Here is a 54,048-nt window from a genome sequence, read left to right as displayed (position 1 = left end):
GTACTTGGTGGCGAAGGGCTTGCCGGTGGCGGCGTGGGTGAGCACCATGCCGCGCTCGAACCGGCCGGAGTGGATCCGCAGGAACGCCATCCGGTCCCGGTGCGCCTTGTCCATGCCCGCCTGGACCTTGAACACCAGCCCCGAGAGCGGGGCGTCGAGCGCGCGCGGCCGGCCCTCGGCGTCCTCGCGCTCCGACGGCGACGGGGCCAGGTCGACCAGTGCGTCGAGCAGCCGGGCGACCCCGATGTTCGACAGCGCCGCACCGAACAGCACCGGGGTCGCGCTGCCGGCCAGGAAGTCCTTCTCGTCGAACTGCGCGCCGATCTCCTCCAGCAGGGCCAGCTCGTCCTGCGCGGTGGCCCAGAACTGCGGCTCCTCGGCCGCGATCACCTCGGCCGGCACGGCCTGCGCGGTCGCCCGGGTCGCCCCGCCCGCGGCCCGGGTGTAGCGGGTGAACTCGCCGGTGGCGACCTCGATCAGCCCACGCAGCTCGCCCGCGACCCCGAGCGGCCAGGTCACCGGCATCGGCCGCAGCCCGATCGTCTGCTCCACCTCGTCGAGCAGCTCCAACGGCTCGCGGCCGGGTCGGTCCCACTTGTTCACGAACGTCAACACCGGGATCTTGCGCGAGCGGCAGACGTCGAACAGCTTCAACGTCTGCGGCTCGAGACCCTTCGCCGCGTCGAGCAGCATCACCGCGGCGTCGACCGCGGCGAGCACCCGGTAGGTGTCCTCGGAGAAGTCGCCGTGTCCCGGGGTGTCGAGCAGGTTGACCACCGCGTCCCGGTAGGCGAACTGCAGCACCGCACTCGACACCGAGATGCCGCGCTGGCGCTCCATCTCCATCCAGTCCGACGTGACCCCCCGCCGCCCGGACTTGCCGTGCACCGCCCCCGCCGAGTCGATCACCTCGGCGTGCAGGGCGAGCGCCTCGGTGAGCGTGGACTTACCGGCGTCCGGGTGGCTGATCACGGCGAACGACCGCCGCCGCCCGGCCTCCGCGAGCACGTCGCCCGCCACCTGCTCGGCCGATCCGACCTGCACCACCTGCGCACTCCCTCCGGCGCGGCCCTCTGGCGCGCGCCACGATCCAGCGTAACCACCCCGGCGGGTCCACCCCGGCCGGACGCTCCCCAACGGCCGTCCGGCCGTGCGGGCCGATCGAGGTGTTCGACGCCCCGGTTCCGGTCAGGTGCGGGCAGCCACCGCGGTCTCGAGGGCCCGCACCATCGGACCGAGCCGGGCGCGGTCGGGCTGCACGGTCGCCACGCCGTGGGCCTCCAGCGGCGCCGCGGTGACCGGCCCGACGCACACCACGAGGGTGCGGAGCAGGGCGTCGACCACGGCGTCCTGCAGCTCGCGCTCGTCGGCGCGGCGGAGCAGGCCGCCCACGGCGGGGGCGCTGGTGAAGGTCACGGCGTCGAGCCCGGCCGCCAGCAACCGGTCGGTGAGACCGTCCAGCGGGCCGAGGTCGGCGGGCAGCTCCCAGCGGTACACCGGCACCGTGACGACCTCGGCGCCCGCCGCGGTCAGGTCGTCCACCAGCGCGGTCAGCGGGTCGCCGTGCAGCTGCAGGGCGATACGCAGGCCGGCCACCCCGCGGTCGAGCAGGTGCTGCAACACCTCGGCCGAGGACTCGGTGGCCGGGGACCAGGTGTCGGTGAGACCCGCGCCGCGGATCGCCCCGCGTGCCTTCGGCCCCCGCGCCAGGATCTCCCCGCGGCCCAGCGTCGCGACCAGCTCCTCCCGCAGCCCCCACCGCTCCGCCCCGGCCAGCCAGCCCCGGAACCCGACGCCGGTGGTCGCCACGGTGACGTCCGGCGGCGCCGCGAGCAGCCCGCGGGTGCGGTCGACCACCCGGTCGTCGTCCTCGACCGGCACGATCCGCACCGCCGCCCCGTGGAGCACGCGGGCGCCGCGCCGCGCGAGGAGCCCGGCGAGCTCCTCGGCCTTGCGCGCGGCCGTCACCCCGACGGTGAGCCCGCGCAGCGGCCCGGCCTCCGCGGTGGCCGTGTCCGTTCCCGACGCTGCTGTCATGCCCGCATGGTGACCGGTCCGGGGCGTGCCCGCCCAGCCGGGCACGGCATCGTCACGCGACGGTCACACCCGCGTCGCGCGTGGGAGGCGGACGTGCCGGGTAGCACGACGGCATGAGCCGTGACGAGGACCCGCGCCCCGAGCGGGTGCGCACCCTGCACGACACGAAGACCGGTGAGCGGTCCCCCGCCGCGCCGCCCGGCTCCGAACCCGACGACCAGGCACAGGGCCTCGAGCCGATGGCCGAGGTGCCGGGCGGGCCGCAGGTCGACGTGCCGGCGGCGCAGGGCCACATGCCGCAGGACGGGAACGATCCCGACGGCGAGGCGGACCGCGGCCGCGACTGACGGGTCCCGGTGGCGTCGGCCCCGGGAACACGGATCCGACGTCGCCCGTACCCGACCCCGTCGTGAGAACGACGCCCGATCGGGTACGGCCCTGGCATGACCACGCAGCAGATCCCGCTCGACAGCCCGCCCGGTCACACCGACGGGCCCGGCCTGCCGCTCGCCTCCCGCCGCGACACCCTGCGCGCCGTCGGGGCGATCCTGCCGATCGTCGCGCAGGGCGTGATCGCCCGCCGCCGCCGCGCCGTCGCGCTGGCGGGCAGGGCGGACCTCGACGGCCGCGGCGTGCGGATCCTGCAGGACCTGTCGACGCGGTACGGCCACGGTCCGGTGCGGCTGCGGCTGCCCGTGCGCCGGGCGGCGCTGCTGCTCGACCCCGACGACGTCCGGCGCGTCCTCGACGAGACCCCCGACCCCTTCGCCCCGGACACCTGGGAGAAGCGCAAGGCGCTCGGCCAGTTCCAGCCGCACGGCGTGCTCGTCTCGCACGGCGCGGTGCGGGCCGAGCGGCGCCGGTTCAACGAGGCGGTCCTCGACAGCGGCCACCCGCTGCACCGGGACGCCGCCGTGATGGCGCGGGCGGTCGCGCAAGAGGCGGAGGACCTGGGCCGCGAACTGGACCGGGCCGGTGAACTGGCCTGGGACGCCTTCATCCGCGCCTGGTGGCGGGTGGTGCGCCGGGTCGTCCTCGGTGACGGCGCCCGCGACGACCACGAACTCTCCGACGAGCTGACCCGGCTGCGCGACGCGGGCAACTGGTCCTTCCTGCTGCCGCGGCACCGCGCCCGCCGGGAGCGCTTCCGCGCCCGGGTGCGCGAGCACCTGGAGCGCGCCGAACCGGGCAGCCTCGCCGGGATGATCGCCGGTACCCCGGCCGACCCGCAGGTCGACGTGGTCGACCAGGTCCCGCAGTGGCTGTTCGCGTTCGACCCCGCCGGCGCGGTCGCGCTGCGCGCCCTGGCCGCGCTCGTCGCGCATCCCGCCGAGCTCGCCCGGGTCCGCGAGGAGATCGCCGACCGCGATCTCGGCCTGGCCCAGGACCTGCCCCGGCTGCGCGCCGCCGTCCTGGAGTCGGTGCGGCTGTGGCCGACGACGCCGCTGCTGCTGCGCGAGACCACCCGACCGGTCCGGTGGGCGGGCGGCGAGCTGGAGGGACGGACCGCGCTGGTCATCCCGACCTGGTTCCTGCACCGGGACGGCCGCACGCGTGCCGACGCGAACCGTTTCTCCCCCGAGCAGTGGCTCGACGGTGGCGCGCAGGAGGACCCGGCCCTGGTGCCGTTCAGCGCCGGTCCCGGCCACTGTCCGGGCCGCCAGCTGGTGCTGTTCACGACGTCGTTGTTCCTGGCGCACCTGCTGCGGGGCCGGGAGCTGGAGCTGCGGGTCCCGGAGATCGACGCGCGCGCCCCACTGCCGGCCGGAATGGATCCGTTCACCGTGCGGCTGCGGGTGGTGCGGCCGACCGGGTGACGCCCGGTGTGTACCCCCTCGCGCCGGGGGTAGCCGAGGGCCATGTCCAGCACACTTCATCCGAACCAGCCGGGCGGGACCGCGCCGCGGGACCCGGCCGAGCTGTCCACGGCGGACCTCCTGCGCCAGCTCTCCGACCAGGTGCGCACCCTCGTCACCGACGAGGTGCAGCTGGCCAAGGCGGAGGTGACCGCCAAGGGCAAGGCGGTCGGCATCGGGGCCGGGCTCGCCGGCGCGGGCACGATGCTCGCGCTCGCCGGCGGTCTGGCGTTCGTCGCCGCGGCGATCGCCGCCCTCGCCCTCGTGCTGCCGGTGTGGGCGTCGGCGCTGATCGTCGGGGCGGTGCTGGTGGCGATGGGCGGCCTGCTCGCGCTGGTGGCGAAGAAGGAGATCAGCCACGCCTCGCCGCCGGTGCCGGAACAGGCGATCGACAGCACCAAGGCCGACGTCGAGACGATCAGGCGGGAGGTCCACCGGTGAGCGAGCCGACCCCGGAGGAGCTGCGCGACCGGATCGCCGCGGAGCGGGCCGAGCTGGGCCGGACGGCCTCGGCGCTGGCCGACCGCGTGGACGTCGGCTCCCGGGCCAAGGCCGCGCGGGAGCAGGCGACCGACCAGGTCAAGGCGGGCCTGAGCCAGGCCGCCGGACAGGTCAGGGCGGGCATGGGCCAGGCGCAGGACACCGGGCGCGACCTGCTGGGCCGCACCGCCGACACCACGAAGCGGGCGGTGGGCACCGTGAACGGCACCGTGAACTCCACCCTCGACTCGACGCTCGGGAGCCGGGACCGGACCCCCTTCCTCGCCGCGGGCGCCGGTGCCGCCCTGCTGGCGGTGGTGCTGGTCGTGCTGCGCCGGCGTCGGGCGTGAGACCGCCAGGAGCGACGGACCCAGGGGCGCGATCCAGCGGATCGCGCCCTTTTCTCGTGCGGGGCGGGAGTGCTGGGCGGGGCGGGGAATCAGGCGACGGGGAGTCCCTCGCGGCGCGGTTCCGGGCCGGGTCCCGCGCCGGGTGCGGCGAGGTCGAGGGCGGCGGCCACGACCTCGGCCGGGGGCACGTCGAGACACTCCAGCGCGAAGGGGCAGCGGAACTGGCGGCACGGGCTGCAGGAGACCGGGCGGCCCAGGACGGCGGCGGGCACCGACCGCGGCCGGTACTGGTCGACGTCCTCGGTCCCGGCGAACAGCACGGTCAGCGGCGTGCCGACGGCGTCGGCGAGGTGCATCCCGCCGCTGTTGTTGGTCACCGCCACCGCCGCGCCGGCGACCAGCCCGGCCAGCCCCGGCACGTCGAGCGCCCCGGCCAGCGGGTACACGTCGGGCAGCCCGTCGGCGACCGACCGCACCAGCTCCTCCTCCGCCGCCGGGCCGGACACGACGACCGGGAGCCGGCCCGCCAGTCCGGCTGCCACCTCGCGGAACCCGAGGTAGCGGCGGGAGGGGCAGGAGGCACCAGGCAGGAGCACCGCATACGGGGACGCCGGCAGTCCGAGCCCGGCGAGCGCGGCCCGCGCCCGGCTGCGGCCCGCCGCGGGCACCGTGGCGTGCAGGACGCGGGCGGCCGCGGGCACCCCGAGACGGCCGAGCAGGTGCAGGGCCCGGTCGACCTGGTGCAGGCCGTCGTCGGGCGCCGGCACCCAGTGGGTGAGGGCGGTCCCGCCGAACTCCTTCGACATCCCGGCGCGGACCGGGATCCCGGCCCGCCGGCACACCTCGGCCGCCGGCCACGGCGACTGGGAGAACGAGGTCAGCAGGACCGCGGCGTCGTACGTGCGGTCTGCGAGCTCGGCGACCAGCTCGCCGTCGGGGTCGCGCTCCCGTCCGGTGGCCCCGTCGATCTGCTGCCAGGACACCCGCGCGACCACGGTGTCGGCGATCTCCGGCAGGAGGGTCGCCGCGGCCGCCCCGCCGGGCGAGGCGAGCAGGTCGATCCGGGCGTGCGGGGCCGCCGCCCGCAGCGCGGCGAGCGCCGGTCCGGTGAGCAGGACGTCACCCAGGTTGTCGGGCCGCACGACCAGGATCCGGTGCAGGGCCGGCCAGTTCACGGGGGCGCCCGCCAGGGCCGCCGGATGCTCGAACACGATCGTTCTGTTCCCCTCCTGCTGCCCGCCAACCCCCGCGGTCGATCTCCCCACCTGCGACGTTTCCCGTCCCGCTGCTCGGGAACCGTCCACAGGTGATCGTGATGGCGCAGGGCGGAGCGGATCCCGCCCGGGACGGCGTGGCCGACTACACCGCCCACCTGGTCGAGGAGCTGCGGCGGACCGGCGAGCAGGTCGAGCCCGTGCGCGTGGTCGGGTCCCCGGCGGGCGTCGCCCGCGCGGCGCGGCGGATCCGGGCGCTCGGTCCCGAGCTGGTGCACGTGCAGTTCGCGCCCTCGGCGTTCGGCTTCTCACCGTGGCCCGGCCTGCTCCCCGACCTGGTCGGCGCCCCCGTCGTGACGACGGTGCACGAGTACGGCTGGTGGGCCGCGCCGTCCTGGGTGCCCGACCGGGTGTGGCGCCCGCTCGAGCGCCGCGGGATCGACCGCGAGACCTGGCGGCTCGTCCCGCGCAGCGCCGCGGTCCTCACCACGAACGCCGGCCACGAGGAGACCCTGCGTGAACGCATGCGGATCGCCCCGGTGCTCGCGCCGCTCGCGCCGAACGTGGCCGACCTGGGCCCGGCGCCCCGTGAGGAGACCCGCCGGCGGCTCGGCGTCCCGGCCGACGCCGAGGTCGTCGCCTTCTTCGGCTTCGTGCACCCGGTCAAGGGCGTCCGCTACCTGGCCGAGGCGGCCGCGCGGCTGCGTGCCGAGGGCCGGGACCGGCTGCACGTGCTGGTCGTCGGCGGGTTCACCTCGCTGGCACTGCCGGAGGACGAGGCGCAGGCCTTCCGGACCGAACTGCTCGGCCAGATCGCGGCCGCGGGCGTCGCCGCGCACCTCACGGTGACCGGGCACCTGCCGGAGAAGGAGGTCTCGGCCGCGCTGCACGCCGCGGACCTGGCCGCGTTCCCGCTCACCGCGGGCGTCACCACGAAGAGCGGCGCGCTGCTGTCGGCCTTCGCGCACGGCCTGCCGACGGTCGTCACCCGCGCCGACCCGCCCGACCCCGAGCTGGTCGACGGGGAGAGCGCGGTGGTCGTTCCCCGCGTCCGCGACGGCGCCGCACTCGCCGAGGCCCTGCGCCGGCTGCTCGACGACCCGGCGCTGCGGCTGCGGGTCGCGGCCGGCGGGGAGGCGGTCGGGGCCGCGCGCAGCTGGGAGCGCATCGCCGCCCTGCACCGCGAGGTCTACTCCGACGTCAGGGCCGGGGTGTGCGGGCGTGCGTGAGCTCACGGGGCCGGTCGACCCCCGGGAGGTCCTGGTCGTCGACCTGCTGGGGGGCCTGGGCGACCTGGTCATGGCGCTGCCCGTGGTGCACGGTCTCGCGGAGCGCTTCCCCGGCGCCCGGGTCCGCGTCCTCACCCACGACCCCGGCGCCACCCTGCTCGACACCGACCCCGCCGTCGCCGAGGTGCGGCGCGCGGAGCCGGGGCGGGAACGGGAGGCCGTCGAGGGCGCGCTCGCCCGCACCGATCTCGTCGTGAGCACCACGCGCCTGCACGGCATCCCCGATCTCGTCGCCGAACGCGGCATCCCGGGCGTCACGAACCTGTGGCGCTCCCCTCCGCCCGACGAACCGGTCTCCCGCCGGTACGTCCGCATTCTCGCCGGGGAGGGGCTGGTCGGTCCGGAGTACCGCCCGCCGCGCATCCACCTCACCGAGGCCGAGGTCCACGCGGCCGAGGCGGACCTGCCGGACGGTGCCGCGGTCGTGCTGGTGCCCGGCGCCGGGATGGCGGTGAAGCTCTGGCCGCACTGGCGGGCCCTGCCGGCACACCTCACCGACGTCCCGGTCGTCGCCGTCGGGCCGGGTGCCCCGGTGCCGCAGCTGCCGCCCACGGATCTGCGCGGACTGGCGGCCCGGTTCGCCGTCGTCGCCCGCCGGGGCGGGGTCGTGGTCGGCGGGGACACGGGTCCGGCGCGGGTCGCCGCCGCCGCCGGGGCACGGACCGTCGGGCTGTTCGGTCCCACGCTCGCCGCCCGCTACGGGCTGGACGGCCCGGCACGGAACCTGCAGGGCCTCCCGGAGTGCCCGCACCGCCGCCCGACCGCCATCACCGAGCAGGTGTGCTGGTGGGAGGCCCGGTGCCCGCTCACCCCACCCGGCGGAGGGCCGGCCTGCATGGCCGACCTCCACCCGGCGGCGGTCGCCGCCGCGGTCCGGGCGGCGCTCCCGGTCCTCAGCCCCTGAGCAGACCGTCGGCCGTGACCGGGCGGTCCGGAATGGTGGTGCCCGACTCCAGGTGCACGGCGCCGGACGGCAGGATCCCGGCCCCGCCGAACTTCGCCATGACCCGCTGCTCGGCCACGACGTCCTCGCCCACGGCCTCCTCGGGCACGTCGCGCCAGAAGTCGAACCCGCCGACCGCCTCGAGGGCCGCCCGGTCGTAGAGCACGCAGCCGGCGACCCAGGCGATCTTGTAGGCGAGCCACCGCTCCCCCGGCCGCAGGTGCCGGCGGGCGAGGTGCACCGGAGTGGCCGCGTTGTGCAGCCGCCAGCGCTCCCACTCGGGCGTGCCCGGGTGCAGGGCCTCCGGGACGGGCGAGGACTCCCAGCGTTCGAACTGCTCCTGCTCCGCGGGCCGCTCGTCGTCGAGGTGGGACAGGCCCTGCATGGCCGCGCCGACCACCCCGCACCCCAGCTCGGTGACGGCCTCGTGCAGCAGTGCGACGGTGCCGGGCGCGAGCCAGACGTCGTCGTCGAGGAACAGGACGTACCGCGCGGCCGAGCCGGCGAGCAGGGCCGCGCGGTGCTCGATGACACCGCGGCGCGGCAGGTGCCGCCGGGTGCGGACCCGGTGCCCCCGCAACTCCAGGACCCGCACCATCGCGCGGGCGGGTTCGGTGTCGAAGGAGGCGGCCGCGTCGGACTGGTCCGAGATCAGGACGTCGAAGGGATGGTCCTGGGCGGCCAGGCCGGCCAGCGTCGTGGCGAGCTCCACGGGGCGGTCCCGGGTGGGAACCAGCACCTCGACCGCCGGTGCGGCCCCGGACCCGTCCGCCGGGACCGCCTCGGGCTCGATGCGGCCCGCGCCCGTCGGCGCCCTCACGCCGCCGGGTCCACGACGACCTTGGTCCACCCCGGCTCGTGCCGGTCGAAGGTCTCGTACGCCTCGATGGCGCCGGTCATGCCCTCCTGCTGGGTGATGGCCCGGCCGGGATCGAGCGCACCGGACGCGATCAGGTCGATCATCCGCGGCATCAGCGCCCGGTGCGGGCAGTTGCCGGCCTTGACGGTCAGGTTGCGGTTCATGACCTCGCCGATCGGGTACGACGCCGCGGTCTGCGGGTAGACGCCGATCACGCCGATCGAGCCGGCCTTGGCCACGGCCTGCACCGACCACTGCGCGGCCTGCGAGGGCGCGTCGCCGGCGTTCCACGCGGTGGGGCCGCCGCCGGTGACCTGCTCGAGCTCCGCGGTCCGCTGCTCGGCACCGGAGTCCGACGGCGCGTAGGCGTCGACGCCCACCGCGTCGATCACCCGGTCGACGCCGATCCCGCCGGTCATTTCCCGGATCGCCGCCACCGGGTCCTCGGCGGTGAAGTCGACCGGCTCGACGTGCTGGTGGCGGGCCTTCTCCAGCCGGGCCGCCACACCGTCGACCGCGATGACGCGGGTGGCGCCGAGGTTGCGGGCACTGGCGATGGCCAGCTGCCCGACGGGCCCGCAGCCGAACACCGCGACGGTGTCGCCGGGCGAGACCTCGGCGAGCTGCGCCCCGTAGTACCCGGTCGGGAACACGTCCGAGGCGATGACGGCCTGCTCGTCGCTGACGGTGGCGGGCAACGGCACGAGGTTGGCGTCGGCCATCGGGATGCGGGCGTACTGGGCCTGCAGCCCGTCGAACGGACCGGTGGGCTCGGGCCCGCCGAAGAACGACGTCCCGGCGAGCGGGCCGTTCGGGTTGGCCGCGTCGCACTGCGAGGTGTAGCCGGCGCGGCAGTAGGAGCAGCGCCCGCAGCAGATGGTCGAGGGGATCACCACCCGGTCCCCGGGCCGGAACGCGCGCACTCCCGCACCGACCTCCTCGACGACGCCGACACCCTCGTGCCCGAGCACCGTGCCCGGGCGCATCCCGGGCATCGTCCCGCGGATCATGTGCAGGTCGGTCCCGCAGATCGCGCTGACGGTCAGCCGGACCACCGCGTCCCCGGGGTCGCGCGGCGTGGGGTCGGGCACCTCGGACAGGGCGATGTCGCCGGGCCCGTTCCACACGACGGCCTTCATGTCGGTCCACCTCTCTCGTCGGGATCGTTCGCCCCGGCGGCTACCCGATCGATCCGCACGCATGCGCCCGGTGCCGCGGACGGGCGCCCGGCGGTCGAGGCATGGACCCGGGCCGGCCGGGTAGGCGCGCCGCATGACGGAGCAGGCTGATCCGGCGGCGCAGACGGGCCGCGCCGCGGGGCCACGGACGACGGGAGGGGTGGTGACGCGCGGTGCCCGGCCCCTGTGATCCCTGGCTGACGGCCGTGGCCGCCCGCGGGCGGTTCGGCGGCGCGCCCGCCCTCCCGCTCCCGGACGTGCGGCGCTGCGTCGTGGCGAGCGCGCACCGGCACGAGGACCTCTGCGCCGCCGGCGGGCTGATGGCCGCGCTGGCCGAGAAGGGTGCCACGGTCGAGGTACTCGTCGTCACCGACGGCGACGGCGGGCCGGAGCGACCCGGGGCCCACGCCCGCGACGGTCCGCGCTCGCCCGACGGCAGACGGGCCCGGTCGTCCGTCGAACGCGCCCACGCCGACCTGCTCCGCGACGACCGGGACGGCACGCTGCTCGTCGCGCCGTGGGAGCGGGACGGCCACCCCGACCACGACCTGGTCGGGGCGGTCGCGGACCGGATCGCGAGGCAGCACGACGTCCCGCTGCTGCGCTACGCGCTGGAGGCCTGGCGCGACGACGGCACCCGGTCCGGGATCGGGCGCCTCCCCCGGCACGCGGTGCGGCGGCTCGACCTGCCGGGGACCGTGCTGGAGCGCAAGAACAGGGCCGTCGTCGGCCTCGCCGCAGGGCGGGCCGACGCCGACCCGGGATGCGCGGCGGCGGAGCTGTTCCTGGTGTGACTCGCGCAGCGCGGCCCGTGGTGCGCGTGTGAGGCGCCCGGGAGTGTCGACGGCGCGGCGGTGGGCATCCCTCCCCCATGGCCCCCTCCGACACACCGGCCGCACGCGGCCGCCCGGTCGCCCTGGTCACCGGCGCCAGCCGCGGCCTCGGCTACCTGATCGCCCGCGAGCTCGCCGACCGCGGCCACGACCTGCTGCTGTGCGCCCGCGACGAGGAGGGCCTCCGGCCCGCCCGCGACGACCTGGAGGCGCGCGGCGCCCGCGTCGTCACCGTCGGCACCGACGTGGGGAAGCCGGAGGCCGCGCACGAGCTGGTGGCGACCGCCGAGCGCGAGTTCGGGCGGCTGGACGTGCTCGTCGCCAACGCCGGCATCATCCAGGTCGGACCCCAGGCGGACCTGCGCGCGGAGGACTACGTCCAGGCGATGGACGTCATGTTCTGGGGTCTGGTCCGACCCGCGCTCGAGGCGCTGCCGCTGCTGGCCCGCACCGGCGGCCGGATCCTGGCCGTGACCTCGATCGGCGGCAAGCTCCCCGCCCCGCACCTGCTGCCGTACGGCGCCGCCAAGCACGCCGCCGTCGGCTTCGCGGAGGGGCTGCGGCTGGAGGCCGGCCGGCAGGGCGTGTCGGTCACGGTCGGCGTGCCGGGGCTGATGCGCACCGGCTCCTCGCGCAACGCGCTGGTCACGGGCAAGGCGCAGGCCGAACGGTCCTGGTTCACCGTCGGCGCGTCCCTGCCGCTGGTCTCGACGGACGCCGAACGGGCCGCCCGCCGGTTGGTCCGGGCCACCCTGCGCGGCACCCCGGAGATCATCCTGACGCCGCTGGCCCACATCGGCTCGCGCGTGCACGCCCTCGCCCCGTCGACGACGCTGCGGCTGCTCACGGCCGTCGAGCGGCTGCTGCCCGGGCCGACCGGGGACGGCGGAGCGCCCCGCCCGGCCTACACCGCACCGCTGCCCGGCTGGCTGCGCCGGCTCACCGGGCTGGACAAGGCGGCCGCGAAGCGGTGGCACGAGCACACCGACCCCGCGCCCGACCCGGGAATCGGTGTCGCTCCCGAGCGGACGGGTACTCCCGGACGATGAGCCGCTCGACCCGTGCCCTCGTGACCAACGACGACGGCATCGACTCCCCCGGGCTGGCCGTGCTGGCCGAGGCCGCGAGCGAGGCCGGGCTCGACGTCGTCGTCGCCGCACCCGAGCACCAGTTCTCCGGGGCGAGCGCCGCCCTCACCGCGGTGCAGGAGGACGGCCGCACGGTGGTGCAGGAGGTGGACGGCCCCGGGGGGTTGCCGGCGTACGCCGTGCGGGCCGCGCCCGCGCACATCGTGGTCGCCGGCCTGCAGGGTTGGTTCGACCCCGTGCCGGACGTGGTCCTGTCGGGGATCAACCGGGGCGGCAACGTCGGGCGCGCCGTGCTGCACTCCGGGACCGTCGGCGCCGCGCTCACCGCCGGCCTGCACGACCGCCGCGGGCTGGCCGTGTCGCTCGACGTCCCCCTCGGCGCGGAGGAGGACGAACACTGGGACGCCGTGCGGGAGTACCTGCCGCGCGTGCTGGACCTGCTGCTCGACAGCCCGCTCGGCAGCACGCTGTCGTTGAACGTGCCCGACCGGCCCGTCGAGCGACACCGCGAGCTCCGGCTCGCCCCGCTCGACCCCCGCGGTGTCGTGCAGACCCTGGTGGAGGACTCCGACGGCCAGGGCCTGCTGCTGCGCGAGGTCGAGACCGGCGAGCGGGCGCAGCCGGACAGCGACCGCGCCCTGCTGGCCGCCGGCCACCCGACCCTGACCGCCCTGCGCGGCCTGACCGAGGACCCCGATCTGCTCGTCCCCGAGCGCCTCGCCCACGCCGCGCGCCTGATCGACGAGAGGACCAGTGCATGAACACCACCGAGGCCCGCGAGAAGCTGACCGCCGAGCTCGAGCGGCTCGACCACGAGGCCGACGAGGAGGCCCACGACCAGGCCGAGCAGCGCGACTCCGACGAACTGGCCGGCGGGATGGACTTCGGGGACCGGGGCTCCCGCGCCACCGAGGCGATGGAGGACGACCTGGCGCGGGGCACGCTGCGGATGCAGCGCGCCGAGGTCCTCGCCGCCCTGGAACGGATCGAGGCGGGCGAGTACGGCCGCTGTGCGGTGTGCGGCCGGGAGATCGACGACGAGCGGCTGGAGGTGCGTCCCGAGACCGACCGGTGCCGCGACCACGCCGAGACGGCCACGTCCGCCGAGCCGGACGACGCGCGCCGCCTGGACACCTGACGCCGCGTGGACGCCTCGGCGGGCGGGTACGGGACCGGTATGCCGGATTCGTACCCGCCCGCCGTCGTCTTCGCCCGGGTGGGTCGGGTCCGCGGCCCGAGCGGGTTGGCGGCGCGGGGATCGGGTAGTCGATCTCCGTGGCGGCACCCGTCCTGCTCGCGCTGCGCGCGCTGAACCTCGGCGACCTCCTGACCGTCGTGCCCGCGCTGCGGGCGCTGCGCCGCCACCACCCCGACCATCGGATCGTCCTGGCCACGGCGGGTGTGCTCGCGCCGCTCGCCGCGCTCACCGGCGCCGTCGACGAGGTGCTGCCCACCCCCGCGCCCGACGCCCTGGCCTGCACCGAGCCCGTCGACGTCGCCGTGAACCTGCACGGCGCGGGACCGCGGAGCCACCAAGCCCTCGACGCCGTCGCCCCACGGCGCCGGATCGGTCTCGGCCGCCCCGAGTCGGGCTGGCCCGGCCCGCCGGCCGCGGAGCTCGACCACCTGCACGAGCGCGTGCGCTGGTGCGCGATGCTCTCCGCGCACGGCATCGCGGCCGATCCCGACGACCTCCGCCTCCCACCACCCGCCGCGCCCGACGACCTCCGCCTCTCCCCGCCCACCGGTGCGTCCCCCGGGTCTGCGCAGCCCGTCGTCGTGCATCCCGGTGCCGCGTTCGGGTCCAAGTGCTGGCCTGCCGACCGCTTCGCCGCCCTGGCCCGCCGGCTCGCCCCGTTGGGCCCCGTCGTCGTGACGGGCGGGCCGGCCGAGCGGTCCCTCGCCGGACGGGTCGCCGCGGAGGCCGGCCTGCCCGACGACCGGGTGCTCGCCGGGCGGACCTCGATCTCCGAGCTCGCCGCCCTGGTCGCCGGGGCCGGGCTGGTCGTCAGCGGGGACACCGGGGTCGCGCACCTCGCCGCGGCGTTCGGGCGGCCCTCGGTGGTCCTGTTCGGGCCGGTCGGGCCGGAGCGCTGGGGTCCGCCGGAGGGCCCGCACCGCGCCCTCACCCACCCGGAGGTCCGGCGGGGCGACCCGTTCGCCGACGACCCGGACCCGGCGCTGCTCGCCGTCGGGGTCGACGAGGTCGAGGCGGCCTGCCTGGCCGTCACCGCCCGGAACGGGTGTGTCACCGGCGTCGTGTCGGGTACGACAGCCTCATGACCTCCCCCGACGACACCGACAGGGCCGACGTGACCCGGCCCGACCTGATCGGCGACGACGAGATCGCGACCGACCCCGCCGCGGACCTCGAGGACCTCGACGACCGCGGCACCGGCCTGGACCGCGAGCAGATCGACCCCACGACCGAGGCCGACCCCTACGACGTGCTGGAGCAACACCGCGAGGTCCCGATCGACGACGACGAGGCCCCGCGCGCCTGACCGTCACGGGGACTCCGGCCTCGGCACCCGCCGTGATCGCCGTCCTTCCCCTACGAGGCCCGTTCCGACACCGCAGCGGTAGCCGCCTGGGTCCACCGCCCCTCGACGCACCGGACGGTCGCCGCACCGCCGGCCCCGACGAACCGCCCGGCCGCCTCGACGGCGCTCCGTACGGCCCGGTGTAGGCTCGACCCGGCGGCCAGCGCGGCGGCGAGCCGGCCGGCGAAGGCGTCGCCCGCGCCGCACGGGTCACCGCCGGTGACGTCGAGTGCGGGCACCGCGACCTGCTCGGAGGCGGTGACGAGCACCGCGCCCCGCTCACCCCGGGTCACCACCACGGCGTGGCTCTCCCGCCGGCGGCGCAGCTCGGCGGCGCACCCGACGGGATCGCCGCCGGGCAGCCCGACCGCCCCCGCGGCCTCCGCGGCGTTGGGCGTCACGATCACGCCCCGCACCGGGTCGGCGCCCTTGGGGTGCGGGTCCCAGACCACGGGGGTCCCGGCCGCCACGGCGCCGGCGAGCAGCCTCCGCACCTGTGGGTCGGACGTGACCCCGCGGCCGTAGTCCGACACCAGCACGGCGCCGGCCCCGGCGAGGGCGCGGCGGAGCCGGGTCCGGACCGCGGCGCCGAACCCGTCGGCGGGCAGGCCGGTGCCCTTGTCGGTGCGCAGCAGCGGCCCGTCGGACGAGCGCCATCGGCACTTGACCGGGGTCCCGCCGGTCGCGGGCCCGGCCACCAGGGTCAACGCCGGGGACAGCATCCCGCGCAGCCGGTCGCCGTCGGCGTCGTCGGCCAGGGCGGTGACGAGCGTCGCCGCGGCCCCGGAACCGGCGAGCAGCGCCGCCGCCAGCCCGGCCCCGCCCGGCCGCGCCAGCTCCCCGGTGACGTCGAGGACGGGGACGGGCGCGTCCGGACAGAGCCGCTCGACCTCGCCGTGCACGTCGACGTCGAGCAGGACGTCGCCCACCACCACGACCCCGCTCACCGGCCCGCCCCTTCGGCGGCGCGGGCCACGATCGCGCTGGTGGAGTGGTCGGCGAGGTAGCCGAGGATGCGGACCTCGCCGCCGAGCCGCTCCACCACGGGTGTCTCCGGCAGCATCTCCGGGGTGTAGTCGCCGCCCTTGCAGTAGACGTCCGGCCGCACCAGGTCGAGCAGCTCGACCGGGCTGTCGGTGTCGAAGGAGGTCACCAGGTCCACCGCGGACAGGGCGCCGATCACCCCGGCCCGGTCCTCGAGCGGGTTCACCGGGCGCGTCGGGCCCTTGAGCCGGGTCACGCAGGCGTCGCTGTTCAGCGCCACGACCAGCACGTCCCCGAGCTCGGCGGCCTCCCGCAGGTAGGCCACGTGTCCGCGGTGCAGCACGTCGAAGCAGCCGTTGGTGAACACGATCCGGTGCCCGCTCGCCCGGTGCTCGGCGAGCACCGTCAGCAGGTCCCGGTGCGACAGCACGCTGCCCGGGTCGGCGGCGGCCAACCGGGAGGTCAGCGCCGCGGCCGTGCACACGGCCGTGCCCGGCAGCGTGACGACGACGTCCGCGGCGGTCTGGGCCAGCGACAACGCCTCGTCCCGGGGCGTGCCGGAGGCGACGGCCGCGGTCCAGGCCGCGGTGAACACGTCGCCCGCCCCGCACGCGCCCGAGGGTGGCGCGTGCTCACCCGCGGGCCGGCGCACGGGACTGCCGTCGGCCGGCAGCCGCACCGACCCGTCGACGTCGAGGGTCAGCAGGACCTCCCCTGCGCCGCTGGCGGTGCGCAACGCCTCGGCGTGGTCCAGGCCCCAGGCGAGCCGGCTGCGCTCCGGCGGCTCGGTGCCCAGTACGGCGGCGGCCTCCTCGATGCTCGGGGTCACGGCGTCGGGCCGCAGCTCGGCCCAGGGCGCGAGGTCGTGCGCGTCGACGACGAGCAGTGGGACCCGGTCCCGCGCCCGGGCGACCCGCCGGCGCACGGCCGGGGCCAGCGCGCCGAGCCCGTAGTCGGCCACCAGCACCGCGTCCGGCCCGTCGGCCAGCGCGGCGGTGGCCTGGTCGGCGAGCGCGCGGACGGTCGTGTTGCCGGGCAGGCCCGGCGGCACCACGTCGTAGCGGGCCACCGGCTGGCCGGGCGGGTCCCCGGCGACGATCCGGCGCTTGGCCGCGGTCGCGCGGGTGGGGTCGAGCACGCACCGGTCCGTCCGGACGCCGGCCTCGGCGAGGGCCGAGCGCAGGGTCCGGCCGTCCGGGTCGTCGCCGACCGTGCACACGATCTCGACGTCGGCGCCGAGCGCGGCCAGCGCCACCGCGGCGTTGCCGGCCCCGCCCGGGGCGACCTCGACCGACGACGGCTCGACCACCGGGACCGGCCCGTCCCGGGCGACGCGGCGCGCGTTGCCGCGGACCCAGCCGTCGAGCAGGACGTCGCCGAGCACCAGCACCCGCGGCCGCTGGTCCCGGATCCGGCCGGCGGCGGTGACCGGCGCCGGCGGGGCGCACGCCACGGGGCGGGACCCGGCTCGGGACTCGGGGCGGCTCACGGCCACGAGGGCTCCTCGGACTGGCACACCACCAGCTCGCGGACCTCGCACCCCTCGGGCCGGGACAGCGCGAACAGGACGGTGGCGGCGACGTTGCGGGGGTCGTTGAGCGTGGCGTCGGGCCCGGGCCGGTACTGCTCGGTGCGGCCGTCGAAGAACGCCGTGTCCATGCCGCCGGGCACGAGCGTGGTCAGCCCGACCTCGCCGGCCAGCTCCGCCGCCAACGCGCGGCTCAACCCGAGCACCCCGAACTTCGAGGCACAGTAGGCCGAGGCGTCCGACAGCGCCCGCAGACCGAGCGTGGAGGCCACGGTGACGATCCGCCCGCGCCGCTCCCTCAGGCTCGGCAGCGCCGCCCTGATGACCGCGGCGGTGCCGAGCAGGTTGACCGTGACGACGCGTTCCCAGTCCTCGGCGGACACGTCGTCGATCCGGCCGCAGGCGTCCGTGCCCGCGCAGGTGACGACGCCGTCGACGCCACCGGCCCGGTCGACCAGCCCGCGCACGGCCTCCTCCGCGGCGCGGGTGTCGGCGAGGTCGGCGAGCGCGTGGGCGGCGTCGGCCGCCTCGGTCAGGCCGGGCGTGGGGTCCACCCGGTCGAGCAGCAGCGGGGTGCCGCCCGCGGTGGCGACGGCCTCGGCGACGGCCCGGCCCAGCCCGGATGCGGCACCGGTGACGAGCACCGTGCCCACCGGGCGCGAGGTGGGGAGCCTGTCGCGGGGGTCGCCCGCGGCGGTGGCGTCGGTGCGGGTGTCGGTCAGGGTCATGCGGGTCTCCTCACGGTCGTCGGGGCGATCGTCGGGTCGAGGGCGGGTGCCCGGAGGTGGGGCCGGTGCTGTCGGGTCACCAGCTCGGCCGGAGCGCTCGTCGCAGCGGGCAGCTGCGCCTCGAGGGCCCGGCAGAGCATGTGCACCGCGGCGAGGTGCGACTCCTGCACCGTCGCGGTGTCACCCGGCAGGCAGACGGCGTCGGTGGCGCGCCCGGCCACGGGGTTCGGGCCGGGCCCGGTGAGGGCCCAGCAGTCCATGTCGAGCCCGCGGGCCGCGTCGGCCGCGGCGATCAGGTTGGGGCTGCGGCCGCTGGTGGACAGCAGCAGCAGGACGTCGCCGGGCCGGCCGTGCGCGCGGACCTGCCGCGCGAACACCTCGTCGTAGCCGTAGTCGTTGCCGATGGCGGTCATCGACGACGTGTCGGCGTGCAGGGCGATGGCCGACAGGGCCTGCCGCTCGCCGTCGAACCGGCCGACCAGCTCGGCGGTGAGGTGCTGGGCCTCCGCGGCACTGCCGCCGTTGCCCGCGGCGAGCAGCCGCCCGCCGGCCGGCAGCAGTCGGGCCAGCGCGGCGCCCCAGCGGACGAAGGTCGGGGCCGCTGCCCGCAGGGCGGGCAGGGCCGCTTCGAGGCGGTCGACGTGACCGCCGAGCACCTGGTGCGGCGTCGGCTCCGGCGGCCGGGTGGCGGTCGGGGTCTCGGGCATCACCGCACCCCCGTCCGCGCCTCGCGGGAGACGGGAACGCCGCTCTCCCGACCGGCGACGGCCTCGCGGTAGGCCGCGGCGGTGGACGCGGCGACCTTGCCCCACGTGTAGCGGGACAGCACGCGCCGGCGCCCGGCGGCGCCGAAGTCGGCGACCGCCTGCGGATCCTCGAGCAGTGCGCGCAGCGCCGCGGCCAGCGCCGCCGGGTCGCGCGGCGGCACGAGCAGCCCGGTCTCGCCGTCGACCACCGTGTCCTTCATGCCGCCGACCGCCGTGGCGACCACGGGCCGGCCGCAGGACATCGCCTCGAGCGGCACGATGCCGAAGGGTTCGTACCAGGGCGCGCAGACGACGGCGTCGGCCGAGCGGATCAGCGCGGGGACATCGGGCCTGCGGACCGCGCCGAGGAAGCGCACCCGGCCGGCGACCCGCATCCGGCGGGCCAGCTCGCGCAGCCGGTTCAGCTCCGGGTCGGCCTTGAGGTCCACCCCGGCGGGCGGGCCCCCGGCGACGACCAGCTCCGTGTCGGGGACCTCCCGCAGCGCCTCGACGACCTCGTCGACGCCCTTGCGCCGCACCACCCGGCCGAGCGCGAGCAGCCGCTTGCGCCGGCCGCGCCGCGGCATCGGGCCCTCCGGGCCGAACTCCTCGGGGTCGACTCCACAGGGGACGACGGAGATCCGCCGGCGGTTGGCGCCCAGCCGCAGCAGCTCGAACAGCTCGTCCTCACAGGACGCCGTGAGCCGGTCCGCGGTGCGCACCAGCGTCTCCTCGGCCGGGATGCGGCCCACGGGGCTGGTGTCGTCCGAGCCCTGCTCGCGCTTCTTGACGTGGCCGAGCGCGTGGAAGGTCTGCACCAGTGGCAGGCCGAGCAGGCCGGCCGCGCCGCGGGCGGCGAGACCGGACATCCAGAAGTGTGCGTGCACGACGTCCGGCGGATCGGCCCGCCACGCCCGCTCCAGCTGCTGGGCGAGCAGCGGGACGAACGGCACGAGGTCGTCCTTGGGCACCGGCCGCGCCGGCCCGGCGGTCACGTGCCGGACGCGCGCGCCCACCCCGAACGCGACGACCTCCGCCAGGTCCGGATCGTCCCGGCGGGTGTACACGGTGACGTCGTGCCCCGCCCGGCCGAGCGCCAGGCTCAGCTCCCGGACGTGCACGTTCTGGCCGCCCGAGTCGGGTCCGCCGGGTTCGGCCAGGGGGCTGGCGTGTTCGGACACCATGGCGATCCGCATGGGTCAGCTCCTTCCGATGAGAGCGGGGCTCGGGGCCGCGGGAGCGGCATCGGTGACGCGCGCGAGCACGTCCTCCCAGTCGTGCAGGAAGCGCTCCACCCCGAAGCGGGCGAGCGCGGCCTCCCGGGCCGCTCGGCCCGCGGCGGCCGCCGCATCGGGGTCGGCGACGAGTTCGGCGAGCCCGCGGCGGAGTCGCCGCAGGTCGGCCGAACACACGCCGGCCGCCGCCGGCACGGCCTCCGGCGCCTCGGTCGTCCCGACCACCACGACCGGCATCCCGAGCATCATCGCCTCGATCAGCGAGAGCCCGAGCGAGGTCCAGCGGGCGGTGTGCAGATAGACGCGGCGGCGGGCCAGTTCGGTGTGCATCCGGTGCTGGGGCAGGTCGCCGCCGCTGCGGACACCGGGGAGATCGAGGTCGTCCGCACCGATCCCGAATACGTCGACGGGAACGTCGGCGGCCAACCGGGCGACGATGTCCGTACCGGTGATCCGGTTGCGCCGCACCGGTTCGTTGATGCAGGCCGCGGCCGCCGCCAGCTCCCCGGTGTACCGATGCCCCGGATCGAGGACCCCGTGTTCGACCACGGTGGTCGGCGTGCTCCCCGCGTCCCACATGAGTGCGTTGAAGTGCGTGACGTGCACGAGCAGCAGGTCGTCACGGTCGGCGACGGGGTGCCGGCTCGTGGCGGCGGCGCCGCGGGGGGCGTTGTGCTCCAGGTAGATCGCGGGCACGTCCCGGCCGGGCACCCGGCCCAGCCATTCCGCCGCGAGGTCGAGCTCCTCCGGCCGCTGCAGGACGACCAGGTCCACGTCGGACTCCGCGAGCTCGGCGGGTGAGCACTCCACAGCGGACGCGGGCCAGTCCCAGGCCGCAGGCCGCCCGCCGCCCCAGGGGCCGCGCTCGGGCAGGGTCGGCAGCAGGTAGCGGTGCGGCCCCTGCACGAACGCCGTCGTCCAGGAGCCGTGCACGTGCCAGATCAGGATGTTCACGCGGGGATCTCCTCCGTGAGGGGGCCGGTGAGGGGAGCGGACTGTCGGGTGAGACGCCGGACGGCCGCGACGACCTCGTCGGGCCGCACGGACGCGAGGCAGGGGTGACCGGCGACGGGGCACTCTCGGGCCCGGGTGTCGCGGCAGGGGGCGTCCTGGTCGCCGAGCAGGACCTGCGGCACCCGGTAGGGCCGCCAGCGCACCGCGGGGACGACCGGCGCGAACAGCGAGACCACGGGTGTGCCGACGGCGGCGGCCAGGTGCGCGGCCGCGGTGTTGCCGACGACGACCGCCGAGGCTCCCGCGACCACCCCGGCCAGCTCGGTCATCGAGGTGCGACCGCCCAGGTCGAGGGCGTGGTCACCGGCGACCGCCGCGGTCAGCTCCCGCTCGCCGGGACCGCCGGTCACCGCCACGCGCCACCCCTCGGCGGCCAGCAGGCGGACGGCCTCGGCGGCGTGCCGGGCGGGCCAGCGACGCGCGTCCACCGCGGCGCCGGGGTGCACGACCACGTCGGCGACGGGCTCGGGCAGCGGTGTCGGCAGCCGCACGTGCAGCCGGCCGTCGTCGTCGGGCGGGAGCGGGTACCCGGCGGCGTCGGCGATCGCGAGCATGCGCTCGGGTTCGGGCTGGTCCTCGTCGAGCGTCTCGCCGGGCCGCAGCCGGACGTCGAGCAGGGCGCCGGGATAGTCCACCGAGGCGCCGGCGATCCGGTCCACCCCGGCCATCCGCAACACCAGCGCCAGGGGCAGCGGCGACTGGTGGAAGGAGGTCAGCACGACGGCCTCGTCGACGCCGGCCAGGGCGTCCGCCAGCTCGTCGATCTCGGTGCGGCGCACCGGCGGCGGGTCGCCGAGCACCCACGGGCAGGCCCAGACGCGGACCTGGGCGACACCGGGCAGGAGGCGGGCGGCCTCCTCCCCCGCGGGCCCGACGAGCAGCGTCACCCGCGCCGCGCGCGCGACGGCCCGCACCGCGGGCCCGGCGAGGAGCACGTCGCCCGCGCCGTCGAGCCTGGCGACCAGCACGTCCCTCACGCGACCGCCCCGAACGGGCCGTACAGGAGGTGGTCGACCGCCCGGACCAGGTCCGGGGCGACGACGGGTGCGGCGCGGATCTCCTCGACCCGCGTGACCGGCGTCGGGACCAGCACGGCGAGCGCCTCCGCGGCGTGCGCGGCACCCACGTCGGCCCCGATGTCGCCGACGACGGCGACCCGGCTCGCCGGCACGCCCAGCTCGGCCGCCGCGGCGAGCACCATGCCCGGGGCGGGCTTGCGGCAGGCGCAGCCGTCGTCCGGGGCGTGCGGGCACACCTGCCAGGTGGCGAAGGGGCCGAGCTGCCGCTCGACCTCGCGGTTCACGGCGTCGACGTCCGCCCGGCGGAGCAGACCGCGTCCGACACCGGACTGGTTGGACACGACGCCGACCGGGATCCCCGCGGCACGCAGCATCCCGAGGGCTCGCCGCGCACCGGGCATCGGCCGCACCGCGGCCGGATCGTCGCAGTACGGCACGTCGACGACGAGCGTGCCGTCACGGTCGAAGAGGACCGCGGCGGGTGGTGTCCAAGCCGGAGTCATGGTGGACGAATCACCGCTGGGGAACGGAGCAAACTCCTCCCCCCGGACTACTACTCTCCGTAGTTGCGCTCACGTGGAGTGACGTCCCGGGTTCGTGATCCGTGGCCCCGGGTATCCGGGCGAAATGTTCGAGAAGCTGCGGTCCCTGTTCGGCCGCCCGCCCACGGCCGAGGACGACGTGCGTCCCGACCCCGCCACGGCCCGGACCCGCGAGACCGGCGGGCGACCCACCGAGCGGGGCGACGCGGCCACGACGACCGGCACCGGCACGACCGAGGACTTCGTCGGCCGCACGAGCGGCCAGGACGAGGGCATGGAGGGCGAGTCCGGGGCCGAAGCGCGCCGGGACGGGTAGGCCCGCCCCGATCCACCCGGCCGATCGCGAGCGGGCCACGCCGGGCCGATGCACCGACCCGTTGCACGCACGCCTGCGACCAGCGCCCTGGTCAGCGGCGGCGGGCGCCGAACCAGGCGAGCGCCGCGGCGAGGACGTCCCCGGCTACCGCCCCGGGTGTGTCCGAGCCGAACCGGCGCGCGACCGCCGCGCGGGCGCGCACCCCCAGCACCGCGGCACCGGCCGCGCTCGCCAGGCCGACGAGCGCCGGCAGGGCCGGGTCGACGCCGCTGCGGCGGGCCATGGCGGCGGCGCTCGTGGAGCCCAGTGCGAGCCGCGGGACCAGGCCCGGTGCCCCGAGCCGGCTCGGCACCACCGGGAGCTTGTCGAGCACCCCCTCGCCCGCGGACAACAGGCCGGTGACGGTCGCACCCGTGCGGGTGCCGATCCGCCCGGCGAGACCGGCGTCGCCGGGGCGCGAGGTGAGGGCCAGCGCGGTCGTGCCCGCCGAACTGCGGGAACCCGTCGCCGCCCCCAGGGCGGCGGCCCGGAGCAGCGTCGCGGGTCGCGCGACCGGTGCGGCGGGGACGGCGTCGGGCGAACCGCGTTCGAGCCGGACGAGCGCGGCGTGCGTCGCGACCCCGTAGGCCAGGTGCGGGAGCACGTCGGCCGTCCGGTCCGTGGTCGACCAGGTCTGCGGGTCCGAGACACGGGTGAGGGCGAGCGGCCCGTCCGTCGCGAGCATGGCGGCCGCGCCGAGCAGCGGGCCGCCGACCACCCCGGGCAGCCGCATCCCGCCCGCCCGCAGCCCGCCGGCGAGGGCCCCGACGGCCACGCCCGTAGCGGTGCCCGCCAACGGGCCCAGGGCCGCCAGCCGGTTGCGGCGCTCCCCCCGGCCGCCCGGCACACGGAACCCGGCCCGCTCCGTCACCGCCGCCACGAGCTGCTCGGGCGCCCGACTGGCCGGCCGCGCCCGCAGCGCCGCGTCGGCGCCGCTCGCGGCGTTGAGCGCCGTGGTGCCGGCGGCCCCCGCCGCCACCCCGTTCAGAAGTCCACGCGTGATCGTCACCGGTCTGGAGTACCCCTGCCCCGCAGGCCGAACCGGCCCCTCCACCGGCGCGCACGACCTGGGGACCAGGAGCCGGTCGCGGCGGGTCGGCTCGGCCCACCACCTCAGGTGGTGCTCCCCGTGTCCTCCTTGCCGGAGAGCTCGCGCAGCAGTTCGTGGCAGCGGGCGGCCCGGCGGGAGTCCTCCGCCATGACCTCCTCGAAGAAGGACGCCACGTCGTCGTATCCGGCGTTGCGGGCGTCGCGGACGTACTGGCCGTAGTCGTGTCCGGCCTTCAACGCGTGGTACTGCACGGACACCAGGTCGTACATCACGTCGCTGAAGCCGGTCTCCCCGGTCGCCATGGGGCCCACCTCCGGTCGTCGGTCTCGGGCTGACGGCGGGCGTGTACCCGCCGCGGAGGGCTCGAACCTCCTGCGACACGGTGCGCCCGCCGCGGGTACGCCCGCCGCGGGCGTTCCCCGGACGCGGGCCCTGACGCGGAGGAGCCCTGCGGACGGGCCGCCCGCAGGGCTCCTCGTGTCCCGGGAGCACCACCTCCCGGCACCGGGGCGCCCACCACGGCTGTCCAGCGCCCGGGGCCTCTGTGCCCCCGGGGCGGGCGGTCAAACCCGCTGGGCGACCCGGGGCCGCGCCGGTACGGCAGCGCACCGCGGGCGAGGCCCGATGGTCGGGCCCTCGACCTGCGGGGGCCAGGGGCACCGATCGTGTCGTCGCGGGACACCAGCCGGATCGCTCCCGCGGCACCCGCTCGGCCCCGACCGGCCCGCGCGCGTCGGGACCGAGATCGTCAGCCCGGGCGCTCCGCCCGCCCCAGCTCGACGAACCGGAGCACCAGAGCGAGCTGCGAGCGGTAGTCCACGGTGTGCGGTGCGCGCTCGTGCCGGCGCCACAGACCGTTCAGCTCCTCGCGGGTGAGCGCGTCGGCCTTGTCCAGCACCGCCCGCACCTCCGCCTCGTCGATCGGCCTGCCCCGGAGCACGGCGAAGGCGTGCACGAGCGCCGCGCGCTCGGCCGTCCCGCACGGGGGCGCCCGTGACGGGTCGAGGGGGCCGACGTCCACGGGGCCAGGCTAGGCCGCGGGTACGACGAAAACCGCTGTGCGCCTACCACTACCACCCGAAATCGAACTGACGTTCGACAACCTGCTACCCTGCTCCGGGCGCGGCGGCCGGCGTAGGGGAAGTACGCCGGACGCCGCGCCCCCGAGGACCACGCCGGGGAGAGTGGAGGCGAAGGGCCACACGGGCAGCCAAGGGCGGCGCCTCGCACGAGGAGGCGGGTCGTCGCCGCCACTGAGGGCCGCGGCCGGTGCTCAGGCGTGGACCTCCGTCGAGGAGTCGACGATCTCGAACCCGTCGACGAGCGCCAGCACCCGCCGCAGCGACCCCGGGCCCGGCGACACCACCACCTGCATCCGGCGCGCGGCCGGCTGCATCCGGAGCCGGTGCAGCCAGCGCACACCGCACGCCGCCAGGAACCGCACGCCGGTGAGGTCCACGATCACGTGCTCGATCGCGGGATCGGCGGCGACCTGCTGCATCAGCTCGTCGAGCACGGGACGGGTCGCCAGGTCGATCTCGCCCTCCAGCCGCAGCACGAGCACGGTCCCGTCCGGCCGGGTGACCGTGGCCCGCAACCCTCCCGGCCACGACCGCTCCCTCGTCTCCACGACTTTCCCCCCGCACTCGCGCCCGCCGCGACCCCGGGAGGGTCCGGCCAGGCGTGGCAGTGTCATGCCCCGACCGACCTTTCCGCGACGTCCGTCCGAGTTGTTCCGGCCCCGCACCAGGGAGGTCGGTCACGCGGCGCCCGGCAGGCTGCTCCGGCTCGCGCGGCACCGCCGGGCGAGGACGGACCCGCGGGCCGGGGACAGGAGGTCACTCGTGGCACCGACGACCGCAGTCGCCGACCCTGTCGCCGGACACCGCGCGCACCACCCCGTCAGCGGGACTCGTCGCGCGGCGCCGGCGACTCCGTCCGCTGGTCCCGACGGCCGAGAAGGCGCTTGCTCTCCGCGATGCGTCCACGGGACTCCGCCAGGACCCGCCCGACCGCCGTCGCGACGGAGGCCTGACTGGTCCGCAGCTCCCGCAGGGTCACTCCGAGATCGATGCGGAAGTCGACCCGCTCACGGTCGATGGCCGCCTCCTCGCGGTCCGCGGCCGACCGGTCCCGGTCCGCCGCCGAGTCCCGCCGGTCCTCCGCCGCCGCACGCCGATCACGAGCCGAACGCCACCGGTCGTTGGCCGCCGCGCCCAGGACCGCAGCCTCACGGTCGAGCACGGCGACGACCTCGTCCAGCAGCGCCTCGAGCGCGGCTCGGTCCTCGGCACCGGGGCGGACGTCCTTGGTGGGCCGGCCCGATCCCGGCTGGAGCGGCACCTGCCCCGGCCGATCGAGGTCGAGGTCGAGCCGGTCGAGCCGGTCGAGCCGGTCGAGGATGTCCTTGCGGAGGGTCCGGACGCGCTCGACCAGGCCGTGGAGCCGCTCGGAGGTGCGAGCGTCCCGATCCCGGGCGTTCCGATCCCGGTAGTCGGCGTCGCCGTCCCGGGCGGACGACGCCTCGTCGCGCTGCGTAGCCGCCTCGTCGCGAGCGGACGCCTCCTCGTCGCGCCGCTCCCCCGCCCCTCGCGGATCCCGCAGTTCGTCCGTCCCGCCCATGACGGAATTCCTCTCCTCCGGCCTCCGGAGAACCGTGCTCGTCCACGGTAGCCGCACGCCGACGGTCGTCACAGCCCTCGGGACACCGCACTCGGCCGGCCCGTGTTCCGCCCGACCACGAACAGCACGGACGGGCCTGTCAGGTCGTGGCCGGGTCGGTGGTCAGTTCGATGAGCAGGGCCTTGACGCGGGAGTCGATCTCGTCGCGGATGGGGCGGATCTGCTCGGCGGTCTTGCCGGCCGGGTCGGTGAGGTCCCAGTCCAGGTAGCGCTTGCCGGGGAAGATCGGACAGGCGTCGCCGCAACCCATGGTGATCACGACGTCGGAGGCCCGGACGGCGTCGGTGGTGAGCAGCTTCGGCTCGGCGCTGTCGAGGTCGATGCCGATCTCCGCCATGACCTCGCGGACGGCGGGGTTGATGGTGTCGGCGGGGGCGGAGCCGGCGGAGCGGACGTCGACGCGGCCTCCGGCGTGGCGCTCGAGCAGGGCGGCGGCCATCTGCGAACGGCCCGCGTTGTGGACGCAGACGAACAACACACGCGGGGTACGACCGGGGTCGCCGACGGGGTCGGAGATCTCATTTGGGGCGGCGGTCACCATGGGTCCTTTCGACGGAGTGACGGCGGATCGGGGCTTGCGAGGGTGCTGCCCCGGTCCGGTTCCTGCGACCGGACGTCGGTCAGGCACGAGCAGGGACGGTGATGTCGTCGAGCAGGCTCCGGACGCGACGCTCGATCTCGTCGCGGATGGGTCGTACGGACGCGACGTCGAGGCCGCGCGGATCGTCGACGGCCCAGTCGAGGTAGCGGCGGCCGGGGAAGACCGGGCAGGCGTCGCCGCAGCCCATGGTGACGACCACGTCGGCGGCCCGGACGACCTCGTCGGTCCAGGGCTTGGGGTATTCGCCGGAGATGTCGATGCCGCGTTCGGCCATGGCCTCGATGGCAGCGGGGTTGATCCTCTCGGAGGGGTCGGATCCGCCCGACCAGGCGATGGCCCGGTCGCCGGCGAGGTGGGTGAAGAAGCCGAGCGCCATCTGGGACCGACCGGCGTTGTGGGTACACAGGAACAGCACGACCGGCACGCCCTCGTCGTGTCTGCCCTCGACCTTGGCCAGGGCGGCGAGCCGCTGGCGGGCGAAGCGCTCGGCGAGCAGCGGCAGGTGATTGAGCACCACTGCACGGCCGGCGAACTCGTCGTAGGAGGAGTGCAGGAACCGCTCGACGGTCTCGGTACCGAAGATCCCGTCGAAGCGGCGCTGCAGGTTGGTGGCGGCGGTCCTGAGCGCCAGCTGCTGGTCGATGGACAGGTCGGATCGGCGGTGGAAGGTGGTCACGACGTGCTCCGATCGTCGGCGGGTAGGGGCCGGACAGCGGGAGTGAGGCGGGTGATGCGCGCAGAGAGCTCGTCCACGGTCCGGTCGAACGCGTCGGGTGCGCCGTCGCGAACCGGATCGGGAAGCGACCAGTGGAGGTCGACCCGCCCGGCCGCACCGGTGGTGAGGTGTTCGTGGGCGCTGTCGCACACCGTGACGATCAGGTCGCCGGGTTCGACGACGCGCTCGACGTGCCGGGGTGGTTGCGGGACGAGCGACAGGTGGCGGCGACGTGCCACGGCGAGTGCCCCCTCGTGGACCGTCGGGGCGGGGTCGGTGCCGGCGGAGGTGGCCGGGACGCGGCTGGCGTCGCTCCACATCGCTGCGGCGAGCTGAGAACGGGCGGAGTTGTGGGTGCAGACGAAGACCACGCGGTCGGTGAACACCGGCGGTCCGGCCGGCCGCAGGTCCTCGAGCCGGTCCTGGACGAGCGCGACGTAGGTCCGCCGTCGGTCGCCCTCGGAGCGGTGCCGCGCGAGCAGCCCGACGCTCTCGAGCACCCGCAGGTGGTGTGCGACGAGGTTCGAGGGCATGTCCAGCTCTCGGCCGAGCTCGCCGGGTGAGGCCTCGCCCCACGCCAGCAGGTCGACGATCGCCAGACGCCCGGCATCGGCGAGCGCGGCGTGCAGCTCGGCCCGCCGCTCCAGCTCCACAGATCCTTCAATCCTCATTGAGTCAATGATGACTGAGGTAACTTGTCCGGGTCAAGTCCTCCCGCCGGAACGACACCGCCCGACACGTCGATGCCGCGTCCGACGGCATCTCGCCGTCGGACGCGGCATCGTCCGGGCGTGCAGGGATCAGGAGGTGGAGCCGGTCCGGCTCGTCCACCGCCGGCGGGCGGCGAGGGAGACGTAGACCAGGGCGACGAGGACGGGAACTTCGATCAGCGGGCCGACCACGCCGGCGAGCGCTTGGCCGGAGGTGACGCCGAAGGTGGCGATGGCCACCGCGATGGCGAGCTCGAAGTTGTTGCCGGCCGCGGTGAACGCGAGGGTGGCGGAGCGCTCGTAGCCCAGGCCGACCGCCTTGGCCAGCGCGAGGGAGCCGAACCACATGATCGCGAAGTAGGCCAGCAGCGGCAGCGCGATCCGGGCGACGTCGAGGGGCTGCGAGGTGATCGCGTCGCCCTGCAGGGCGAACAGGACGACGATGGTGAACAGCAGCCCGTAGAGCGCGAACGGCCCGATGCGCGGGATGAGCTTCTCCTCGTACCAGGTGCGACCCTTGGCCTTCTCCCCGAACCGGCGCGTGAGGTAGCCGGCGACCAATGGGATCCCGAGGAAGATCAGCACCGACTGGGCGATCTGCCAGGCGGAGACGTCGAGATCGGTCTGCGGCAGACCGAGCCAGCCGGGAAGGACGGAGAGGTAGAACCAGCCGAGGCCGCCGAAGGCGACGACCTGGAAGATCGAGTTGACCGCGACGAGGACGGCGGCGGCCTCGCGGTCACCGCAGGCGAGGTCGTTCCAGATGATGACCATGGCGATGCAACGGGCGAGCCCGACGATGATCAGCCCGGTGCGGTACTCGGGCAGGTCGGGCAGCAGCAGCCAGGCCAGGGCGAACATCAGCGCCGGCCCGAGGACCCAGTTCAGCACGAGCGAGCTGATGAGCAGGCGGCGGTCGCCGGTGACGGTGCCGAGGCGGTCGTAGCGGACCTTGGCCAGCACCGGGTACATCATGATCAGCAGACCGAGGGCGATCGGCAGGGAGATGCCGTCGACGGCGACGGCGTTCAGCGCCGGGCCGATTCCGGGGATGGTGCGGCCGGCGAGCAGGCCGAGTGCCATCGCGGCGAGGATCCAGACCGGGAGGAACCGGTCCAGCGTCGACAGCCGCGTGGCGACCGGAGTCCCGGCCGGCTCGGTCGCGGTGGTGTCGCGGGCGCTGTCGGGGGTGGCGCTCATGTGGGCAGATCACTTTCGTCGGGGGCGCAGGTGCTGGCCAGGGGCGCGCCGAGGGGGACCAGGACCGTGGCGAGCTGCCCGATGACCTCGGGCCGGGCGCGGTAGTAGACCCAGGTGCCGCGCCGTTCGCAGGTCACGAGACCGGCGGTGCGCAGCACCTTGAGGTGGTGGCTGATCGTCGGCCCGGTCAGCTCGAAGGCGCCGCTGATGTCGCACACGCAGGCTTCCCCGCCCTCGTGGGCGGCGATCAACGAGAGCAACCGCAGCCGGACCGGGTCACCGAGGGCCTTGAACGCGGCCGCGAGCTCGTCGACCTCGTCGGTGTCGAGCGCCTGGGCGGTAGCCGTGGCCGACGCCGACAGGGGGAGCAATTTCGACACCCGTCTATCTTTACGAGCGTCGAATCCGCGGGACAAGCGAACAGCGGGTGAACTTCGACGCCCGTCGAAGTCGCTGCCCGAGGCCGGCTCACGCCGCGTCGATCTCAGTCACCGAAGCAGGCGCAGCCAGTCGCAGCGCGGGCCGGCCGTGTCAGGACGGCTCGTCCGGTGCCGCTGGGTGTCCGTTCCGGCACGGGGGCAATCACGTCGGTTCGCTCGGAACCCGGCCGCGGACGATGGCGGACACGGCGTGCGGGTGAACGCGGTGGGTCTCGACGACCTCGACGTCGACGAACCCCGCCCCGTACAGGGCACGAGTGAAGTCGTCGCGGGTCAGAGCGCCGGCGACGCAGCCGGTCCACTGCTGGGGGTCCTCGCGGGTGGCTTGATCGATGTCGGGATCGGCGACGACGTCGGAGACGGCGAAGCGCCCTCCCGGGCGGAGCACTCGGGCGGCCTCGGCCAGGACGACGGTCTTGTCGGCCGCCAGGTTGATCACGCAGTTGGAGAGGACGACGTCGACCGAGTCGTCCGGCAGCGGGATCTGCTCGAGGTGACCCTGGCGGAACTCGACGTTGTCGGCGCCGGCCTGCACGGCGTTGCGCCGAGCCAGCTCGAGCATCTCCGCGGTCATGTCCAGCCCGATCACCCGCCCCTCGGGGCCGACGCGGCGCGCGGCGATCAGGACGTCGGTGCCAGCGCCCGAGCCGAGGTCGAGCACGGTCTCCCCCGGGCGCAGCTCGGCGACCACGGTCGGCACCCCGCACCCCAGCGAGGCGGAGACCGCCTCCGCAGGAGCCCCGGCCGCCTCGTCGCCGTAGAGCCCGCCGCCGAACACCGCGCCCTCTCCCGTGCCGCAGGTGCCGGTACCGCAGCTCGCCGCCTCGTCCGTCCGGGTCCGGTCGACCTCACCCGCGGTGGAGCGGCGTGCGGCGGCGGCGTAGTGCTCTCGGACGCGGTCACGGACCGCCACGTCGGCTTCGTGGTCCGGTGTGCCGGTCGTGTTCGGGGGCATGGCTGCACCTCCTGGTCGGGATCAGCGTCGGTCCACCTCGTCCGGACCGGCCGCGGGTGGCCTCGTGGACGAGACGTCGGGGTGGCGGGGCGCGGCGGGGCCCGGCCGGTCGCGGCGGGGAACGGTGCCGGTGGCGAGGAGCGCGGCCAGGCCGGCGATCGCGGCCAGCAGGACGAACACGACGGGATAGCCGCCGAGGGCGACGGCGATCGCGGCACCCGCCCAGGGGGCGAGGGCGGTGGCGATCATCGACGGTGCCGAGAGCAGCCCGTTGAGGCGCCCGTAGTGGGCCGCGCCCCATCGGTCACTGATCGCGGTGGCCTGCAGCAGCGTGAACACACCGCGGGCGGCCCCGGCGAGCATCGCCGCGGCGATGAGCAGGACCTCGGGGCCGGGCAGCAGCCCGAGCAGCAGGGTCGCCGCAGCCGACAGCGCGAGGATCACCACGGCCCGGGCGCGCACCGACAGCGCGCGGGTGAGCGCGCCGTAGCCGAGCCGCCCGAGGACCTGACCGAGCCCGCCGAGCCCGAGGGCCCAGGCCGCGTCGGAGGTCGACAGGCCACGCTCGATCAGCAGCGGGACCTGGTTGACCACGACCGCGAACGCGGCGAACGTGCCGAGGGCGATCGCCGCCACCAGCAGCAGGAACGCCCGGCTGCGTACGACCTCGCGCGGGGCGTGGTCGGCGGGGTGGCGCTCGGCGCGCCCGGGATCGGGCCAGGGTCCGCGGAGCCCGAACAGGTGTGCGGGGATCGTGACGGCGGCGAGGACGACCGCGAGGACGAGGTAGGTGTGCCGCCAGCCCAGGCCGTCGAGCAGGGCCGCGGTGGTGGGGGCGAAGATCGTGCTGGAGAGCCCGGCCAGCAGGGTCAACGCGGTCAGCGCCCGCACCCGGCGCGGTCCCCACCAGCGGGTCAGGGCGGCGAACGCCGGCGGGTAGAGCGTGCCGGCCATCGCGGCCCCGGCCAGCACCCAGGCGGCGAAGAACAGCGGCAGGTTCGGCGCGAGCGCGATCCCCACCACGGCGGGGACGCCCAGGACGGAGCCGGTGGTCATGACCGGCCGGGGGCCGATCCGGTCCAGCCGGCGCCCGGCCGGGATCCCGACCAGTGCCGAGACGACCAGGCCCGCGGAGAACCCCGCGGTGATCGTGGAGACCGACCAGCCGGTGTCGGCGGCGATGGACGGAGCCAGGACGGGGAAGGCGTAGTAGAGCACGCCCCAGCTGACGATCTGGGTCACGCACAGCACGACCAGCACCCTGCGCAGGCCCCCGGTGCTCAGGTTCTCGGCCGGCCTACCCGCGTGCGTGTCCGAGTTCGGCACGTTGCCCTCCTCACCCCTGCCGAGCACCCCTGCCGAGCACCCCTGCCGAGCACCCCTGCCGAGCACCCCTGCCGAGCACCACGGCCGTCGTCCGCCCGGCCGGCCGGGCACCGTCACCTCGGTGGCCGGGTCGCCGGTCAGCGCGCCCCGAGGGCGACCTCGACCGGCCCGGTCGGTGCGCCACAGCAGCCGCCGTCACCGCTCGTGCCGGCACGGGGATCGTCGAACACTCCCGCCCCGCCGCACACCCCCGTCTCGGGGAGCGTCAGCTCCACGCGCTCGGCGGCCTCCTGGTCCCCGGCGATCGCGGCGACGACGGAGCGGACCTGCTCGTAGCCGGTCAGTGCGAGGAAGGTGGGGGCACGCCCGTAGCTCTTCATGCCCACCAGGAACACCCCCGGTTCGGGCTGGGCGAGTTCGCGGGCACCGTGCGGGTGGACGCTGCCACAGGAGTGCACGTTCGGGTCGATCAGCGGCGCCAGCGCCCGCGGGGCCTGCAGGGCCGGGTCGAGGTCGAGCCGGACCTCCGACAGCCAGGACAGGTCGGGCCGGAAACCGGTCAGCACGACCACCTCGGCGACCGGGTCGAGGCGGCGGCCGTCGTCGGCGACCAGCACCAGCCCGTCGACCGTCTGCTCGACGGCGGTGGTGCGGAACCCGGTCACGGTGCTGATGTGCCCGGCCTCGGCCGCGGCGGCGGCCCGCATGCCGAGCGCTCCGCGGGCCGGCAGCTGGTCGGTGTCCCCACCGCCGAAGGTGGTGCCGATCTGCCCGCGCCGCAGCAGCCACGTCACGTGCGTACCGGGCTCGGCCGCGGCCAGCTCGGCGAAGGCCACCAGCGCCGTCAGCGCCGAATGCCCGCTGCCGGCGACCGCGACCCGCTTGCCCGCATAGCGCGATCGCACCCTCGGGTCGGTCAGGTCGGGGACCTGGTGGACCATCCGCTCGGCGGCCGCCCGTTCCCCGGCCGCCCGCAGCCCGTCGGCACCGAGCGGGTTCGGGCTCTGCCAGGTCCCGGAGGCGTCGATCACCGCGCGGGCGGTGATCCGCTGCTCGCCGTCCCGGGTCTCGACGTGCACGGTCAGCGGCTCGCCCTCCCGACCGGCGTCGACGACCAGGTCCCGCCCGCGCCGGGCCACCCCGACCACCCGGGCGCGGTAGCGCACCGCGTCGCCGAGGACGTCGGCGAGGGGCTGCAGGTAGCGCTGCGCCCACTCCCGGCCCGTCGGGTAGGCGTCCGGGTCCGGGGCCTGCCAGCCGGTCGGGGCGAGCAGCTTCTCCCCCGCCGGGTCGACCAGCTCCGCCCATCGGGAGAACAGCCGCACATGGTGCCACTGCCGCACACTCGCCCCGGCCCGCTCCCCGGCCTCCAGGACCAGCGGGGTCAGCCCCCGCTCGAGCAGGTGCGCCGCGGCGGCCAGCCCCACCGGCCCCGCGCCCACCACGACCACCGGCAGCCCGGACGACCTCGTCTCGCTCATGAGCTCCCCTTCATCGACGTCCTTCGATTCTTGGCGGCGGACTCTATCGACGAGATTCGATTGACGCAACCATCGATGTGGGTCGATACTCTGCCGCCATGAGCGCGAGTGTGTCCGCCATGACCGCGGCGACCCCCGGCAGGGTGCTGCCGCTGTCGGACGTGTCGAACCCGGCCGCGACGCAGCTGTCCCCGCACGACGCGGCGACCTACGCCGACTGGTTCGCCTGCCTGGCCGAGCCCACCCGGGTTCGGCTGCTGCACGCGATCGCCGTGGCCGGGCGGGAGGTCACGGTCGGGGAGCTGACCGAGCAGCTCGGGATCTCCCAGTCCACCTGCTCCCATCACCTGCGCAAGCTCGCCGACGTCGGGTTCGTGGCCATGCGCAAGGAGAAGACCGCCACCCTGGTCTCGGTCAACCCGGCCTGCTGCACGGGCTTGCCGCACGCCGCGGACGCGGTGATGGGGATGCTCGGGCCGCGCCCGTGCTGCCCCACGGATCTGCCCGTCGACGTCACCGTCCGCCCGATGCAGCCCGGGGACTGGTCCGCGGTGCGGCGGATCTACGCCGAGGGAATCGCCACCGGCGACGCCACCTTCGAGACCGAGGTCCCCGAGCGGCGCGAGCTCGACCGCAGGTGGCTGCCCGAGCACCGCTGGGTCGCCGAACTCGACGGCCAGGTCGTCGGCTGGACCGCCCTCGCCCCGGTCTCCGCACGCCAGGTCTACGCCGGCGTGGCCGAGTCCTCGATCTATGTCGCCGAGGGCCTGCGCGGGCGCGGCGTCGGAAAGGCGCTGATCCACAAGCAGGTCACCGCCGCCGACGCCGACGGGCTGTGGACCCTGCAGACCGCGGTCTTTCCCGAGAACCGCGCCTCGATCGCCCTGCACCAGTCCGCCGGCTACCGTACCCTCGGCCTGCGCGACCGCATCGGCCGCCACCACGGCGTCTGGCGCGACACCGTCTTCCTCGAGCGCCGCCGCGCCACCGACCCCACCTGACCACCCCTGCCCGAGGTGGTGCCGCAGAGGCTACGGCTCGGTCGGCGGCTGGTCGGCGACGTCGCGCAGGGGCCTCGATCGCGCCGGGTGGCGGAGCGTGGTCATGTGTCGAGGAGCTGAACCACCGTGTCGGCGGCGAGGCCGAGCGGCAGAAGGCCCAGGACCTCCGCGGCGCTCAGCCCGGCCTTCCGCAGGATTGACCCGAGGGTGCCGCGGACGATCGTGCGGTGCAGCGGGACGATCACGACCCGGCCGTCCGGATGGCGAAGCTTCGCGTGGCTGCCCTTTCGTCGAGCGATGCTCGACGCCCGCCGACTCCAGCGCGTGAACGACCTGCTTGCCCGAGACCTGGGGAAGGGCCGGGCTCACGCCGGGATGCGAATCTCGATCGGGGTCACGAGGGGGTGCTCGAAGGTGGCGGGCACCTCGTCGTCCTCGAAGTACAGCTCCAGGGCCTCGCGGAGGCTGGCCAGCGCCTCGTCGACTGTCTCACCCTGGCTGACGACCGCGATCTCCAAGCACCGGGCGACGTACCACTCGCCGTCCTTCGCCACGGCGGCGGTCACGGTGCGACGGTTGACGGTGCTGGCGTAGGAACCTTCACCATCAACTCCGGGGGCCGCCTCAGCGCAGCGACACGACCCCAGCCCCGCCGTCGATCACCCACTCACCTGCACTCCACGCAGCTCGCGGACCAGCTCGGGCACTCGAAGGTGTCGATGACACAGGATCGATATCTGGGCCGTAGGGCGCTGGACCAGGCCGCCGCAGACGCGCTCGACCGGGCCCACCGAGATGCCTCCGACGAGCGGCGCCAGGAGGGTTTCCGTTGAGTAAGCGTGATGTGGATCTTGACCGCGGCCGGGCTACGAGGCCCTGGCCTGCTGGGGAAGCTCCTCCGACTGGACTCGAACCAGTAACCCTGCGATTAACAGTCGCATGCTCTGCCAATTGAGCTACGGAGGATCGCCTGCCCGCGAGCGGGGCCCCGCTCGCTGACGGGTGGAACACTACAACACCGGGGCTCGAGCACTTCCGCACCCCCCTCCCTCGCCCTCCGCGCGCACAGAGGCGGACCGCCGGGCAGGATGGGGCCCGATCCCGACCGTCCTGCCGTGGAGGCGACATGCTGAAGATCCTGCTGGGTGCCGCGATCGGTTACGTGCTGGGCGCCAAGGCCGGCCACGAACGCTATGAGCAACTGCACCGCACCTACCAGCGCGTCGCGGACCACCCCGCGGTGCAGGGCGCGGCGGGCGTCGTCCGGGCCCGCGTCGAGGAGGTCGTGAAGGGCGGCACGCGCGAGTCGTCCTCGAGCGGCAACGGCTCGGCCCGCTGAGCCGAGCCCGTCCCCCGTGCGGCGCGGGCTTGAACCTGCGGCGCGTCGAGAGCGACGAACCCGAGGCGCACCGGGACCGCTACCCGTTCGCGCTGCCGGTGGTCGCCGCCCTGCGCGGGCGGCGACTGGAGTTCGGCCCCGGCGTCACGTTCCTGGTGGGCGAGAACGGGTCCGGCAAGTCGACCTGCTCACGCACCGCTTCGGTCCGCGCGGCCTCTACCTGCTCGACGAGCCCGAGGCCGCGCTCTCCACGAACGGCCAGCTGGCGGCGCTCGCCCGCATCCAGGAGCTCACCACGCAGGGCTCGCAGTTCCTCGTCGCCACCCACTCGCCGATCCTGCTCGCGCTGCCCGGCGCCCGGATCCTCGAGATCGGCGACGACGGTGGTCTGCGCACCGTCGCCTACGACGACGCCCTGCCGGTCCGCGCCACCCGCGGACTTCCTCGCCGACCCCGGACGGATCCTGCGTCACCTGCTCGCGTGAGCCGCCCGCGTACGGAAGGTCCGCCGGTACGCCGTCGGCGCCGCCCCGAGCCGTTCGAGCCGGCTAACCGGCGAGCGGGCGCGGCGGCCCCTCCGCGGCGTCGATCACCGCCGAATCGGTCACCGCGGGGTCAGGGCCTCGGCGGCGGGCCTGCTCCCGGAGCCGGGCGAGCTCCCGCGCGACATCGGTGGCCCCGACCGTCGTCCCGGGCGGCCGCCGCAACCAGGCCGTCGCCACCCGCGGGGCCCGGTGCGCGGCGAGTGCAGTGTGCAGGGCCGCGTCGAGTGCGGGCGGTGCGCCCGGATCAGTGACGACGACGAGGTCGTCGCCGGTCCCGTGTGCGGCGAGGCTGCCGGCGAAGCGGGGAAGGACGTCGGTGAGGGCCCGGGCGATCCGCCGCAACCCGTCGACGACGGCGTCGAAACCCCCGTTCCGGGTCAGCGCGTCGAGGTCAGCCGTGACCAAGCCGATGCTCGCTCCGCGGCCGGTGAGCAGACGCTGCTCGAGGGCCTCCGTCAACGCCGGCACCCCGGGCAGGCCGGTGACCGGGTGCAGCGCGAGCGCACGGTCGTACTCGACGGCCGCGACGGCCCGGAGGAGGTCACCGACCCGAACGACGCCGCGGCACCGCCCGTAGTCGTCCACGACGGCGATGTCGTCGTACGCCCGGCGGGAGTCGCCGAGCTCCAGCGCCGCTCGCGGGTCCGCGTCGAGCGGCAAGACACGGGCGGGCTCGGCGAGGTCGCGAACCGGCCGGTCGGCGTGCAGCGCGTAGCCGAAGCGGGCGGAGACCGCCAGCAGGAAACGGTTGCGCTCCAGCATGGCGACCGGCCGCTCCGAGGCGGTGGTGAGCACGACGCCGCCGAGGTCGGGCGAGTTCTGGAAGACGGTGCGGGCCTCGCTGCCGGTGGCGCTGTCGCGCAGCATCACGGCCGGCCGGGCGAGATCACCGAGCACGGTCCGGGTCGGCCCCGTCGCCGGCGGGCGCAGGTGCGGGGCCGACGCGGGCAGCGGGGCCGCGAGCCGGTCGACGGGCCGGCGACCGGGCGCGCCCAGCAGGGGTCCGCAGCCCCGGCGGACGCCGTGTCGACGGAAGGCCTCGAGATCGGCGGCCGTCGCGATGCCGGAGGCGACCAGGTCCGCACCGATCCGCCGACACAGCCGCGCCACGGCGTCCAGCACGACCTGGGCACCCGGGTCCGCGTCGAGGACACCGGCGAGCCCGGGATCGAGCGCGACGACCTCGGGCGCGACCCGGGCCACGAGGGCGAGCGGGTGGTCGTCCGGCCCGACCTCCGCCACGCCGATGCCGTAGCCGCGGGACCGCAGGGCCCGGGCGCCGGCCTCGACGGCCGCGTCGGCCGGGTCACCGATCGGCGCGGCGATCCGGACGACGAGGTCGCGCGGCGCGATCCCCGCGTCCCGGACGGCGGCGTGCAGTTCGGCGAGGGCGCCCCCGTCGTCGGCCAGGGTGTCCGCGAGCAGGGTGACGTGCAGCGGGACGCCGACCCCGTGACCACCCGCCCGTCGGATCCCGGCGGCCGCCGCGCCCACGTCCAGGGCGGCGCGCCGATCCGTGCGGGCGGCCGCCGCGACGACCCCGGCCATCGCCTCGTCGCGCGGGCGCGGCACCACCTCGACCGCCACGACCGCGCCGGTGGACAGGTCGGCGATCGGTGCGAAGAGGGGGCGGATGCCGTCCGACCCGCTGTACGACGCGGCCCACGCCGCCGGGCCCTCCGGCCCCCGCTGTCGACTCGTCACGCCCGTCCTCCACCGCTCGGGCGACCTGGGCGCGCTGCCGGCCCCGGTCGCGGGCGCCGAGACCGTCCCGGACGGACGCGACACGGGAGCGGCCCCGGTGCCACGCCCGGGTGAACGGGGCGCGAACGGGTGAAGATCACATCCTGGCGGTCACGCGGGCGGGATGTTCTGGTTGGACCCGGAACAGGTTCTCGGGATCGTAGCGGCGCTTGACCTCCTGGAGCCGCGGGTAGATCGCGCGGGCCGGCCTGCACCCGGTCGGCCCCCTCGTCCATCATGAAGTTGACGTAGGCGCCGCCCGCCGTGGTCGGGTGCAGCTCGTCCCAGTAGGCCCCGGGTCCAGTCGGCGATCAGCTCGGCGCTGGCGCGGTCCGGGTCGCTCAGGCCTTGTGCGCGAGGGCGAAGATGCGCCGGAAGGGGAACCAGGTGGTCCCGTCGGCGGAGGCGGGGTAGGCCGCGCGGAGGCGCGGGGCGAGCCGCGCGGTGAACCGGACGAACTCCTCCTCCCCCACGGCGTCGCGCACGGGGCGCAGGGCGGTGCCGCTGATCCAGCGCAGCACCGGATCCTCGCCGGTGAGCCGCTGCAGGTAGGTCGTCTCCCAGACGTCGGCCGTGGCGCCCGCCGCGACGATCAGGTCCGCGTACTCGCCGGGCTCGGCCACCGCCGCCTCGCCGCGCAGCGCGATCGGCCGCTCCCACTCCGCGGCCAGCTCGCGGACCAGTGCGTGGGAGGGGGCGGCGAAGTTGCCCGGGACCTGCATGGCGAACGTCGCACCCGCCGGCAGCGTCGCCATCCACCGGGCGATCAACGCGCTGTGCGTGGGCACCCACTGCAGCACCGCGTTGGTGACCACGACGTCCGTGTCCGGGGCGGGCGTCCAGTCCTCCGCGGCCTGCAGCCGGGCGGCGACGCCTGCCGCCCGGGCCGCCTCCACCATCGCGGGCGAGGCGTCGAGGGCCTCCACGACCGCACCGGGCCAGCGCGCGGCCAGCACCGGGGTGAGGTGCCCGGGACCGCAGCCGAGGTCGACCACCCGGCGGGGGTCCGTGGTGCGCACCCGGGCCAGGAGGTCGTGGAACGGGCGGGCGCGGTGGTCGTCGAAGTCGAGATAGAGCGCGGGATCCCAGGTCGTGGTCACGGATTCTCCCAGCTCAGCCCCTGTGAGTGGCACTAGTCGCCAGAGCGACTAGTGCCACTCACGGGGTGGGGTCAGGGGTCGGGGCGGATTTGGCGGACGGTGCCGTCGCGGCCGGGGATGCGCCGCTCGAGCACCCAGGCCTCGCGACCGTCGGGCATCATCGCGCGCTCGCGGGAGACGATCGAGCCGGTGACGCGGTGGTGCACGGCCTGCGGGACCTTGCCGGGCTCGCCGAGCGGGAAGCGCCGGGGCGGGCCGTCGTGCAGCAGGAACGCCTTGCCGAGGTCCTCCTCGGTGGCCACGACGAACGTCATCGCGCCCTCGGCCCAGCTCGCCCTGCTGATCAGGTGCCAGCCGACCCGCCGAGGCTCGCCCGGGAACCACACCCCGCGGTTGGTGACGACGAGGTGCCCGCCCCGCACGACGTCGGCCACCGCGACGACGTGCTCCTCGGGGTCGAGCTCGCCGGCGAACCCCTCCGGCAGCTCGTCCCGCCCGAGCAACCGCGCAAGAAAACGCATCATGGTTCCACAACGCCGAGGACGGACCTGCTGAATCGCATCATGGTTCCACGACGCGGAGAATCAGCCCGCGAGAACGCGTCATGGTTCCGGAGTGCGTCATCGGTGCGCTCCGGAGGCCTGCTCACGCAGCGCGATCTTGTACTGCTCGAGCGGCACGAGGTCGCCGAACAGCTCGTTGTAGAGTTCCGGGTCCTCGGCGGGGTTGGTGCGCTGCAGGCGGGACTTCACCTCGGCGATCTGCGCCTCCACCAGGGCGAGCTTGACACCGGCGAGCACGCTGCCGACGTAGCGCGCCTCGTCGGCGACCTTGCGCGGCAGCTCCAGCGGCTCCACGGCCAGCTCGCTGAGCAGCTTGCGCTCCTCGGGGCCGCACTCCGCGGTGACCGCCTCGATCCACGCCGGGCCCTCGATACCCGCGCACACCCCGCCGGCCTTCTGGATCGCGACGTGCACCGCGGCGAAGGCGGGGTGGGTGAAGACCTGCTCGGGCAGCTCGTCGTAGGCCGGCCCGGCGACGGCGGGGATCTGCAGGGCCGACTTGAGCGCCTCGCGCTGCAGGTGCAGGCGGGGGTCGTCCCGGCGCGGCGCGGCGACCGGATCCGGGCGACGGCCGCGCGGGCGCTCGGGAGCGACCCCGGCCTCCTCGCGCACGCGCCGCACGACCATCGCGATGTCGTCCCAGCTGGTCCAGCCCGCGAGCCTGCGCGCGTACTCGTCCCGCAGGTCCTCGCGCTTGATCCGCGCGACGAGCGGGACGCACCGCTGCAGCGCCGCGACCCGGCCCTCCGCGGTGTCGAGGTCGTGCTCGGCGAGGATCGAGCGGATCGCGAACTCGAACAGCGGCTCACGGCGGGCGACCAGGTCGCGGACCGCGGCGTCGCCGTGGGCCTGCCGCAGCTCGCACGGGTCCTGCCCGTCCGGGGCGATGCAGACGAAGGTCTGCGCGGCGAAGGACTGGTCGCCGTCGAAGGCCTTGAGCGCGGCCGCCTGGCCCGCCGCGTCGCCGTCGAAGGTGTAGATGACCTCGCCGCGGTCGAAGGAGTCGTCGCCCATCAGGCGGCGCAGCACCGTGATGTGCTCGGTGCCGAAGGCGGTGCCACAGGAGGCGACGGCGGTCGGGACCCCGGCGAGGTGCATCGCCATCACGTCCGTGTAGCCCTCGACGACCACCACCTGCCGCCGCTTGGCGATCTCCCGCTTGGCGAGGTCGAGCCCGAACAACACGTGGGTCTTGCGGTAGACCGGGGTGTCGGAGGTGTTGAGGTACTTGGCCTCGATGCCGTCGTCGTCGAACAGCCGGCGGGCGCCGAAACCGACGACGTCCCCACCCAGGTCCCGGATCGGCCACAGCAGCCGGCGGTGGAACCGGTCGATCGGCCCGCGCCGGCCCTCCTTCGACAGGCCCGCCTTCATCAGCTCGTCGAGCGAGAAGCCCTTACCCAGCAGGTGCTTGGTGAGGTGGTCCCAGCCCGCGGGCGCGTATCCGCAGCCGAACTGCTCGGCGGCGCTCGCGGTGAAGCCGCGCGAGGTGAGGAACTGCATGGCCGGGGCGCCCTCGGGGGTGCGCAGCAGCGCGGCGTAGAACTCGGCGGCGCGCTTGTTCGCCTCGAGCAGCCGGGTGCGCGTGCCACGGTCGCGCTGCACGCTCGAGCTGCCGCCCTCGTAGGTGAGCCGCACCCCCACCTTCTCCGCCAGCCGCTCGACGGCCTCGACGAAGCCGATGTGCTCGATCTTCATCACGAAGTCGATCGCGCTGCCGCCCTCGCCGCAGCCGAAGCAGTGGAACGTGCCGTGCGTGGGCCGGACGTTGAACGACGGCGTCTTCTCGTCGTGAAAGGGGCACAGCCCCTTCAGCGAACCCGCCCCGGCCCGGCGGAGTGCGACGTACTCGCCGACGACCTCCTCGATCCGGGTGCGGTCGCGGACCTCCGCGATGTCGCTGTCCCGGATGCGGCCTGCCACGGCCCCGAGTCTAGGCCGTGTCCTGTGGACCCGGGCCGGGGATTCGGTGATCGACCCTGCCGCCGGCACGTGATCGACCCCGTCGCCGGTACGTGATCCGGTCGCCGGCCGCGGGCTGCGCCAGAGCGGGGTCCGGTCGTCAAGGCGCGCAGGGCCGCGAGCGGCGTGGGTCCACCGCGCAGCCGGGCGGCAGCGGATCAGCAGGCCGGCCCGGTCCCTGCGCATCACGCCGTCACCGGCAAGGCGCAGGCCTGGCAGGTGTCCTGGACGTCCGTCGCCGGGTCGACGACGCGGCCGGGAACGGGATCGGCGCTGAAGGCGTGGTCCGGGCCCCGACACACGGCCTGGGCCGGCCTCGAGCTCGTCGATGTCGTCCTCGATCGCCTCGGTGACCTCGAGGAGCGCACGCCGCCGCCCACCGCGACGACCACCAGCAGCATCGCGAGCGCCATCAGCATGTCCCGCACGCGCAGCGGCGTCGCGCGGTGCCGCGCCGGACGGACGCGGGAGGCCCGGCGGGGCAGGCCGGGCGACCGTGACCGCACAGCACCGACGATCGAGCACCCGCTCGGCCCGGGCCGGCGCTCGTGATCGGCGTTGCGGTGCGCAGAGTGAGGGCCGGGCGGCCTGGAGTGCACACGAACGTCGATCAACGATGTGATCGGCACACGGGTGCGGTGCGGACGGAGGCGGCAGCCGTCGTCGCACGGCAACGGCGATCGGCGGTCACGCGTCGGCCGGCGGTCCCCGGAGGCGCGACCGCGTCAGCTGAAGGGGGAGCCCGGGCGCTGCAGCGGGATCACCGGCGCGAGCGTGGTGCGCTGGAGCGGGAGGCTGATCTCCCGCGCGGCGCCCCGGACCGCGAGCGGGGGCCGGGTCTGCTCGGGCATCCCGCCGGGCCACGACGACCTGGACCGCGCCGACCCCGACCCCGATCCCGACCCCGAAGACTTCCGCTCCGCGGACACCCGCGCCGTCAACCCCTGCTGCGACAGCCCCTGTTGCGACGACTTCGCCGACGCCCCCTGCCGCGACACCCCCTGCCGCGACACCCCCTGCTGCGACGCCCCCTGCTGCGACCGGGCGTCGGCACGGCCGCTCTGCGCCGGGTCCTCGACCCGCGCCAGGTCCTCGATCCGCGCCAGGTCCTCGACCCGCGCCGGTGCGCCCCCGCTCTCCGCGGCGGGCGCGACCGGCTCGGCCGGTGCGGTGTCGGCGGGAGCTGACACCGGGGCGGTCACGGGCAATGTGCCCGCCGCGCCCACCTGTAGGCGGCGCTTCCGCGGCCCGACCAGGTCGACCAGCAGCGGCGCGCCGGCGACCAGGACCAGCACGGCGATCGCGGCGGAGACGCCGAGCGCAGTCAGCGTGTCGGCGAGGGGTCCGGCGGAGAAGCTCATGCCTACGAATCTCCGCCGCGGACCTGAGCGTTACATCGGACGGACGTAGGAACTGGCGAATACCGCACCGTCATTCGGACGAGCAGGACTACCCGAGGCGGCACCCGAGCCGTCGATCGCGAGGTCCCCCAACCCAGCGGTCGAGGACGACGGCGCAGGTGCCGTCGGTGCCCCGGTGGACGGTACGGGCTCGACGCGCCACGGCTGCCCGGGGCCGCCCCGAGACCAGCCGGTGCTCGGCCAGGAGCGTGCGCATCCCGCATCGGCCGGCCGAGCGGTGGGAGCAGCACCCCGCGGCCCACACGAGGACATGGGTCGCTCACCTGCCCACGGGCCCCATTCCGCAGCACTGCTCGACAGTGATCCGCTCCCGGGGTGCCCGGCACGAGGGGCGGCCCGGACCCGCACCGCGGGGGCCGGCCGCCCGGGCACGGGCGGCGGGACCGGCGTCGCCGACCTCGCCGACCGATGACCGCGCGGGGCGGGAACGGTCCATCCTGGGTGAGCGAGGGGAGAGTCATGACAGACGTGCAGGAGGTCGTGACGGAGCGGGCGGCCGAGCTGGTGCGGTCCGGTCGGGAGCGGGGGCTGCAGGTGGCGGCGTACGTCGACGGTCGGCAGGTGGTCGACGTCGCCGTGGGCCTCGCGGACCCCGTCACCCGCCGGCCGGTCGAACCCGGGACGCTCTTCTCCAACTGGTCGGTCGGCAAGGGTGCCACCGCGACCCTGGTGCACCGCCTGGTCGACGCCGGTGCCCTGACCGCCGACACCCGGGTCGCCGAGATCTGGCCGGGGTTCGCCGCGCACGGCAAGGACGCGATCACGGTGCGGCAGGCCCTCGACCACACCGCCGGCGTTCCCGGCCTGCCCCCCGGCGTGACGGTCGACGACGTCTGCGACTGGCCGACCATGGTCGCCGCGCTGGAACAGGCGAAACCGTGGTGGGAACCGGGGACGGCCGTCGGCTACCACGCCTACACCTTCGGCTTCCTCAACGGCGAGATCGCCCGCCGAGCGAGCGGTCGCGAGCTCAGCGACCTGCTGGCGGACCTCACCGCGGCGATCGGCTTCCCGGGGGAGATCGCCTACGGGATGGCCGATCCCTCCGGGCTGGCCGTGCCCGAGGACGCGCCGGGGCCGGAGGATGACGATCTCGACCTGCCGGAGGAGATGCTCCGGGCCGTCCCGACGGCGCTGTTCCCGACCGCCGCACTCGGCTCCGACCCGCGGATCCTCGCGGCCGACATCCCGGCCGGGGCGAAGGTGTCGGCCCGCGCGCTCGCCCGCATGTACGCAGGCTGGCTCGACGGCACCGTGGTCTCCCGGGACCGGGCTCCGGCCGCCTGGACCGAGTCGTCGTCGGGGACCGACCGGGTCTACGGCAACCCGTGCCGGTGGGGCCTCGGCTTCGGGCTGGGCCTGCCGTGGGACCAGGAGGGTTCGTCGCGGGTGTTCGGCATGGCCGGGGCGGGCGCGGACCCGGACCGCGGCGTCGCCCTCGCGGTGACGAAGAACGTGCTGAGCACGGATTTCGACACCGCCCGGGTACTGGTCACGGCGGTGCTCGACGCGGTCCGATGAGCGGGTGGACTTCGAGGAGCTGAGGCCGCACCTGCTGGGCGTCGGGTACCGCATCACCGGGAGCCTGGCCGACGCCGAGGACGCCGTGCAGGAGGCCTGGCTGCGGTGGTCGGACCACGCGGCCGGGGTGCGGAACCCGCGGGCCTGGCTGACGACCGTCGTCGGTCGGATCTGTCTGGACCGGCTGACCTCGGCCGCCGCCCGGCGGGAGACGTACGTCGGACCCTGGCTGCCCGAGCCGCTGGTGACCACGCCCGATGACGAGGGCCCGCTCGCCGCCGTCGTGCGCCGGGAGGACGTGCGGCTGGCCGCCCTGCTCCTGCTCGAACGCCTGACACCGGCCCAGCGGGTCGCGCTCGTGCTGCACGACGCGCTCGGCGCGGCCCATGCGGAGATCGCCGCCGTGCTGGGCTGCAGCGAGGAGGCCGCCCGGCAGCACGCGGCGCGGGCCCGGCGGATCGTCGCCGCGGGCGGCCCACTGCCGTCGCGGGTGCCGGCCGCCGCCGAGGAGAAGGTGCTCACCGCCTTCGCGGACGCCCTGGCCCGCGCGGACCGCACGGCGCTGCTCGGCGTGCTGCACCCGGACGTCGTCCTCACCAGCGACGGCGGCGGCGCGGTGCGGACGGCGCTGCGGCCGGTCGCGGGCGCGGACCGGCTGATCCGGCTGCTGGCCGGTCTCCTGCGTCAGTACGGTGCCGACGTCGACCCCGCCGCCTGGATCCCCGTGCGGGTCAACGGCGAGCCCGGCTTCGTCACCCCGGCCTCGCCGCGGGTCGCGGCCTCGGCGACCGCGATCACCGTCGTCCGCGACGAGGCCGGCGAGCCCCGGATCACCGCGGCCCGACAGGTCATGAACCCGGCGAAGCTGCGGGTGTGGTGGTGACACGTGTGGTGGTGACCGAGTCGTCACGGCGTGTCACCACCAGAGCCCGGGTGTGGGAGGGGAGGATCGCCCGATGCACGGCGCCCGGATCCTCACCGCAGTCCTTCTCGTCCTCCTGACGGCATCCGGATGTGCCGCCATTGCCGACCGCTACACGTCGTCGGTCGCCCCTGCCCCGACCGGCACCGCGGCCGACACGCTCGCCACGCTGCCGGTCAAGGGGCGGGCGCCGAAGACCGGCTACGACCGCGACGAGTTCGGCCCGAGCTGGTCCGACATCGACCGCAACGGCTGCGACCAGCGCAACGACGTCCTCGCCCGGGACATGACCGGCGAGACCTTCAAGCCCGGTACGCACGACTGCGTGGTGCTCACCGGCACCCTCGCCGACCCGTACACCGGGCGCACCATCGCCTTCACCCGCGGCCAGGACACCAGCAACGACGTGCAGATCGACCACGTCGTCGCCCTGTCGGACGCCTGGCAGAAGGGCGCCCAGCAGCTCGATGTCGACGCCCGGAAGCGGCTCGGGAACGACCCGCTCAACCTGCTCGCCGTCGACGGCCCCACCAACGCCCGCAAGGGCGACGGCGACGCCGCCACCTGGCTCCCCCCGAACCGCGCCTACCGCTGCGACTACGTCGCCCGGCAGGTGGCGGTCAAGGCCAAGTACGGCCTGTGGGTCACGCAGGCCGAGCACGACGCCGTCGCCGGCATCCTGGCCGGCTGCCCCGGTGAGCCGCTGCCGTCGGACGACACCGTGCCCGGCGCGGTTCACCCCTCCGGGGCGTAAGCCCCGCCGTGCGGGGCACGATGAACCGGGAGACGGTTCGACCGCACTCGGGGGGCACGATGGCCGGGCAGCACACGAAGGACGGGCACACGGTGCCGCAGCAGCGCGGGCCGGCGGGGACGGGCGACCCACCACCGCCCGGGGCCGCCGCGCCCGCGACCCTCCCGGGTCGGCCCGGGGCGGGTGGCCGTCCGCGCCACGCCGCCCCGCCGGTGCCCGCCCCACGTGACCCCTCGGTCGGACCCCCCGCCCCGCGCAACCCCTCGAACGGGCACCGGTTCGCCGCGTCCGCCCCGCCGCCCGGGTACGGGGTGCCGGGGTACGGGCCGCAGCCCTACGCCCCGCCGCTCCCGCCCGCACCGGCCTCCCGACTGCCGCGGTGGGCGCTGCCCGCCGCGCTCGTCGCGGTGATCGTCGCGTCCGGGGCCGCCCTCGGCGGGATCTCGGCCGCCGCCCTCGCCGCGAGCACCGGTTCGACCACGACCATCGCGGTCGGTACCGGCGACCGCGCCTTCCTGGCCGCGGTGACGGCGCGGCCCGCACTGGCCGACGTCCCGTCGGACACCCTGATCGACCTCGGTCACGGGATCTGCTCCGCCCTCACCGATGGTGCGACGCGCGGCGAGATGGTCTCGGCGGCCGTGTCGGCGGGGTTCGGCACCCGGGACGCGCAGGTGCTGGTCGACGCCGCCCGGTCGAGCTACTGCCCGGGCGCCTGAGCCGGCTCCCGCTCCCCCGACCGCACGCGGCACGCCGCGTCGAAGCCCTGGTCGACGATCCCCAGGGCGTGGTTCGCCCGCGCCCGCTGGTTCTCGACGGCGATCGACTGGGTCAGCTCCAGCAGGCCTGCCCGGCCGAACTCCCGTTCCAGCTGCGCGACCTGCGCGTCGGTGACGGTCGGCGGGGTCGCCGTCATCGCGTCGGCGTAGGCGACGGCGAGACGCTCGGCACGGGTGTAGAGCGGGTCGGTGGCGTAGGCGTCGATCCGGGCCAGCCGCTCGACGTCCAGCCCGCCGAGCCGCTGCAGCATCGTGCCGAAGTCCACGCACCACGAGCAGCCGACGACGGTCGCCGTCCGGTAGACCGCGAGCTCCCGCACCCGGGCGGGCAGCACCCGCGCGGCGCGCTGGAGGGCGAGCTCCGCGACCAGCGCCGACCAGAACAGCCCGCGGTGGTGCCGGATCACCGCGAACGGCTCCGGCACCGCCCCGTACCTCCGGCGCACCAGGCGGTAGACCAGCCGGCCGAGCACACCGGCCTCGGCCTCGGGAACGGTGGGGATGCGGGCCATGTCGTCCTCCTCGGGTCGGGATACCGGGGAGACGACGTGGGAGGCGCGGACGTGAGGAGCCGTGAGCGCTGTCACTCGTCGCGGCACAGCCGCCGGTGCCAGGCGATCGCGCCGGCATCCGTCAGCAGGGCCACCTGGTCGATCACGACCCGCAGGCGGGCGGCGTCGTCGCCCGCCGCGGCCCAGTCCCCCGCCCGTACCGGGTCCAGCGTGCCGGGTGCGCCCGCGAGCAGCGCCCCGACCAGCTCCGCGAGCAGCTCCCGCTGCCGCGCCTGCATCCGCAGCCGATCGGGATCGCTCATCACATACCGCAGCGCCACCGCCTTCAGCAGTGCCACCTCCGCGGCCGCCTCGGCGGGGACGACCAGGTCCGCGGTGTAGCGGCGGACGGGGCCCTCGCCGTGGGCGTCGAGCGTGGCGTCCGTGGCGGCGCGCACGAACCTCCCGACGAGCTCACTGGTCAGCCGCTTGAGCGCGGCGTGCGCGGCCGCGGGTGCGGTGGCCGTGTCGAAGCCCTTCACCGCGTCGACGACGGGCAGCCGGGCCAGCTCCTCGGCCGCGACCTCGCAGGCGGCCGGGTCGGCCCCGAAGTGGGTGCTCGCCAGCAGCGCGAGCACGGCCCGCTCCTCCGACGCGGACAGCGCCGCGAGGTCGATCCGGCCGGACAGGATCCCGTCCTCGACGTCGTGGACCGAGTAGGCGACGTCGTCGGACCAGTCCATGACCTGGGCCTCGACGCACCGTGGAGGCCCGGAGACGGAGCGTGCGGAGTCGACCGACGAACCGGAGACGGAGCGTGCGGAGTCGACCGACGAACCCGAGACGGAGCGTGCGGAGCCGACCGACGAACCCGAGACGGAACGTGCGGAGTCGACCGAGGAACCGGAGACGGAGCGTGCGGAGCCGGCCGCCGGCACCGGCGCGCCCTCCCGCACCCAGTCGAACACGGCGCGGTCCTCGGCGTAGGCCCCGAACTTCCGTTCCTCGCCGCGCCGCAGCCAGGGGTACTTGCAGCTGGCGTCGAGCGTGGCGCGGGTGAGGTTGAGGCCGCCGGGGTGTTCACCGGCCGCGTCGACGACGGCGACCTTGGGTTCGAGCCGGGTGAGGATCCGCAGCGTCTGGGCGTTGCCCTCGAAGCCGCCGCAGGCCGCGCCGATCTCGTCGAGCGCGCGCTCGCCGTTGTGCCCGAAGGGCGGGTGCCCGATGTCGTGCGCGAGCCCGGCGGTGTCGACGACGTCCGGGTCGCAGCCCAGCTCCTCGGCGATCCCGCGGCCGATCTGCGCGACCTCCAGCGAGTGGGTCAGCCGCGTGCGCGGGATGCCGGTGATCTCGGCGGCCTCGCCCGGCCCCACCACCTGCGTCTTCCCGGCGAGCCGGCGCAGCGCCGCGGAGTGCAGCACCCGGGCGCGGTCGCGGGAGAAGGGCGAGCGCTTCTCGGGGCGGTGGTGCTCGCCGAGCCCGGAACCCTTGGGCGGCTCGGGCAGCAGCCGGGCGCGGTCGTGGTCGTCGTACCCCTCCCGGGCCGGCGCCGGGACCGTCGCGGTCATGACCGGCGCTCTCAGCGCAGCCCGGTGTTCTCGGTCTCGGCCGAGGCGTGGGTGAGCCGGTAGTACAGCAGGGCGGCGGTCTCGCGGAGGATGTAGCGCGCCTGGGTCTCCCGGGTCTGCACCACGGGCCCGCTGCGGGTCGGCGAGGTCCAGGCCTCCAGCCCGGAGTCGCGGGCCATGGTGCGGGCCCGCAGCGAGTGCCACGGGTCGCTCACGATCAACGCGGTGTCCCAGCCGTCCTGCTCGGCCCGGGCGGCGACGGCCTTGAGGCTGCCCAGGGTGTCGGCGCCCTCGGCGACCGTGATGATCGCGTTCGCCGGGACGCCCCGCCCCTGCAGGTAGCGCGTACCGGCCTCGGCCTCGGTGTACTCGTCGCCTGCGCGGCTGCCGCCCACGGTGACGATGCGCGGGGCGAGACCCTGCTCGTAGAGCGCGGCCGCGTGCCGCAGCCGGGCGGCGAGGATCGGGCTCGGCTCACCGTCGTACTGCGCCGCGCCGAGGACGACGACGGCGTCGACCGGCCGGTCCCCGTCCACCCGCGCGGTCTGCCAGACCCGGAACATGGTGCCGCCCACGATGATCACAGCGGTCAACAGTGCACCGACCACCAGCCGGGCCGCCCACGTCAGCCCGGCCCGCGTGCGGGGCGTGGGGGTGGTCGGGGCCTCGTCGGCCCGCCTGCGGGGACCGGGATCCACGTGCCGCAGCCGGACCGTCTCCGGCTCACCGACCCGCCGGACCGTCCGGCGCGGGTGCCCGCTCGGTGCGCTCACCCCCCGATCTTCCCCTCCGACGCGCCCAACGCGCCGGCGGCGCGCCCGGAGCGCGCCGCGATGACCTCCGCGACGACGGACACGGCGGTCTCGGCGGGGGTGCGGGCACCCAGGTCCAGCCCGACCGGACCGTGGACGGCGGCCAGCTCCTCCTCGGTGACGCCCGCGCGCAGCAGCCGCTCGCGCCGGGCGGCCTGGGTGCGACGCGAGCCGAGGGCACCCAGGAAGCCGCGGCCGCGGCGGAGGCCGTCGATCAGCATCGCGTCGAAGCGCGGGGCGTGGTCGAGCAGCACGAGGACGTCGGCCTCGGTGAAGGCGGACACCGCGGCCCGGGCCTCCGCCAGCTCGGTGACGGTGCGCGCGGCCCACCCCAGGAGCGCGGCCTGCGCGAGCAGCGCCTCACCGATCGCCCCCGCGCCGACGACGAGGACGGACGGGACGGGCACCCAGAGGTCGAGCAGGATCTCGGTGTCCCCCACGGTCCGCCGCTCGGTGGCGGTGGCGCCGCGGCGCAGCAGCTCGCGGGCCGCGAGCGCGGCCTCCTCGTCGAGCCCGGGGATGCCCTCCTCGAGGCTGCCGTGCACCTCCTCGAGGTCCGGGCCGGTGAGCACGAGTGCGGCCTCGCCGTCGATCGTCGAGACCAGCGCGGCCGGGCGGGCCTCCTCCAGCGCCGCGCCGAGGGCGTCGGCCAGGGCCGCGGGCAGCGGGTGGCCGAGCAGGGTGGCGCCGCCGGCGCACGCCAGCCCGGCCTGCAGCGCCGCGCTCTCGGCGACGTGCGTGGTGCGGGTCTGCGGGAGACCCGCCGCCGCACCGGCCAGTGGGACGGCCGAGTCGTCGAGGGCCCCGTGGTAGAGCAGGCCGGCGGACTCGCCGGCCGTGGTGCCGGCCAGGAGCTGTCCGGACTCGACGGCCCCGAAGCCGTGCCGGTCCAGCACCCGGACGACGCCGATCGAGCCGGTGCCGTCCGCGGCCCAGCGGCGCAGCGCGGCGCCCAGCTCGCGGCGGGGATCGGCGGGCTGGGCGGCGGACCGGACCGGCGGGGCGTTCACGAGCGCCAGGGTAGCCACCGCCCCCGCCCGACGAGGGTGGGCCTCGCCCCGTTCGGGGGTGCGGGACGCGTCGCGGGAACCGGCGCGGGATCATCCTCGTTGTCCGGAAACAGGCCTGACCGCCCACCGACTCGTCACGGAGCCATGGACCCCTCCTGTAGTACCGGCACCGTCCCGTACGGACGGACCCTCCCCCGCCCCGCCGGAGCGCTCGCATGACCGTGCTCGGCATCCTCCTCGGCGTGCTGGTGGTCGTCGCGATCACCGCCCTGACCGGCTTCTTCGTCGCCCAGGAGTTCGCGTACATGGCCGTCGACCGGTCGCGGCTCAAGGCCCGGGCGGCCGTCGGCGACGCGGGCGCGGAGCGCGCCCTCACCGTCACCCGGCGCACCTCCTTCATGCTCTCCGGCGCGCAGCTGGGCATCACCGTGACCGGCCTGCTGGTCGGGTACGTGGCCGAGCCGTTGATCGGTGCGGGCGTCGGCGAGCTGCTGGGCGGCGCCGGCTGGGCCGTCGCGCTCGGCACGGTCCTCGCCCTGCTGCTCTCGACCGTGGTGCAGATGGTCTTCGGCGAGCTCTTCCCGAAGAACCTCGCGATCGCACGCCCCGAGCCCGTCGCCCGCCGGCTGGCCCTGCCGACCACGCTGTACCTGGCCGCCTTCGGCTGGATCGTCCGGGTTTTCGACGCCGCGTCGAACGTGCTGCTCAGGGCCCTGCGGATCGAGCCGGTGCACGACGTCGAGCACGCGGCCACGCCGCGTGACCTCGAGGCGATCATCGACGAGTCCCGCGACAGCGGCGACCTGCGCCCCGACCTGTCGACGATGCTCGACCGCGTCCTCGACTTCACCGACCGGCCCGCGCGGGCGGCGATGATCCCCCGGCCTCGCGTCACGTCGGTGGAGGCCGACCTGCTGGTGCCCGAGCTGGCCGAGGCCATGGCGGCGGGGCACTCCCGCTACCCGGTGCTCGACGAGACGGGCGAGGAGGTCGTCGGCGTCGTCTGCCTGCGGGACCTGCTCGCCCTGGAGGGGCGCGACACCTCGGCGCTGCGCGTCGCGGAGGTCATGCGGCCCGCGGTCGTGGTGCCGGCGTCGTTGCCCCTGCCCGCCGTGGTGGCCGCGTTACGGCAGGCCTCCGACGAGTTCGCCTGCGTCGTCGACGAGTACGGCGGTCTCGCCGGCGTGATCACCCTGGAGGACATCGCCGAGGAACTCGTCGGCGAGATCACCGACGAGCACGACCCGGCCCTGGCCGACCGCCCCCTCGACGCGCCGGACGGCTGGGTCGTCCCGGGCACGATGCACGTCGACGAGGTCGGCCGGCTGATCGACGCCGACCTCCCCGAGGGCGACTACCAGACCGTCGGCGGCCTGGTGATCGCCGAGCTGCAGCGGTTGCCCGAGCCCGGTGACGCCGTCCGCGTGCGGCTGCCGCGCGGTGCCGACTCCGACCAGCCCGAGCGGGACCTGCGGATCGAGGTCCGCGAGGTCGCCCGCCGGGTGCCCGAGCAGGTGCGGGTGCGGCTCGTGGACTCCGCCCCGGCGGAGGTGGAGCGGTGAGCGCGGTGTCGATCGTCGTGTCGATCGCGCTGGTGGTGCTGTCGGCCTTCTTCGTGGCCGTCGAGTTCGCCCTGGTCGCGGCCCGGCGGTACCGGCTGGAGGAGCAGGCGGGGCACAGCGCCTCGGCCCGGGCCGCGCTCCGGAGCGCCAAGGACATCTCGCTCCTCCTCGCGGGCTCCCAGCTCGGCATCACCCTCTGCACGCTGGGCCTGGGCGCGGTGGCCAAGCCTGCCGTCGACCACGCGCTCGAGCCGGTGTTCCTCGGGTGGGGGCTGCCCACGGGCGCGGCGGGGATCGTGTCGTTCGTGCTGTCGCTGGTCGTGGTGACCTTCGTGCACCTCGTCGTCGGCGAGATGGCGCCCAAGTCCTGGGCGATCTCGCACCCCGAGCGCTCGGCCACGCTGCTGGCGCTGCCGATGCGGGCGTTCATGGTCGTCACCCGGCCGCTGCTGGTGGCGCTCAACGGGATGGCGAACTGGTGCCTGCACCGGGTCGGTGTCGAGCCCGTCGACGAGATGGCCGCGGGCCGCAACGCCGACGACCTCCGCCAGCTCGTCGACCACTCCGCCCGGGCCGGCGCGCTCGACGAGGAGCGGCGCGACCAGCTCGTCACCACCCTGGAGCTGGACCGGGCTCAGGTGCGTTCGCTGGTCCACCCCGACCCCGCGGGCGTGCGCTGCGACGACACCGTCACGCGGATCCGCGAGGTCTCCCGGGAGAGCGGGCACCTGCGGCTCGTGGTCCGGGACGGCACCGACGTGATCGGCTTCGTGCACGTCCGGGACACCTTGGGCAGGCCGGGGACGGTGCGCGCCCGCGACCTCGTCCGGGACGTCCTCACCTTCCCGGCCGACACCCCTGTCCACCAGGCGCTGGCGACCATGCGGGAGGAGCGGGGCCAGCTGGCGCTGGTCACGGAGAAGGGGACGTTGCTGGGCATCGTCACGATGCAGGACGTCGTCGACCGGCTCCT

General features: G+C 75.7%; 60 protein-coding genes, 1 tRNA gene and 1 pseudogene (1 of these 62 only partly in view). 21 read left to right on the top strand and 41 right to left on the bottom strand.

The window, feature by feature from the left end; all coding sequences use genetic code 11:
- Positions 1–1,047 carry the 5' portion of a peptide chain release factor 3 gene (locus tag ACL02T_RS08345; protein WP_412830035.1) on the bottom strand. 564 nt of this gene lie to the left of the window's left edge, so the window shows 1,047 of its 1,611 coding nt (coding positions 1–1,047); it begins with the start codon at positions 1,045–1,047; its stop codon lies off the left edge, out of view.
- Between the two features lie 141 nt (positions 1,048–1,188).
- Complete coding sequence (locus ACL02T_RS08340) at positions 1,189–2,037, bottom strand: uroporphyrinogen-III synthase (RefSeq protein ID WP_412830034.1); 849 nt, start codon at positions 2,035–2,037, stop codon at positions 1,189–1,191.
- Between the two features lie 113 nt (positions 2,038–2,150).
- On the opposite strand from ACL02T_RS08340, the gene ACL02T_RS08335 reads away from it, so the two are divergent.
- The 4 genes from ACL02T_RS08335 to ACL02T_RS08320 all read left to right on the top strand — a co-directional run bounded on the left by ACL02T_RS08335 (position 2,151) and on the right by ACL02T_RS08320 (position 4,723).
- Positions 2,151–2,384: a hypothetical protein gene (locus tag ACL02T_RS08335; RefSeq protein WP_412830033.1), complete on the top strand. Its 234-nt coding sequence runs from the start codon at positions 2,151–2,153 to the stop codon at positions 2,382–2,384.
- Positions 2,385–2,480: 96 nt separating this feature from the next.
- Positions 2,481–3,854, top strand: coding sequence for a cytochrome P450 (locus ACL02T_RS08330; RefSeq protein ID WP_412830032.1), 1,374 nt, complete (start codon positions 2,481–2,483; stop codon positions 3,852–3,854).
- Positions 3,855–3,896: 42 nt separating this feature from the next.
- On the top strand, positions 3,897–4,334 hold the full coding sequence (locus tag ACL02T_RS08325; protein ID WP_412830031.1) for a phage holin family protein: 438 nt from the start codon (positions 3,897–3,899) through the stop codon (positions 4,332–4,334).
- Positions 4,331–4,723 (top strand): DUF3618 domain-containing protein, encoded by a 393-nt coding sequence (locus ACL02T_RS08320; RefSeq protein ID WP_412830030.1) that lies wholly within the window; start codon positions 4,331–4,333, stop codon positions 4,721–4,723. Before ACL02T_RS08325 ends, ACL02T_RS08320 begins: the two co-directional genes overlap by 4 nt.
- Before the next feature lie 89 nt (positions 4,724–4,812).
- Here the strand turns inward: ACL02T_RS08320 and ACL02T_RS08315 are convergent, their stop codons facing one another.
- The gene (locus ACL02T_RS08315; protein WP_412830029.1) at positions 4,813–5,934 is read right to left on the bottom strand and encodes a glycosyltransferase family 9 protein; all 1,122 of its coding nucleotides are present in this window, start codon (positions 5,932–5,934) and stop codon (positions 4,813–4,815) included.
- A 104-nt stretch (positions 5,935–6,038) separates the two neighbouring features.
- Here ACL02T_RS08315 and ACL02T_RS08310 point away from each other — a divergent pair, with 104 nt between their 5' ends.
- Complete coding sequence (locus tag ACL02T_RS08310; RefSeq protein ID WP_412830028.1) at positions 6,039–7,166, top strand: glycosyltransferase; 1,128 nt, start codon at positions 6,039–6,041, stop codon at positions 7,164–7,166.
- Complete coding sequence (locus ACL02T_RS08305; protein WP_412830027.1) at positions 7,159–8,130, top strand: glycosyltransferase family 9 protein; 972 nt, start codon at positions 7,159–7,161, stop codon at positions 8,128–8,130. Before ACL02T_RS08310 ends, ACL02T_RS08305 begins: the two co-directional genes overlap by 8 nt.
- Here ACL02T_RS08305 and ACL02T_RS08300 read toward each other — a convergent pair.
- Together ACL02T_RS08300 and ACL02T_RS08295 are read right to left on the bottom strand one after the other, a co-directional pair.
- Complete coding sequence (locus tag ACL02T_RS08300; RefSeq protein ID WP_412830026.1) at positions 8,120–8,989, bottom strand: glycosyltransferase family 2 protein; 870 nt, start codon at positions 8,987–8,989, stop codon at positions 8,120–8,122. The genes ACL02T_RS08305 and ACL02T_RS08300 overlap by 11 nt on opposite strands.
- A complete protein-coding gene (locus ACL02T_RS08295) occupies positions 8,986–10,167 on the bottom strand; it encodes an alcohol dehydrogenase catalytic domain-containing protein (protein WP_412830025.1) in 1,182 nt (393 codons plus the stop codon). Before ACL02T_RS08295 ends, ACL02T_RS08300 begins: the two co-directional genes overlap by 4 nt.
- A gap of 212 nt (positions 10,168–10,379) precedes the next feature.
- On the opposite strand from ACL02T_RS08295, the gene ACL02T_RS08290 reads away from it, so the two are divergent.
- The 6 genes from ACL02T_RS08290 to ACL02T_RS08265 all read left to right on the top strand — a co-directional run bounded on the left by ACL02T_RS08290 (position 10,380) and on the right by ACL02T_RS08265 (position 14,631).
- Positions 10,380–11,000, top strand: a complete 621-nt coding sequence (locus ACL02T_RS08290) for a PIG-L deacetylase family protein (protein WP_412830024.1) — start codon at positions 10,380–10,382, stop codon at positions 10,998–11,000.
- Positions 11,001–11,077: 77 nt separating this feature from the next.
- Positions 11,078–12,088 carry an SDR family NAD(P)-dependent oxidoreductase gene (locus ACL02T_RS08285; RefSeq protein WP_412830023.1) on the top strand — a complete coding sequence of 337 codons (1,011 nt, stop codon included), beginning with the start codon at positions 11,078–11,080 and terminating at the stop codon, positions 12,086–12,088.
- Entirely contained in the window at positions 12,085–12,888 is an 804-nt protein-coding gene (gene surE, locus ACL02T_RS08280) for a 5'/3'-nucleotidase SurE (protein WP_412830022.1), read from the top strand. Before ACL02T_RS08285 ends, surE begins: the two co-directional genes overlap by 4 nt.
- Entirely contained in the window at positions 12,885–13,265 is a 381-nt protein-coding gene (locus tag ACL02T_RS08275; RefSeq protein WP_412830021.1) for a TraR/DksA family transcriptional regulator, read from the top strand. The genes surE and ACL02T_RS08275 overlap by 4 nt, the downstream gene beginning before the upstream one ends.
- A 137-nt stretch (positions 13,266–13,402) precedes the next feature.
- The gene (locus ACL02T_RS08270) at positions 13,403–14,410 is read left to right on the top strand and encodes a glycosyltransferase family 9 protein (RefSeq protein ID WP_412830020.1); all 1,008 of its coding nucleotides are present in this window, start codon (positions 13,403–13,405) and stop codon (positions 14,408–14,410) included.
- Complete coding sequence (locus ACL02T_RS08265) at positions 14,407–14,631, top strand: hypothetical protein (protein ID WP_412830019.1); 225 nt, start codon at positions 14,407–14,409, stop codon at positions 14,629–14,631. Before ACL02T_RS08270 ends, ACL02T_RS08265 begins: the two co-directional genes overlap by 4 nt.
- A 50-nt stretch (positions 14,632–14,681) precedes the next feature.
- On the opposite strand, the gene ACL02T_RS08260 is transcribed toward ACL02T_RS08265, so the two are convergent.
- The 8 genes and pseudogenes from ACL02T_RS08260 to ACL02T_RS08225 form a co-directional block, all read right to left on the bottom strand.
- The gene (locus ACL02T_RS08260; RefSeq protein WP_412830018.1) at positions 14,682–15,617 is read right to left on the bottom strand and encodes a PfkB family carbohydrate kinase; all 936 of its coding nucleotides are present in this window, start codon (positions 15,615–15,617) and stop codon (positions 14,682–14,684) included.
- Positions 15,614–17,143 (bottom strand): D-glycero-beta-D-manno-heptose 1-phosphate adenylyltransferase, encoded by a 1,530-nt coding sequence (gene rfaE2, locus ACL02T_RS08255; protein ID WP_412830017.1) that lies wholly within the window; start codon positions 17,141–17,143, stop codon positions 15,614–15,616. Before rfaE2 ends, ACL02T_RS08260 begins: the two co-directional genes overlap by 4 nt.
- Positions 17,140–17,910, bottom strand: a complete 771-nt coding sequence (locus tag ACL02T_RS08250; protein ID WP_412830016.1) for an SDR family oxidoreductase — start codon at positions 17,908–17,910, stop codon at positions 17,140–17,142. The genes rfaE2 and ACL02T_RS08250 overlap by 4 nt, the downstream gene beginning before the upstream one ends.
- A gap of 110 nt (positions 17,911–18,020) precedes the next feature.
- A pseudogene (locus ACL02T_RS08245) lies at positions 18,021–18,566 on the bottom strand (D-sedoheptulose-7-phosphate isomerase); the annotation flags it as partial.
- A gap of 50 nt (positions 18,567–18,616) precedes the next feature.
- The gene (locus tag ACL02T_RS08240; protein ID WP_412830015.1) at positions 18,617–19,852 is read right to left on the bottom strand and encodes a glycosyltransferase; all 1,236 of its coding nucleotides are present in this window, start codon (positions 19,850–19,852) and stop codon (positions 18,617–18,619) included.
- A 3-nt stretch (positions 19,853–19,855) separates the two neighbouring features.
- Positions 19,856–20,845 carry a glycosyltransferase gene (locus ACL02T_RS08235; protein WP_412830014.1) on the bottom strand — a complete coding sequence of 330 codons (990 nt, stop codon included), beginning with the start codon at positions 20,843–20,845 and terminating at the stop codon, positions 19,856–19,858.
- Entirely contained in the window at positions 20,842–21,882 is a 1,041-nt protein-coding gene (locus ACL02T_RS08230) for a glycosyltransferase family 9 protein (RefSeq protein ID WP_412830013.1), read from the bottom strand. Before ACL02T_RS08230 ends, ACL02T_RS08235 begins: the two co-directional genes overlap by 4 nt.
- Positions 21,879–22,427 (bottom strand): D-glycero-alpha-D-manno-heptose-1,7-bisphosphate 7-phosphatase, encoded by a 549-nt coding sequence (locus tag ACL02T_RS08225; protein WP_412830012.1) that lies wholly within the window; start codon positions 22,425–22,427, stop codon positions 21,879–21,881. Before ACL02T_RS08225 ends, ACL02T_RS08230 begins: the two co-directional genes overlap by 4 nt.
- A 124-nt stretch (positions 22,428–22,551) precedes the next feature.
- On the opposite strand from ACL02T_RS08225, the gene ACL02T_RS08220 reads away from it, so the two are divergent.
- The gene (locus tag ACL02T_RS08220; RefSeq protein ID WP_412830011.1) at positions 22,552–22,782 is read left to right on the top strand and encodes a hypothetical protein; all 231 of its coding nucleotides are present in this window, start codon (positions 22,552–22,554) and stop codon (positions 22,780–22,782) included.
- A 91-nt stretch (positions 22,783–22,873) separates the two neighbouring features.
- Here the strand turns inward: ACL02T_RS08220 and ACL02T_RS08215 are convergent, their stop codons facing one another.
- The 13 genes from ACL02T_RS08215 to ACL02T_RS08155 all read right to left on the bottom strand — a co-directional run bounded on the left by ACL02T_RS08215 (position 22,874) and on the right by ACL02T_RS08155 (position 33,982).
- Positions 22,874–23,830 (bottom strand): hypothetical protein, encoded by a 957-nt coding sequence (locus ACL02T_RS08215; RefSeq protein ID WP_412830010.1) that lies wholly within the window; start codon positions 23,828–23,830, stop codon positions 22,874–22,876.
- 104 nt (positions 23,831–23,934) lie between these two features.
- Positions 23,935–24,174 carry an acyl carrier protein gene (locus ACL02T_RS08210; protein WP_412830009.1) on the bottom strand — a complete coding sequence of 80 codons (240 nt, stop codon included), beginning with the start codon at positions 24,172–24,174 and terminating at the stop codon, positions 23,935–23,937.
- A 446-nt stretch (positions 24,175–24,620) separates the two neighbouring features.
- Positions 24,621–24,893 carry a hypothetical protein gene (locus ACL02T_RS08205; RefSeq protein WP_412830008.1) on the bottom strand — a complete coding sequence of 91 codons (273 nt, stop codon included), beginning with the start codon at positions 24,891–24,893 and terminating at the stop codon, positions 24,621–24,623.
- A 252-nt stretch (positions 24,894–25,145) separates the two neighbouring features.
- The gene (locus ACL02T_RS08200; protein ID WP_412830007.1) at positions 25,146–25,502 is read right to left on the bottom strand and encodes an STAS domain-containing protein; all 357 of its coding nucleotides are present in this window, start codon (positions 25,500–25,502) and stop codon (positions 25,146–25,148) included.
- Positions 25,503–25,774: 272 nt separating this feature from the next.
- Positions 25,775–26,494 (bottom strand): hypothetical protein, encoded by a 720-nt coding sequence (locus ACL02T_RS08195; protein ID WP_412830006.1) that lies wholly within the window; start codon positions 26,492–26,494, stop codon positions 25,775–25,777.
- 139 nt (positions 26,495–26,633) lie between these two features.
- Entirely contained in the window at positions 26,634–27,095 is a 462-nt protein-coding gene (locus tag ACL02T_RS08190) for an arsenate reductase ArsC (protein ID WP_412830005.1), read from the bottom strand.
- 79 nt (positions 27,096–27,174) lie between these two features.
- A complete protein-coding gene (locus ACL02T_RS08185; protein ID WP_412830004.1) occupies positions 27,175–27,831 on the bottom strand; it encodes an arsenate reductase ArsC in 657 nt (218 codons plus the stop codon).
- Positions 27,828–28,541, bottom strand: coding sequence for an arsenate reductase/protein-tyrosine-phosphatase family protein (locus ACL02T_RS08180; protein WP_412830003.1), 714 nt, complete (start codon positions 28,539–28,541; stop codon positions 27,828–27,830). Before ACL02T_RS08180 ends, ACL02T_RS08185 begins: the two co-directional genes overlap by 4 nt.
- A gap of 129 nt (positions 28,542–28,670) precedes the next feature.
- Complete coding sequence (gene arsB, locus ACL02T_RS08175) at positions 28,671–29,780, bottom strand: ACR3 family arsenite efflux transporter (RefSeq protein ID WP_412830002.1); 1,110 nt, start codon at positions 29,778–29,780, stop codon at positions 28,671–28,673.
- Positions 29,777–30,160, bottom strand: coding sequence for an ArsR/SmtB family transcription factor (locus ACL02T_RS08170; RefSeq protein ID WP_412830001.1), 384 nt, complete (start codon positions 30,158–30,160; stop codon positions 29,777–29,779). Before ACL02T_RS08170 ends, arsB begins: the two co-directional genes overlap by 4 nt.
- Positions 30,161–30,362: 202 nt before the next feature.
- Positions 30,363–31,175 carry an arsenite methyltransferase gene (gene arsM / locus ACL02T_RS08165; protein WP_412830000.1) on the bottom strand — a complete coding sequence of 271 codons (813 nt, stop codon included), beginning with the start codon at positions 31,173–31,175 and terminating at the stop codon, positions 30,363–30,365.
- A gap of 21 nt (positions 31,176–31,196) precedes the next feature.
- Positions 31,197–32,501, bottom strand: a complete 1,305-nt coding sequence (locus ACL02T_RS08160) for an MFS transporter (protein ID WP_412829999.1) — start codon at positions 32,499–32,501, stop codon at positions 31,197–31,199.
- A 137-nt stretch (positions 32,502–32,638) separates the two neighbouring features.
- Positions 32,639–33,982 carry an FAD-dependent oxidoreductase gene (locus ACL02T_RS08155; protein ID WP_412829998.1) on the bottom strand — a complete coding sequence of 448 codons (1,344 nt, stop codon included), beginning with the start codon at positions 33,980–33,982 and terminating at the stop codon, positions 32,639–32,641.
- Between the two features lie 98 nt (positions 33,983–34,080).
- On the opposite strand from ACL02T_RS08155, the gene ACL02T_RS08150 reads away from it, so the two are divergent.
- Positions 34,081–34,983 (top strand): helix-turn-helix domain-containing GNAT family N-acetyltransferase, encoded by a 903-nt coding sequence (locus tag ACL02T_RS08150; protein ID WP_412829997.1) that lies wholly within the window; start codon positions 34,081–34,083, stop codon positions 34,981–34,983.
- A 101-nt stretch (positions 34,984–35,084) separates the two neighbouring features.
- Here the strand turns inward: ACL02T_RS08150 and ACL02T_RS08145 are convergent, their stop codons facing one another.
- The 3 genes from ACL02T_RS08145 to ACL02T_RS08135 form a co-directional block, all read right to left on the bottom strand.
- Complete coding sequence (locus tag ACL02T_RS08145) at positions 35,085–35,228, bottom strand: hypothetical protein (RefSeq protein WP_412829996.1); 144 nt, start codon at positions 35,226–35,228, stop codon at positions 35,085–35,087.
- Between the two features lie 120 nt (positions 35,229–35,348).
- The gene (locus ACL02T_RS08140) at positions 35,349–35,549 is read right to left on the bottom strand and encodes a type II toxin-antitoxin system HicB family antitoxin (protein WP_412829995.1); all 201 of its coding nucleotides are present in this window, start codon (positions 35,547–35,549) and stop codon (positions 35,349–35,351) included.
- Between the two features lie 327 nt (positions 35,550–35,876).
- A tRNA-Asn gene (locus ACL02T_RS08135) sits at positions 35,877–35,949 on the bottom strand.
- 160 nt (positions 35,950–36,109) lie between these two features.
- Between ACL02T_RS08135 and ACL02T_RS08130 the strand changes: the two genes are divergently transcribed.
- Positions 36,110–36,322: a hypothetical protein gene (locus ACL02T_RS08130; protein WP_412829994.1), complete on the top strand. Its 213-nt coding sequence runs from the start codon at positions 36,110–36,112 to the stop codon at positions 36,320–36,322.
- A 79-nt stretch (positions 36,323–36,401) separates the two neighbouring features.
- Here the strand turns inward: ACL02T_RS08130 and ACL02T_RS08125 are convergent, their stop codons facing one another.
- The 8 genes from ACL02T_RS08125 to ACL02T_RS08090 form a co-directional block, all read right to left on the bottom strand.
- Entirely contained in the window at positions 36,402–36,650 is a 249-nt protein-coding gene (locus ACL02T_RS08125; RefSeq protein WP_412829993.1) for a hypothetical protein, read from the bottom strand.
- Positions 36,651–36,870: 220 nt separating this feature from the next.
- Entirely contained in the window at positions 36,871–38,571 is a 1,701-nt protein-coding gene (locus tag ACL02T_RS08120) for an EAL domain-containing protein (RefSeq protein WP_412829992.1), read from the bottom strand.
- A 136-nt stretch (positions 38,572–38,707) separates the two neighbouring features.
- Positions 38,708–38,806: a BBE domain-containing protein gene (locus ACL02T_RS08115; protein ID WP_412830268.1), complete on the bottom strand. Its 99-nt coding sequence runs from the start codon at positions 38,804–38,806 to the stop codon at positions 38,708–38,710.
- Positions 38,807–38,951: 145 nt separating this feature from the next.
- Positions 38,952–39,710, bottom strand: a complete 759-nt coding sequence (locus ACL02T_RS08110; RefSeq protein ID WP_412829991.1) for a trans-aconitate 2-methyltransferase — start codon at positions 39,708–39,710, stop codon at positions 38,952–38,954.
- A 71-nt stretch (positions 39,711–39,781) separates the two neighbouring features.
- Positions 39,782–40,234: a hypothetical protein gene (locus ACL02T_RS08105; RefSeq protein ID WP_412829990.1), complete on the bottom strand. Its 453-nt coding sequence runs from the start codon at positions 40,232–40,234 to the stop codon at positions 39,782–39,784.
- A gap of 96 nt (positions 40,235–40,330) precedes the next feature.
- Entirely contained in the window at positions 40,331–42,196 is a 1,866-nt protein-coding gene (dnaG, locus tag ACL02T_RS08100) for a DNA primase (protein ID WP_412829989.1), read from the bottom strand.
- 224 nt (positions 42,197–42,420) lie between these two features.
- Entirely contained in the window at positions 42,421–42,741 is a 321-nt protein-coding gene (locus tag ACL02T_RS08095; protein WP_412829988.1) for a hypothetical protein, read from the bottom strand.
- A 219-nt stretch (positions 42,742–42,960) separates the two neighbouring features.
- A complete protein-coding gene (locus tag ACL02T_RS08090; RefSeq protein ID WP_412829987.1) occupies positions 42,961–43,596 on the bottom strand; it encodes a hypothetical protein in 636 nt (211 codons plus the stop codon).
- 519 nt (positions 43,597–44,115) lie between these two features.
- Between ACL02T_RS08090 and ACL02T_RS08085 the strand changes: the two genes are divergently transcribed.
- The 4 genes from ACL02T_RS08085 (at position 44,116) to ACL02T_RS08070 (ending at position 47,572) form a co-directional block, all read left to right on the top strand.
- Positions 44,116–45,177 (top strand): serine hydrolase domain-containing protein, encoded by a 1,062-nt coding sequence (locus ACL02T_RS08085; RefSeq protein WP_412829986.1) that lies wholly within the window; start codon positions 44,116–44,118, stop codon positions 45,175–45,177.
- Between the two features lie 4 nt (positions 45,178–45,181).
- A complete protein-coding gene (sigJ, locus tag ACL02T_RS08080) occupies positions 45,182–46,060 on the top strand; it encodes an RNA polymerase sigma factor SigJ (protein ID WP_412829985.1) in 879 nt (292 codons plus the stop codon).
- 73 nt (positions 46,061–46,133) lie between these two features.
- Entirely contained in the window at positions 46,134–46,853 is a 720-nt protein-coding gene (locus ACL02T_RS08075; RefSeq protein WP_412829984.1) for an HNH endonuclease family protein, read from the top strand.
- A gap of 59 nt (positions 46,854–46,912) precedes the next feature.
- Complete coding sequence (locus tag ACL02T_RS08070) at positions 46,913–47,572, top strand: DUF732 domain-containing protein (RefSeq protein ID WP_412829983.1); 660 nt, start codon at positions 46,913–46,915, stop codon at positions 47,570–47,572.
- Here ACL02T_RS08070 and ACL02T_RS08065 read toward each other — a convergent pair.
- From ACL02T_RS08065 to ACL02T_RS08050, 4 genes are all read right to left on the bottom strand, one after another.
- Positions 47,554–48,144, bottom strand: a complete 591-nt coding sequence (locus ACL02T_RS08065; protein ID WP_412829982.1) for a carboxymuconolactone decarboxylase family protein — start codon at positions 48,142–48,144, stop codon at positions 47,554–47,556. The genes ACL02T_RS08070 and ACL02T_RS08065 overlap by 19 nt on opposite strands.
- Before the next feature lie 71 nt (positions 48,145–48,215).
- Positions 48,216–49,691 carry a deoxyguanosinetriphosphate triphosphohydrolase family protein gene (locus ACL02T_RS08060; protein ID WP_412829981.1) on the bottom strand — a complete coding sequence of 492 codons (1,476 nt, stop codon included), beginning with the start codon at positions 49,689–49,691 and terminating at the stop codon, positions 48,216–48,218.
- Positions 49,692–49,702: 11 nt separating this feature from the next.
- On the bottom strand, positions 49,703–50,320 hold the full coding sequence (locus ACL02T_RS08055; protein ID WP_412830267.1) for a YdcF family protein: 618 nt from the start codon (positions 50,318–50,320) through the stop codon (positions 49,703–49,705).
- Positions 50,321–50,460: 140 nt separating this feature from the next.
- Complete coding sequence (locus tag ACL02T_RS08050; protein ID WP_412829980.1) at positions 50,461–51,513, bottom strand: XdhC family protein; 1,053 nt, start codon at positions 51,511–51,513, stop codon at positions 50,461–50,463.
- A gap of 215 nt (positions 51,514–51,728) precedes the next feature.
- On the opposite strand from ACL02T_RS08050, the gene ACL02T_RS08045 reads away from it, so the two are divergent.
- A complete protein-coding gene (locus ACL02T_RS08045) occupies positions 51,729–53,075 on the top strand; it encodes a hemolysin family protein (protein WP_412829979.1) in 1,347 nt (448 codons plus the stop codon).
- Positions 53,072–54,048, top strand: a 977-nt coding sequence (locus tag ACL02T_RS08040; RefSeq protein ID WP_412829978.1) for a CNNM domain-containing protein, incomplete at its 3' end; no start/stop codon positions are given. The genes ACL02T_RS08045 and ACL02T_RS08040, both read left to right, overlap by 4 nt.

Origin of the sequence: Pseudonocardia oceanicola (assembly GCF_047200735.1) — a bacterium.
GTDB lineage: Bacteria > Actinomycetota > Actinomycetes > Mycobacteriales > Pseudonocardiaceae > Pseudonocardia.
This window is presented reverse-complemented; position numbering and strand designations above follow the sequence as displayed.

Excerpts from the sequence above, each read along its gene's own strand:
- ACL02T_RS08130 (WP_412829994.1), top strand. The coding sequence starts at position 36,110 with ATGCTGAAGATCCTGCTGGGTGCCGCGATCGGTTACGTGCTGGGCGCC.
- ACL02T_RS08150 (WP_412829997.1), top strand. The coding sequence starts at position 34,081 with ATGAGCGCGAGTGTGTCCGCCATGACCGCGGCGACCCCCGGCAGGGTG.
- ACL02T_RS08190 (WP_412830005.1), bottom strand. The coding sequence starts at position 27,095 with ATGGTGACCGCCGCCCCAAATGAGATCTCCGACCCCGTCGGCGACCCC.
- ACL02T_RS08340 (WP_412830034.1), bottom strand. The coding sequence starts at position 2,037 with ATGACAGCAGCGTCGGGAACGGACACGGCCACCGCGGAGGCCGGGCCG.
- ACL02T_RS08240 (WP_412830015.1), bottom strand. The coding sequence starts at position 19,852 with ATGCGGATCGCCATGGTGTCCGAACACGCCAGCCCCCTGGCCGAACCC.
- ACL02T_RS08265 (WP_412830019.1), top strand. The coding sequence starts at position 14,407 with ATGACCTCCCCCGACGACACCGACAGGGCCGACGTGACCCGGCCCGAC.
- ACL02T_RS08325 (WP_412830031.1), top strand. The coding sequence starts at position 3,897 with ATGTCCAGCACACTTCATCCGAACCAGCCGGGCGGGACCGCGCCGCGG.
- ACL02T_RS08085 (WP_412829986.1), top strand. The coding sequence starts at position 44,116 with ATGACAGACGTGCAGGAGGTCGTGACGGAGCGGGCGGCCGAGCTGGTG.
- arsB (WP_412830002.1), bottom strand. The coding sequence starts at position 29,780 with ATGAGCGCCACCCCCGACAGCGCCCGCGACACCACCGCGACCGAGCCG.
- ACL02T_RS08070 (WP_412829983.1), top strand. The coding sequence starts at position 46,913 with ATGGCCGGGCAGCACACGAAGGACGGGCACACGGTGCCGCAGCAGCGC.
- ACL02T_RS08060 (WP_412829981.1), bottom strand. The coding sequence starts at position 49,691 with ATGACCGCGACGGTCCCGGCGCCGGCCCGGGAGGGGTACGACGACCAC.
- ACL02T_RS08250 (WP_412830016.1), bottom strand. The coding sequence starts at position 17,910 with ATGACCCTGACCGACACCCGCACCGACGCCACCGCCGCGGGCGACCCC.
- ACL02T_RS08105 (WP_412829990.1), bottom strand. The coding sequence starts at position 40,234 with ATGATGCGTTTTCTTGCGCGGTTGCTCGGGCGGGACGAGCTGCCGGAG.
- ACL02T_RS08225 (WP_412830012.1), bottom strand. The coding sequence starts at position 22,427 with ATGACTCCGGCTTGGACACCACCCGCCGCGGTCCTCTTCGACCGTGAC.
- arsM (WP_412830000.1), bottom strand. The coding sequence starts at position 31,175 with ATGCCCCCGAACACGACCGGCACACCGGACCACGAAGCCGACGTGGCG.
- ACL02T_RS08045 (WP_412829979.1), top strand. The coding sequence starts at position 51,729 with ATGACCGTGCTCGGCATCCTCCTCGGCGTGCTGGTGGTCGTCGCGATC.
- ACL02T_RS08180 (WP_412830003.1), bottom strand. The coding sequence starts at position 28,541 with ATGAGGATTGAAGGATCTGTGGAGCTGGAGCGGCGGGCCGAGCTGCAC.
- ACL02T_RS08075 (WP_412829984.1), top strand. The coding sequence starts at position 46,134 with ATGCACGGCGCCCGGATCCTCACCGCAGTCCTTCTCGTCCTCCTGACG.
- surE (WP_412830022.1), top strand. The coding sequence starts at position 12,085 with ATGAGCCGCTCGACCCGTGCCCTCGTGACCAACGACGACGGCATCGAC.
- ACL02T_RS08195 (WP_412830006.1), bottom strand. The coding sequence starts at position 26,494 with ATGGGCGGGACGGACGAACTGCGGGATCCGCGAGGGGCGGGGGAGCGG.
- ACL02T_RS08330 (WP_412830032.1), top strand. The coding sequence starts at position 2,481 with ATGACCACGCAGCAGATCCCGCTCGACAGCCCGCCCGGTCACACCGAC.
- ACL02T_RS08065 (WP_412829982.1), bottom strand. The coding sequence starts at position 48,144 with ATGGCCCGCATCCCCACCGTTCCCGAGGCCGAGGCCGGTGTGCTCGGC.
- ACL02T_RS08090 (WP_412829987.1), bottom strand. The coding sequence starts at position 43,596 with ATGAGCTTCTCCGCCGGACCCCTCGCCGACACGCTGACTGCGCTCGGC.
- ACL02T_RS08310 (WP_412830028.1), top strand. The coding sequence starts at position 6,039 with ATGGCGCAGGGCGGAGCGGATCCCGCCCGGGACGGCGTGGCCGACTAC.
- ACL02T_RS08220 (WP_412830011.1), top strand. The coding sequence starts at position 22,552 with ATGTTCGAGAAGCTGCGGTCCCTGTTCGGCCGCCCGCCCACGGCCGAG.
- ACL02T_RS08275 (WP_412830021.1), top strand. The coding sequence starts at position 12,885 with ATGAACACCACCGAGGCCCGCGAGAAGCTGACCGCCGAGCTCGAGCGG.
- ACL02T_RS08295 (WP_412830025.1), bottom strand. The coding sequence starts at position 10,167 with ATGAAGGCCGTCGTGTGGAACGGGCCCGGCGACATCGCCCTGTCCGAG.
- ACL02T_RS08210 (WP_412830009.1), bottom strand. The coding sequence starts at position 24,174 with ATGGCGACCGGGGAGACCGGCTTCAGCGACGTGATGTACGACCTGGTG.
- ACL02T_RS08155 (WP_412829998.1), bottom strand. The coding sequence starts at position 33,982 with ATGAGCGAGACGAGGTCGTCCGGGCTGCCGGTGGTCGTGGTGGGCGCG.
- ACL02T_RS08285 (WP_412830023.1), top strand. The coding sequence starts at position 11,078 with ATGGCCCCCTCCGACACACCGGCCGCACGCGGCCGCCCGGTCGCCCTG.
- ACL02T_RS08335 (WP_412830033.1), top strand. The coding sequence starts at position 2,151 with ATGAGCCGTGACGAGGACCCGCGCCCCGAGCGGGTGCGCACCCTGCAC.